Source organism: Myroides sp. 1354 (genome assembly GCF_030324495.1).
Classification (GTDB): Bacteria; Bacteroidota; Bacteroidia; order Flavobacteriales; family Flavobacteriaceae; genus Flavobacterium.
In genome coordinates, this window is record NZ_JACAGN010000012.1 from 80,966 (window position 1) to 125,339 (window position 44,374).

The 44,374-nt window shown below is 35.9% G+C and carries 42 protein-coding genes; 31 read left to right on the forward strand and 11 right to left on the reverse strand.

Annotated features, from left to right (window positions below; translation table 11 throughout):
• Positions 1–142: 142 nt before the first annotated feature.
• Together HX004_RS12665 and HX004_RS12670 are read right to left on the reverse strand one after the other, a co-directional pair.
• Positions 143–631 (reverse strand): GNAT family N-acetyltransferase, encoded by a 489-nt coding sequence (locus HX004_RS12665; RefSeq protein ID WP_286442936.1) that lies wholly within the window; start codon positions 629–631, stop codon positions 143–145.
• Positions 632–664: 33 nt separating this feature from the next.
• Positions 665–1,384, reverse strand: a complete 720-nt coding sequence (locus HX004_RS12670; protein WP_286442937.1) for an SDR family NAD(P)-dependent oxidoreductase — start codon at positions 1,382–1,384, stop codon at positions 665–667.
• A gap of 322 nt (positions 1,385–1,706) precedes the next feature.
• Here HX004_RS12670 and HX004_RS12675 point away from each other — a divergent pair, with 322 nt between their 5' ends.
• A complete protein-coding gene (locus tag HX004_RS12675; RefSeq protein ID WP_286442938.1) occupies positions 1,707–3,107 on the forward strand; it encodes a phosphatase PAP2 family protein in 1,401 nt (466 codons plus the stop codon).
• Here the strand turns inward: HX004_RS12675 and HX004_RS12680 are convergent.
• Positions 3,104–3,676 (reverse strand): DinB family protein, encoded by a 573-nt coding sequence (locus tag HX004_RS12680; RefSeq protein ID WP_286442940.1) that lies wholly within the window; start codon positions 3,674–3,676, stop codon positions 3,104–3,106. The two genes, HX004_RS12675 and HX004_RS12680, sit on opposite strands and share 4 nt — an antisense overlap.
• 475 nt (positions 3,677–4,151) lie before the next feature.
• On the opposite strand from HX004_RS12680, the gene HX004_RS12685 reads away from it, so the two are divergent.
• The 7 genes from HX004_RS12685 (at position 4,152) to HX004_RS12715 (ending at position 11,543) form a co-directional block, all read left to right on the forward strand.
• On the forward strand, positions 4,152–5,276 hold the full coding sequence (locus HX004_RS12685; RefSeq protein WP_286442942.1) for a cysteine desulfurase family protein: 1,125 nt from the start codon (positions 4,152–4,154) through the stop codon (positions 5,274–5,276).
• A gap of 149 nt (positions 5,277–5,425) precedes the next feature.
• Positions 5,426–6,598 (forward strand): AIR synthase related protein, encoded by a 1,173-nt coding sequence (locus HX004_RS12690; RefSeq protein ID WP_286442943.1) that lies wholly within the window; start codon positions 5,426–5,428, stop codon positions 6,596–6,598.
• Between the two features lies 1 nt (position 6,599).
• Entirely contained in the window at positions 6,600–7,016 is a 417-nt protein-coding gene (ruvX, locus tag HX004_RS12695) for a Holliday junction resolvase RuvX (protein WP_286442944.1), read from the forward strand.
• Between the two features lie 87 nt (positions 7,017–7,103).
• A complete protein-coding gene (locus HX004_RS12700; protein WP_286442945.1) occupies positions 7,104–8,600 on the forward strand; it encodes a malate:quinone oxidoreductase in 1,497 nt (498 codons plus the stop codon).
• A 359-nt stretch (positions 8,601–8,959) separates the two neighbouring features.
• Positions 8,960–10,438: a catalase gene (locus HX004_RS12705; RefSeq protein ID WP_286442946.1), complete on the forward strand. Its 1,479-nt coding sequence runs from the start codon at positions 8,960–8,962 to the stop codon at positions 10,436–10,438.
• A gap of 90 nt (positions 10,439–10,528) precedes the next feature.
• Positions 10,529–10,924, forward strand: coding sequence for a transthyretin-like family protein (locus tag HX004_RS12710; protein ID WP_286442947.1), 396 nt, complete (start codon positions 10,529–10,531; stop codon positions 10,922–10,924).
• A gap of 1 nt (position 10,925) precedes the next feature.
• Entirely contained in the window at positions 10,926–11,543 is a 618-nt protein-coding gene (locus tag HX004_RS12715; protein WP_286442948.1) for a hypothetical protein, read from the forward strand.
• Positions 11,544–11,576: 33 nt separating this feature from the next.
• Here HX004_RS12715 and HX004_RS12720 read toward each other — a convergent pair whose 3' ends face one another.
• The gene (locus HX004_RS12720; RefSeq protein WP_286442949.1) at positions 11,577–12,149 is read right to left on the reverse strand and encodes a Crp/Fnr family transcriptional regulator; all 573 of its coding nucleotides are present in this window, start codon (positions 12,147–12,149) and stop codon (positions 11,577–11,579) included.
• 557 nt (positions 12,150–12,706) lie between these two features.
• Here HX004_RS12720 and bioB point away from each other — a divergent pair.
• From bioB to HX004_RS12820, 20 genes are all read left to right on the forward strand, one after another.
• The gene (gene bioB / locus HX004_RS12725; RefSeq protein ID WP_286442950.1) at positions 12,707–13,690 is read left to right on the forward strand and encodes a biotin synthase BioB; all 984 of its coding nucleotides are present in this window, start codon (positions 12,707–12,709) and stop codon (positions 13,688–13,690) included.
• A 625-nt stretch (positions 13,691–14,315) separates the two neighbouring features.
• Positions 14,316–14,762, forward strand: coding sequence for a hypothetical protein (locus HX004_RS12730; RefSeq protein ID WP_286442951.1), 447 nt, complete (start codon positions 14,316–14,318; stop codon positions 14,760–14,762).
• Positions 14,763–14,828: 66 nt separating this feature from the next.
• A complete protein-coding gene (locus tag HX004_RS12735; RefSeq protein ID WP_286442952.1) occupies positions 14,829–15,476 on the forward strand; it encodes an RDD family protein in 648 nt (215 codons plus the stop codon).
• 174 nt (positions 15,477–15,650) lie between these two features.
• Positions 15,651–16,781: a sensor histidine kinase gene (locus tag HX004_RS12740; protein ID WP_286442954.1), complete on the forward strand. Its 1,131-nt coding sequence runs from the start codon at positions 15,651–15,653 to the stop codon at positions 16,779–16,781.
• An 11-nt stretch (positions 16,782–16,792) separates the two neighbouring features.
• Positions 16,793–17,548, forward strand: coding sequence for a LytR/AlgR family response regulator transcription factor (locus HX004_RS12745; RefSeq protein WP_286442955.1), 756 nt, complete (start codon positions 16,793–16,795; stop codon positions 17,546–17,548).
• A gap of 144 nt (positions 17,549–17,692) precedes the next feature.
• Positions 17,693–18,889 (forward strand): efflux RND transporter periplasmic adaptor subunit, encoded by a 1,197-nt coding sequence (locus HX004_RS12750; protein ID WP_286442956.1) that lies wholly within the window; start codon positions 17,693–17,695, stop codon positions 18,887–18,889.
• 54 nt (positions 18,890–18,943) lie between these two features.
• On the forward strand, positions 18,944–22,099 hold the full coding sequence (locus HX004_RS12755) for an efflux RND transporter permease subunit (RefSeq protein ID WP_286442957.1): 3,156 nt from the start codon (positions 18,944–18,946) through the stop codon (positions 22,097–22,099).
• 13 nt (positions 22,100–22,112) lie between these two features.
• Positions 22,113–23,504, forward strand: coding sequence for an efflux transporter outer membrane subunit (locus HX004_RS12760; RefSeq protein ID WP_286442959.1), 1,392 nt, complete (start codon positions 22,113–22,115; stop codon positions 23,502–23,504).
• A gap of 172 nt (positions 23,505–23,676) precedes the next feature.
• Positions 23,677–24,810 (forward strand): efflux RND transporter periplasmic adaptor subunit, encoded by a 1,134-nt coding sequence (locus tag HX004_RS12765; RefSeq protein WP_286442960.1) that lies wholly within the window; start codon positions 23,677–23,679, stop codon positions 24,808–24,810.
• A 100-nt stretch (positions 24,811–24,910) separates the two neighbouring features.
• The gene (locus HX004_RS12770) at positions 24,911–25,324 is read left to right on the forward strand and encodes an HYC_CC_PP family protein (RefSeq protein ID WP_286442961.1); all 414 of its coding nucleotides are present in this window, start codon (positions 24,911–24,913) and stop codon (positions 25,322–25,324) included.
• Between the two features lie 78 nt (positions 25,325–25,402).
• Positions 25,403–26,791 (forward strand): TolC family protein, encoded by a 1,389-nt coding sequence (locus HX004_RS12775; RefSeq protein WP_286442962.1) that lies wholly within the window; start codon positions 25,403–25,405, stop codon positions 26,789–26,791.
• Between the two features lie 6 nt (positions 26,792–26,797).
• Positions 26,798–29,956: an efflux RND transporter permease subunit gene (locus HX004_RS12780; protein WP_286442963.1), complete on the forward strand. Its 3,159-nt coding sequence runs from the start codon at positions 26,798–26,800 to the stop codon at positions 29,954–29,956.
• Positions 29,957–29,961: 5 nt separating this feature from the next.
• Positions 29,962–31,050, forward strand: a complete 1,089-nt coding sequence (locus tag HX004_RS12785) for an efflux RND transporter periplasmic adaptor subunit (RefSeq protein ID WP_286442964.1) — start codon at positions 29,962–29,964, stop codon at positions 31,048–31,050.
• Between the two features lie 5 nt (positions 31,051–31,055).
• Positions 31,056–31,520 carry a hypothetical protein gene (locus HX004_RS12790; protein WP_286442965.1) on the forward strand — a complete coding sequence of 155 codons (465 nt, stop codon included), beginning with the start codon at positions 31,056–31,058 and terminating at the stop codon, positions 31,518–31,520.
• Positions 31,521–31,568: 48 nt separating this feature from the next.
• Positions 31,569–32,144, forward strand: a complete 576-nt coding sequence (locus HX004_RS12795) for a helix-turn-helix domain-containing protein (RefSeq protein ID WP_286442966.1) — start codon at positions 31,569–31,571, stop codon at positions 32,142–32,144.
• A 181-nt stretch (positions 32,145–32,325) separates the two neighbouring features.
• Positions 32,326–32,826, forward strand: a complete 501-nt coding sequence (locus HX004_RS12800) for a DUF2938 domain-containing protein (protein ID WP_286442967.1) — start codon at positions 32,326–32,328, stop codon at positions 32,824–32,826.
• A gap of 72 nt (positions 32,827–32,898) precedes the next feature.
• Positions 32,899–33,858: a helix-turn-helix domain-containing protein gene (locus HX004_RS12805; protein ID WP_286442968.1), complete on the forward strand. Its 960-nt coding sequence runs from the start codon at positions 32,899–32,901 to the stop codon at positions 33,856–33,858.
• A gap of 300 nt (positions 33,859–34,158) precedes the next feature.
• Positions 34,159–34,749, forward strand: coding sequence for a hypothetical protein (locus HX004_RS12810; protein ID WP_286442970.1), 591 nt, complete (start codon positions 34,159–34,161; stop codon positions 34,747–34,749).
• Between the two features lie 175 nt (positions 34,750–34,924).
• A complete protein-coding gene (locus HX004_RS12815; RefSeq protein ID WP_286442972.1) occupies positions 34,925–35,707 on the forward strand; it encodes an N-acetyltransferase in 783 nt (260 codons plus the stop codon).
• Positions 35,708–35,801: 94 nt separating this feature from the next.
• Positions 35,802–36,512, forward strand: a complete 711-nt coding sequence (locus HX004_RS12820) for a DUF981 family protein (protein WP_286442974.1) — start codon at positions 35,802–35,804, stop codon at positions 36,510–36,512.
• A 72-nt stretch (positions 36,513–36,584) separates the two neighbouring features.
• Here the strand turns inward: HX004_RS12820 and HX004_RS12825 are convergent, their stop codons facing one another.
• The 5 genes from HX004_RS12825 to HX004_RS12845 form a co-directional block, all read right to left on the reverse strand.
• Positions 36,585–37,112 carry a hypothetical protein gene (locus HX004_RS12825; RefSeq protein ID WP_286442975.1) on the reverse strand — a complete coding sequence of 176 codons (528 nt, stop codon included), beginning with the start codon at positions 37,110–37,112 and terminating at the stop codon, positions 36,585–36,587.
• 287 nt (positions 37,113–37,399) lie between these two features.
• Positions 37,400–37,840, reverse strand: a complete 441-nt coding sequence (locus tag HX004_RS12830) for an HTTM domain-containing protein (protein WP_286442976.1) — start codon at positions 37,838–37,840, stop codon at positions 37,400–37,402.
• Between the two features lie 101 nt (positions 37,841–37,941).
• Positions 37,942–38,157, reverse strand: a complete 216-nt coding sequence (locus HX004_RS12835) for a hypothetical protein (RefSeq protein WP_286442979.1) — start codon at positions 38,155–38,157, stop codon at positions 37,942–37,944.
• Positions 38,157–38,744 (reverse strand): DUF5819 family protein, encoded by a 588-nt coding sequence (locus HX004_RS12840; RefSeq protein WP_286442980.1) that lies wholly within the window; start codon positions 38,742–38,744, stop codon positions 38,157–38,159. The genes HX004_RS12835 and HX004_RS12840 overlap by 1 nt, the downstream gene beginning before the upstream one ends.
• 225 nt (positions 38,745–38,969) lie before the next feature.
• Complete coding sequence (locus tag HX004_RS12845; protein ID WP_286442982.1) at positions 38,970–39,164, reverse strand: hypothetical protein; 195 nt, start codon at positions 39,162–39,164, stop codon at positions 38,970–38,972.
• A gap of 383 nt (positions 39,165–39,547) precedes the next feature.
• On the opposite strand from HX004_RS12845, the gene HX004_RS12850 reads away from it, so the two are divergent.
• The gene (locus HX004_RS12850) at positions 39,548–40,432 is read left to right on the forward strand and encodes a hypothetical protein (RefSeq protein ID WP_286442984.1); all 885 of its coding nucleotides are present in this window, start codon (positions 39,548–39,550) and stop codon (positions 40,430–40,432) included.
• Between the two features lie 21 nt (positions 40,433–40,453).
• Here HX004_RS12850 and HX004_RS12855 read toward each other — a convergent pair whose 3' ends face one another.
• Complete coding sequence (locus HX004_RS12855; protein WP_286442986.1) at positions 40,454–41,101, reverse strand: HAD family hydrolase; 648 nt, start codon at positions 41,099–41,101, stop codon at positions 40,454–40,456.
• A 29-nt stretch (positions 41,102–41,130) separates the two neighbouring features.
• Complete coding sequence (locus HX004_RS12860) at positions 41,131–41,487, reverse strand: hypothetical protein (protein WP_286442987.1); 357 nt, start codon at positions 41,485–41,487, stop codon at positions 41,131–41,133.
• A 248-nt stretch (positions 41,488–41,735) separates the two neighbouring features.
• Here HX004_RS12860 and HX004_RS12865 point away from each other — a divergent pair, with 248 nt between their 5' ends.
• Entirely contained in the window at positions 41,736–43,427 is a 1,692-nt protein-coding gene (locus tag HX004_RS12865) for an alpha/beta hydrolase (RefSeq protein WP_286442988.1), read from the forward strand.
• Between the two features lie 335 nt (positions 43,428–43,762).
• Positions 43,763–44,374, forward strand: a 612-nt coding sequence (locus HX004_RS12870) for a phage tail-like protein (RefSeq protein WP_502888483.1), incomplete at its 3' end; no start/stop codon positions are given.

A 44,374-nucleotide genomic window follows, 5' to 3' on the forward strand; every position in this document is an offset into this window, starting at 1 on the left:
TATTGCCAAAAAAGTATTGGCAAAACAAGGAATTGCTATTGATGATATTGAATAAAAAAATCTCCAAGTACAAGTTTTGCTTGGAGATTTTTTATGTATTACTGTAGAATATTCTTACCTTGAGTATACGATGTCGAAGTTTTTATACGTGTGATGCAAGATTCATAAACATACAATGTTGAGGTCCTTTTACACCTTGGTAGGTTCGACCTGAATCGCGATATCCTGTTTTTAAATAAAGGTGATAAGCAGCCGTATTTTCATAATTTACACCAAAAACAATTTCGTCTATTCCGGGATAGTGTTGTTGTATAAAGTCAGGGAGTATAAGAAGAGCAGCTTTAGCTATTCCTTTTCCTTGAAATTGTGGATTTATGGATAAGGCACGTAATAAGATCGATGAGGTATTAGGGGTATAGATGAGTCGATCATCGGACAGATCCAAAGAAAAAAATCCGATGGGGTTCCCATGATATAGAATACAGTACTGCTTGCGCAATGGTTTTGTTAGTATAGCAGGATTGGATAAAATCTGTTTTGGGGTAAGTGCGAAGTTGACCTGTTGTGGATCTAAGTCATAAGATACTAACGCATCATAGTAAGAGGCTTGATAAGGAACTAGTGTAATCATTTTTTGTGATTGAGAATTAACAGTGCGATAGAATTAATCTAATTGAGGCATAAAAATAGGGAATTGCTCAAATAACTTCTTTGACATTGGATCGGGAAAGATATCGAGTAAGCCTTTTTCAAAATCAACGCAAATATTTTGAGCTAAATCTACCAAAGAAATCTTTTCTGTTTGTATCTCGGCAGACATGGTTGAATCGACATAACCCGGATAAACGCCAATAATCTCAATACCTAATAAGGCGAGTTCGGGGCGTAGTGATTGCGTCAGTAAATGTGCAGCGGTTTTGGATGCACAATAGGTTGCAATAGGCCTGATGACGGTGTGACTACCCACGGATAAAATATTGAGGATACTACTTCCTTCTCTTTTTTGTAAAATAGGAAGAAAGGAATTGACCATATGTATAATGCCAATATAGTTAATCTGCATCTCCAATAAGGCTTTTTTTCCCGCTTGTTCTCCTGTGAAATTAGACTTTAATTCAACTCCAGCGTTGTTAATCAAGATATCAACATCCTGACATTGTTCTACTGCTTTGCGAATTGTCTCTTCGTTGGTTACATCGATGAAAACAGGAGTAAGGTGATTTGGAAAGATAGAAGCGACTTGATCTAGACGATCTAAGGCTATTCCTGTAACGTATATTTTGCGTGCTTTTCGCGCTATAATTTCTTTGATGAGAGCTGTGCCTATTTCACCGTCTGCTCCAGTTAGTAGAACAACTTTATTTTCAAATGTTCTCGTATTCATTCTAATTGTTTTTTTGGTTGTGATTATTCGTTTACTTGTATGACAAGTGAAAACGCAGAGGAAAGGTAGAAATAAATTTAAAAGCAAAGAGAAGGAATAGAATAAAAATAGCAAAGGATTACTTTGAGCTGTTTTTAAGAGGTAGCTGTGCGATAAAAGAAAATGAGGATAGGTAATTTCTTTTATGTTTTTAAATACTGTAAAAACAGGAAGTTATTTTAAATAATCTGAATACCTTTTGTATAATAAAGGGAAATACAGTGAAGGAAAATAATATTTTTGTCCTTAGAAAATAAAATTATTTCGTTTTAAAAAGAGGAAAATGAATATCAAAGTAGTTTTTGTGTGGTTTTGCCTAGGGAGTGCTTTAATGGGATACAGTCAACAGTTAAAACCCACACCAGCTTATACAAAGAATGACTCTTTAGTTTTACCAACTTTTACTACGCCCAAATCTAGTTTTTGGGATAAAGAGGCGGTGAAAATTGGTTTTGTACCCACCTTATTGTTTGGAGCTTCTGCTGCAACATGGAACAGTAGAGAGGATATCAAAGAAAAAAGAGAGCGCTATATTCCAACTTTTAAATATCGTTTTGATGATTATTTACAATATGCACCTGCTGCAGTAACTTTTGGACTGAAAGGGGCAGGTGTAAAGGGAAGAAATGAATTTAAACGCTCCGCAATCACGTATGCAACCAGTGTGGCAATCATGGCTATTCTTGTTAATGGAATTAAGTATACTGCCAAAGTAGAGCGTCCAGATGGATCATCTAAAAATTCTTTTCCTTCTGGACATAGTGCGAATGCTTTTAATAATGCTGCATTCTTAGATCGAGAGTATGGTTTAGTCAATCCCGCTTATTCTATAGGGGGATATAGCATGGCTACGATGACAGCTGTTGGACGCGGATTAAACAACAGGCATTGGGTATCTGACGTTTTCGCAGGAGCGGGAATAGGAATATTATCTTCTCAATTAGCCTATTTTTTTGTCGATAAGTTTTATGGAAATAAAGGAGATAATTTGAGTTTACTTTCCAAACTAGAAGATAGTGAAAACCCCTCATTTCTCGCAATGAAATTAGGATATGCTAGTGCCTTTGAAAGTATTATTGAAGATGAGGAAGAAGAAACTTTAGCGAAGATGGGATGGGAAGCAGGAATTGAAGGGGCTTATTTCTTTACCAAAAATTGGGGTGTAGGAGGTCAATTTACAGTAGCTGGTTTCCCTTTTAATAAGAGTAGGGTGAGTGTTCCTGTAGATGAAAATACACCAGAATATATAAAAGAAGCTGATATTGCTACAGAATCTCTAGGAAATTTAAATATCGGAATTGGGCCTTATTATGCGATTCACTTTTCAGATCGTTGGAATCTGATGATTAAAGGATTAGTCGGATATAGTATTGCGGCAAATGGACATGTGAAATTAAAAATAAACGCGCCAGAAGATCAATTAACCGTTGAAGAAAAAGAAGGTGTTATTCTTGCTTCTTATAAACCGAAAAATGCCCTTCAAGTGACAACTGGACTAGCTTTAACTTATAATTTTGCATCTAACTTAGGAGCGACCCTTTATTCTGATTTTAATCACAGTCAATCGAAATATACCTATCATTTAAATAAAGATTTTCTCGATCCAGGAGAACCTGAATTGTTTACAGATCGAAGTCCGTTCAATTATATGACCTTGGGGATTCGACTCACAGCCTTTTTTTAGTAAAAGTAGTTGAGACGCTCTGTTTTTTGCTGATGTACAATGTTCTTGATTTGCTCTAAATGTCTAAGGTTGTGAAAAACTACAATTTTTAAGGTGTCTCCTAGTCGCAATTTAACCCATGACCCAAAGAGCGTGGAGGTTTTTGTCCGGTTTAAATCAATTGTCTTTGCCTGTTCTAATAAAGCAATTAAGCTATTTTGTTGTTGGATAAAAATAGTCAATACACTGCGGTTTAGTTTGCTATTGCTAGGATTCATCGCTCGAGGCGTTTTCATTTTATTGAGTTTGACTTTGGGAAGTAAACGCTTCGCAAAGTAATTGCCAAAATATCCACTTTTGAAGGTAGGAGAAGGAGAGTGATAGGGTGAAGTACTGATTTTAATTGCAATTTCTGGAATATAGAAATACCCATAGCGATTGAGGTGCTCGACGCATTCTAAAATACTCCAACTAGCAGGTTGAGGTCTTGTGTTTAAATCTATATCTGAAAGTAATTCAAGGTTTAGTGCTGCTTGTTTGATTTGATTTGTTAAGGTTAAAAGGTTTTTTAAAAGTTGTTTAGCTTCCATTTTTTTTAGACAAAATTCACTCAATTCACCTCAAAAAAGATTGACCTAAGTCAAGATATAAAGTAGAATAATCGGAAGGGAAGTTTCTCTTTTAACTTGGTCCTTTTGGGAAGATACATGTTGAAGTGAAGTTCGAAAGAGAGGCTAAGTGTTTTAGCAAGAGGTTTTTGTGAAGATTTCACAAGGTAAACACATTTTTTAGTATTGAACTCATCTCGACTTTCTCTAATTGGTTAAAAAATTGCTCTTTTGAGTCTACTTTTTGCCATTTTTTCCTTCCGTAGCCCTGCTATGCAACTTGAAAATGCCTTTAATCAGACTCAAAATAGCTAATTTTCACTTCAATCAAAAAAGCCAAGATAAGTTCATTATCTTTTTTGTTTTTCTTACATTTGTACATCAAATAAAAAAATGACAAAAAAAGAAGTTGCTTTATGCGAATGAAGCAACGACGATTGCGCTAACTAATTAAGTAATGAAACAAATATATCTGGATAATGCCGCAACTACTTCAGTCCGCCCAGAAGTAATTGAAGAGATGGTGAAAGTATTGAGAAATGATTATGGGAACCCCTCATCGACCTACTCAATCGGACGGCATGCGAAAGCGTTAATTGAAGGAGCAAGAAAAACAATTGCCAAACAATTTAATGCCAATTCTTCAGAGATTATTTTTACTTCTTGTGGTACAGAGGCAAACAATTGGATTCTGCTTTCTGCTGTACGCGATTTAGGAGTGAAGAGAATTATTACGACTCAATTGGAACACCATGCCGTTTTAAATACAGTCAAGCATTTGGCTCAAGTATATGGTATTGAAGTAGTATTTCTATCAATTAATCCAAACAGTGAAATTGACTATGTACAGTTGGAAAACCTCCTAAAAGAGGATACCAAAACATTGGTGAGTTTAATGCACGTGAATAATGAAGTTGGAACAGAATTAGATCTTGAAAAGGTAGCTAATTTATGTGTAACCCATGACGCTTTGTTTCACTGTGATACGGTACAATCGGTTGGAAAGAAAAGAATCGATTTAAGTGTTTTACCTATTGATTTCATTGTAGCTAGTGCACACAAATTTCACGGACCAAAAGGAATTGGATTTGCTTTTATCCGCAAGAAAAATGTGTTGAAACCCGCTATCCATGGAGGAGAGCAAGAAAAAGGGTTGCGCGCTGGAACAGAAGGAGTACACCAAGTTGTAGGGATGGCAAAAGCTTTAGAAATGGCCTATGACTTATTAGAAGAAGAAAGTGCTTACATTGCAGCGATTAAATCATATTGTCAACAACGTTTGTTGGAAGTTTATCCAGAGGTGAAATTCAACGGAAACAGTACAGGATTTTATAATATTCTGAATGTGTTGTTGCCAATGACACAAGAAAAAGCAGCGATGATGTTATTTCAATTAGACATGAAAGGAATTGCAGTGTCAAGAGGAAGTGCATGCCAATCGGGAAGTCAAAAACCATCACACGTTTTAGCACAGTTCTTAAACGAAGAAGATTTGAAGAAACCGAGCTTAAGATTGTCATTCAGTCATGAAAATACGAAAGAAGAGATCGATAGATTAATTGAACTTCTTCAAGAAATTTAAGAAAAAGAATCTACTAATTCGAATTAGTAGATTTTTTTGTTTTCTAAATGTTTAAAAAATAAATAAAAAAGAGGTAAAAAAATGTTAATGTAAAAAGCTTTGTTTTACAATAACATTCGCATTAAATTTGCACAAACAACACACTATTTATGAGTTCAAGTAATAGATACGCGCTTCGCGGAGTTTCTGCTGAGAAAGAAGATGTTCACAATGCAATAAAGAACATAGATAAAGGATTGTTTCCTAAAGCATTCTGTAAAATTATTCCCGATCACTTAACTGGAGATGAAGAATATTGTTTGATTATGCATGCTGATGGAGCAGGAACAAAATCGTCATTAGCTTATATGTACTGGAAAGAAACAGGAGATATTTCTGTTTGGAAAGGTATTGCTCAAGATGCCTTAATTATGAATATTGATGATTTATTGTGTGTAGGTGCAACAGATAATATCTTGTTGTCAAGCACAATTGGACGTAATAAAAACCTAGTTCCAGGTGAAGTAATTTCAGCGATCATCAATGGAACAGAAGAATTAATTGAAGAATTAAAATCATTTGGCGTAACGATTCACTCTACAGGAGGAGAAACGGCTGATGTGGGTGATTTAGTGCGTACTATCATCGTAGACTCTACTGTTACAGCGCGTATGAAACGCAGCGATGTAATTGACAATGCTAATATCCAAGCTGGAGATGTAATTGTTGGATTAGAGTCTTTTGGTCAAGCAACTTACGAGAAAGGATACAATGGGGGAATGGGAAGTAACGGACTTACTTCTGCTCGTCATGATGTATTTGATCATTCTTTAGCTGCTAAATATCCGGAGAGTTATGATTCATCTGTTCCAGAAGAATTAGTATATTCAGGAAAAGTACAATTGACGGATGCCGTTGCTAATGCACCAATCGACGCTGGAAAATTAGTGTTATCTCCAACGAGAACTTATGCGCCCATCATCAAAGCGATTTTAGATCAATATAAAGCAGATGATGTGCATGGAATGATTCACTGTAGTGGTGGAGCACAAACAAAAATTTTACACTTTGTAGATCATCTACATATTATCAAAGACAATTTATTTGAGGTACCACCGTTGTTTCAATTGATACAAGAACAATCAAAAACAGATTGGAAAGAAATGTACCAAGTATTCAACTGTGGACATCGTATGGAATTATACGTAAATCCTGCTATTGCAGAAGAAATTATTGCAATTGCTCAATCGTTCAACGTGAGAGCGCAAATTGTAGGACGCGTAGAAGCTTCAGCAGATAAAAAATTAACGATTCAATCCACATACGGGACATTTACTTACTAAAATGGGACGTTTACTAGCTATTGATTTTGGTCAAAAGAGAACGGGTATTGCTGTAACAGATGAGTTGCAAATTATTGCCTCGGGGTTAACTACGGTGACTACCAGTGAATTGATGTCTTTTTTGAACGATTATTTTCAGAAGGAAAAAGTAGATAGAGTCATAATAGGTGAACCAAAGCGCTTGAATAACGAGCCATCGGAGGTAACGCCTATTTTAAATGAGTTTATTGCTGCCTTTACCAAAACTTTTCCCACAATGCCTGTAGAGCGTATTGACGAGCGATTTACTTCAAAAATGGCCTTTCAAACCATGATTGATAGTGGCTTAAAGAAAAAGCAAAGACAGAATAAAGCGTTGATTGATGAAATCGCAGCTACTATTATCTTACAAGATTATATGGGGCGTAATGCGATTTAATTCGTTCTTTTTTAAAAATTTAGCAGTAAAAAACTGTTTTTCCTGTAGATAAAAATTAATTTTGCATATAAATAAATATTCGATATAATGTCAAGTATACAAAAATCTGAGGTTGATGTTGTTTTGGTAGGAGCTGGAATCATGAGCGCTACGCTTGGAATCTTACTAAAAGAATTAAATCCGAACCTAAAAATTGAAATCTTAGAGCGTTTAGATCGCGCTGCGGCTGAGAGTTCAGACGCAATGAATAATGCGGGTACAGGACACTCTGCATTTTGTGAATTAAACTATACACCAGAAAAAGCTGATGGTAGCATTGATGCAACAAAAGCAATTAGCATTGTTGAGCAATTTGAAGTATCAAGGCAGTTCTGGTCATACTTGGTAAAAAAGAATGTATTAAAAGACCCTCGTAAGTTTATTAATTCTGTGCCACATATGAGCTTCGTATGGGGGAAAGATAATGTAAGTTTCTTAGAGAAAAGATACAATGAGCTTCAAAAATATCCGTTGTTTCACGGCATGGAGTTTTCAAAAGAAGTAAACCAAATTAAAACTTGGGCTCCTTTGTTAATGGAAGAAAGAAAGCTAGAGGATGTATATGCAGCTACTTATATGCCAATCGGAACAGATGTGAACTTTGGGGAGTTAACAAGAGAAATTTTTGAACACTTGACTACGGAAGATGGTGTCAATGTACACTTCAATAATCAAGTAACCGATATTAAGAGAAAAGGCGACAAATGGAGCGTTTCTGCAAAAGATGAACAAACGGGAGAACAACGCAAAGTAAAAGCGAAATTCGTTTTCGTAGGTGCTGGAGGTGGAGCAATCTTGTTGTTGCAAAAAGCAGATATTCCCGAGAGTAAAGGTTACGGTGGTTTCCCTGTTGGAGGAGAATGGTTGGTATGTAACAATCCGAAAATCGTTCAAAAACACATGGCTAAAGTATACGGAAAAGCATCAGTAGGAGCACCTCCGATGTCAGTACCTCACTTAGATACGCGTTTTATCGACGGAAAACACTCCCTGTTATTTGGACCTTACGCTGGTTTTTCTACGAAATTCTTGAAAAAAGGATCAAATTTAGACTTGTTTAAGTCGCTAGAATTGAATAATATCGGTCCAATGTTAGGAGCGGGAATGCGCAATTTAGATTTGACCAAATACCTAATCGGACAAGTATTACAATCAGATAAATCAAGGTACGAAGCCCTAAGAGAGTACTTCCCAGACGCACAAGAGGAAGATTGGAAAGTAGAACACGCAGGACAACGTGTACAAGTAATTAAGAGAGATAAAGACGGAAAAGGAATTTTACAATTCGGAACGGAAGTGGTAAACGCTGCTGATGGTTCAATCGCCGCTTTATTAGGAGCTTCTCCAGGAGCATCAACAGCAACGGCTATTATGTTGAAATTGTTGGCTAATTGCTTCCCTACAGAATTCAACTCTCCTGAATGGAAGAGCAAATTCAAAGAGATGATCCCTTCTTATGGACTTAAACTAAACGAACATCCAGAGATGGTGGCAGAAATTAGAGAAAACTGTTCCAAAGTTTTGAAGATTTTTCCGAATAACTAAGGAAGATTACGATACTACAAAAGCATCTTTATTTTATAAAGGTGCTTTTTTGTTTTTTTGCTTTTTTGTGTTTTTGCAAGTTGCTTTTTCGTCAGATTACCGATTAAAGAAAAAATATCCTTAAATCAGAAAATTTATTCACTCCTTTCTTCTTTCTTCTTTCTTCTTTCTGATAACAGATAACCGATAACCAAGGACCTCACCACCTCACTATCAAATAATCATTTTTAACTATCGATTTTGTTTTCGTCATAGATTTAATTTATTCTTTTATAACATATAGGTATTATAAGTTCTAGGGTAAGGGTTTGATAATTAGTATATTTGGAATACAAATTAACAGAATAAAGTACAAAACTATGGAAAACAAAAAACTAACAACCGCTTCAGGTAGACCTTATGTAGAACACGAAAATTCAATGACAGCAGGAGAAAGAGGTCCCGTATTGTTACAAGATTACATCTTGCATGAGAAAATGGCGCATTTCAATCGTGAGCGCATTCCAGAGCGTGTTGTACACGCAAAAGGTTCGGGTGCATACGGAACATTTACGGTAACGAATGATATTACCGCATACACTAAAGCAAAGCTTTTTAATGAAGTAGGAAAACAGACTAAAGTATTTTTGCGTTTTTCTACCGTTGGAGGAGAGAAAGGATCAGCAGATTCAGAACGCGATCCACGTGGGTTTGCTTTGCGATTTTATACAGAAGATGGAAACTGGGATTTAGTTGGCAATAACACGCCAGTATTCTTTATTAAAGATGCGAAGAAGTTTAGCGACTTCATTCACACCCAAAAACGCCATCCACAGACTAACTTAAAATCAGCTACGATGATGTGGGATTTCTGGTCATTAAACCCAGAGAGTTTGCACCAAGTATTGATTTTAATGTCAGATCGCGGTACACCTTTTGGATACCGTCATATGAATGGATATGGAAGTCATACCTTCTCGATGATTAATGCAGAAAATGAACGCGTATATGTAAAATTCCATTTCAAAACGGCTCAGGGAATTAAAAATTTGACTGGACCAGAAGCCGATCAGATGCGCGCAACGGATATGGATTATGCACAACGCGATTTATTTGAACATATTGCAAAAGGAGATTTTCCGAAGTGGAATCTGAAAATCCAAGTGATGACAGAAGCGGAAAGTCGCGTGGCAAAAGTGAATCCATTTGACGTAACTAAAGTTTGGCCACATAAAGACTACCCTTTAATAGATGTGGGGGTGTTGGAGTTGAATGAGAATCCAGCAAATTACTTCCAAGATGTTGAGCAAGCTGCTTTTGCACCTACGCATATTGTAGATGGAATTGGGTTCTCTCCAGATCGCATGTTACAAGGACGTATTTTATCTTATCCCGATGCACAACGCTACCGTTTAGGCGCTAACTACGAACAAATCCCAGTAAATCGTTGCCCATTTGCAACAAATAACTATCAACGAGATGGAGCCATGCGCGTCGATGGAAATGGTGGAAGTGAACCAAACTATTACCCAAATAGTTTTGATTCCATGGTCGTAGATCAAAGTTATAAAGAGCCTGCTTTAGACTTAGGTACTCATGTAGTAGCAGATCACTATGATCGAAATGGAGTAGGGGAAGACGACCACTTTACACAACCGGGTAACTTATACCGCATTATGACAGAGGAAGCCAAAGCTAATACAGTAAATAATATTGTAGGGGCTATGAGTGGAATTGATGGACCAAAACGCGAAGAGATTATCTTGCGTCAATTGTGCCATTGGTTTAGAGCTGATGCTGATTTGGGAATGCGCATTGCCAAAGGATTACAAGTTGATGTAAGTCAATTTATGAAATAGTTTATCTTTTATATGGAATAAAAAAGCGAATCGCCTAGTGTGATTCGTTTTTTTATTATTTTAGCTTAAATTTAAGTTAATTAGTGTGTGATGAAAATAAAAATACTTTTTGTTTTTTTTATTCTCCTTGGGCTAATTTCTTGTTCAGAACGTCATTTTGATGCTTCAGAACGTTATGTAGTACAAGGAATAATTTTAAAGAACGGACAACCTTTACCACATGAAAGGGTTGGTATTGATACTTATTTAAGCGATGAGTGGCAGAGTGGTATGGATACATTAGCTATGGAATGGTATGATTCTTATACGATAATAAATGCTGTTTATACCGATAAAAATGGAGCGTTTAAGATGAGTTTTCCTCGAGGAAACTATGTTTATATACTATATCTTGATAAGTACCAACAAGTATTATTTGATGGTAAAAATACAGGAGCAAGACAATTTTTTGATTTAGGTAGGATTGATATTGCTAATAAAAAGTAAAATGGGAATAAAGATTAATCTAAAAAAAGTGACTTTGCTTTTGTTTGTAAATGTGATGTGTATTTATGCTTATGGACAAGAAAAAGATTCTACAAGTAAAGTAATATGGATGCGAAATACAAGTTTCTATTTTGTGAATTCTTTTTATTTTGGTGATAATATGGTGGCTGATTCCCATCGTTTACACAATATGGGAGCTGAGGTTAAATTAGGGATTGTTCGTTACAAGAATGTAGGATTAACTTTGTTTACTGGATTTACCAGGTTAAAAGTCAACGATACGCAAATGATAGGAAATGTAAAAAATTCTAGACAAATAAAGGGAGGAGCATCTGTTTTTTATCAAGTAGATGTAACTGAAAAAAGCACGGTTAAACCTGAAATTGGAATTTATGATACCTCTTTTGCTTCTTCTGGCCCAGGTGTTAAAATTAAATCCATGTCTGGAACAGGACTTTTAATCGGTGCTGATTATCAATACAAGGTAGAAAAAGGATTTCGAGCAGTTGTAGGATTACATTATCATTGGAATAATTACAATGTTAGAACAGCACCTGAATATAAAAATTATTTTGAACAAGCTAAGTACATCCAACTATCCGTGGGATTTAATTTTTAGTTGAAAAGAGAATAACTGAATTAGTTATTCTCTTTATTCCTCTCCTTGAATTTTTTTCAAAGCGCGATTCAGCGTTCGTGTGGTGATACCTAAATAGGATGCCATATCTTCTTTGGAGATATCCACTTGGTTTTTTTCTTGTAAGTGTAATAGTTTTTCTAAAGCGTGTTCAACGGTATATAGTTGTTGAAAAGAAGCTCGTTCACTCGTGTGATAAACGCGTAATGCCTCTACAGAGAGCAATACGTTATTGAAGGTAATATCCGTTTTGAGTAAGTGATCAAAAATAGATAACGGAATAACATAAGCCTCAACATAAGATAAGGCCTCTACTGAACATAAACACGGCATTTTTCCTAAATACTCAATTTCTCCCATTATTTCTCCTCGACTTAAGAACTCTGGTATATATTCTTTCCCATTTTCTTCCGTGATATAACACTTGGTTATGCCTTCGCGAATCACAATAATTTTTGTGATTTGTTCTCCTTGCGTGAGTAAGGTATCTTTTGGACTGTATTGGATTAATTGTATTTTATCAGCTATAATGTCTTTATGCGCAATCGATTCAATATAGGATAAAAAATCAAGATTTATTCTTAACATATATTTATCATTAGAAGGACAAATGTCCTAGAATAGATTTTAATTAATTTGGACTTTTGTATTGTTCAAATGTAAAGAATTTAATCTTAGCGATGTGTTGTGTTAAGATAGATTTAAACATATAGAACACAAACAAGACAAGCAAAGATACAAGTTATTTAAAAACAGAAGAAGTGTGTGTAAGTGATAAAAAAAATCTTCTGTTTTTAACGTATAAAATATCGTGTTGATGTGTACTTCGGTACACTCATAACTTTGTGTTGATTTTCAAATGAGGATTTGAAAAGTAAAAAGTGTGGTTAGATTAAAAAAAGAAGTCCTTTTTTCAGGGACTTCTTTTTTTTTGTTAGTTTGCCCTTTGTTCTTTGTGAAGTTGTAAAATTTATCGATTTAAGAAGAGTTTTTTACTCCTCACAACTTTGCAAAAAAACAAAAAAGCCACTTCACAAAGCCCAACCCTCACAAAACTGGTCTAGCTATTATCTTCAAACCGGATGGGTACTACGCTAAACATCCCCCTTATTTTTGGCGCTTCACTATTAAAAACAAAGAAGCAAATGAAAGAAAGTAAAGCCCCAATTCGACATAATTGGACGTTTGAAGAGATACAAGCCATCTATGATTTACCTATTATGGAATTGGTTTATCAAGCCGCAACTGTTCACAGACAATACCACAACCCGCTTGAAGTCCAGGTAAGTACTTTACTTTCCATAAAAACGGGAGGTTGTCCAGAAGATTGTTCCTATTGTGGGCAGGCTGCTCGTTACCATACGGATATTAAAGTGCAGCGATTGTTGCCTTTGGAAACGGTTTTAACCCATGCGAAAAAAGCCAAAGCAAATGGATCTTCTCGTTTTTGTATGGCGGCAGCTTGGCGTGAGGTACGTGATAACCGCGACTTTGATAAAGTAATTGATATGGTTAAAGGGGTAAATGCATTGGATATGGAAGTGTGTTGTACTTTAGGTATGTTGACTGATGATCAAGCAAAGCGTTTACAAGAAGCGGGATTATACGCATATAATCACAATTTAGATACTTCTGAAAGTCATTATAAAGATATTATTTCTACTCGTACATTTGATCAGCGTTTAAATACGATTAATTCCGTTCGAAAAGCAGGAATTACAGTGTGTTCAGGGGGAATTATTGGTTTGGGCGAAACCAATCAAGATCGAATTTCTATGTTGTTAACTTTGGCAACGATGGAAAAACATCCCGAATCAGTACCAATTAATGCCTTGGCTCGTGTAAAAGGAACTCCGATGGAAGATAGACCGAAAACCGATAGTTGGGAAATGGTGCGTATGATTGCCACAACCCGAATTGTGATACCAACCACGATGGTAAGATTGAGCGCAGGACGACTGGAAATGAATGAAGCTGAACAAGGATGGTGTTTTTTGGCAGGAGCCAACTCGATTTTTGCAGGAGAAGAACAAACTTTGCTAGTTACACCCAACCCTTCGTTGGGTGAAGACCAACAATTATTTCAAAAATTAGGAGTAAAACCAATGAAATTAGTTAAAAAAAAGTAGTAGAAATAGGTATAAGTACCCCTAAATAAAAAAAATAGTAAAAAAAGTCCTTTTTATTGTAATAAAAGGACTTTTTTGCTTTGTATTCCTTTTGTGTGTTTTTAATAAAATATTCTAGTGATAAATTAGATTCATTTAAGATAAAAAGACCAAGAATAGTTTTGTGTTAGTAAATACTTAACTTAAAGTAAGGCGAGAAGGAGAGGAATTTAAAAAGATACATTATGTTAATAAAATGGTAATATTAGCGTTTTTTTAAAATTGTTTCAAGATAAAAGACTGATTTTAAGAGCGCTGTATTTCGAGCTATTCCCTTACTCTAAATATCGATAAAGTATTGTAAATACTGATGATATTTGTCATTTTTACCCCCTAATATATCGGATACTTTTGTACAAGAATAATAATAAAGAAAGACGTCTTTTTAAACTTTAATTTATTGTTTTAACTTTTTTGTTTTAATCTGTTTATTTAATTTGGTTAAAATATGATTTATATTATAAAAATTAATAAAAAAATTAATTGTTAAGGTTTTTTTTATTAAATTAGATACGATGAAAAAAAATATTTAGTGTAAAACAAAAATTAAAAGTAACTGTTGTTTAACCCCTTAATAGACTATGTTATGAAAAAAGTTTTTAAATGGACGTTGGCTGTGATGGTTTCAGTCAGTCTTGGATCATTACTAATGAGTTGTAGTAGTGAAGATGGTGGTAATGAGATCGAAACAAAATCGATTAAATTAGTAAAAGAGGATAATTTAGAGAAGAATTGGATTGCTGCTCATTTTGTTTTTGATGAATCATGTAAAGGTGCCAAGCGAATGGCTTATCAGCTTTCATCCGTTCACATTGAACTCAAAGACAATAAATTTAAAGCTGTAGATAAGTACAGTTTGAGCGAAGACGAAGGTTCTTGGGTATTAGAAGGTGATTTAATTCGCATGTCCAGTGCAAGTATGGGTGAAAATTTTCAATTTAAAATTAAAGAATTAAAAAACAACGAATTGATTGTTGAGGTGCTCAACCATAAAGATTTAAAGGAAATTGAATTAGTATCTTTTGACAAGTAAAATAGTTGAAAAAAGTGTTGTGAAGATAGTAAATGCTTTTGTATGTTTACATAAAGAAGTAAGTCTATGAATACCATTTATTTTATTGTTCACAACAGTGAAAAACAAGGACCCTATTCTAAAAGTGAATTGGTCGGAATCGGAATTAAAGCGCAAACTCTCATTTGGTATGAAGGTTTAGCAAATTGGACGGAAGCAAGATACATCGCAGATTTGCAAGATATCTTTCAGTATAAACCCATGTACATAGAAGGAGGAAATCATACTCAAGTATATGAAGAGAGAATAGGTAATGTGGTTTATCATGCAGATAAAATGCACCTAACGTTATTTACACCTCAAGGTGAAATTTATTTTGAGTATGCGAATTTCGGAGATCGATTGGTATCTTTTATAATAGATCGACTCATCTGCTTGTTTGCCAGTATTGTTCCTATTGTTGGTCCTTGGTTGTACTATGCTATTTTACATTCAACTGTAGAACAAGCAACACTAGGACAACGAGCGATGAATATTCGATGTCTCAGTATGGAAGGTAATTCTATTGATTTCGGACAAGCAACGGGACGCTTTTTTATGTCAATTGTTTCTGGGATAATATTCTTTATTGGTTATTTTTTGTTTTTCGGAAATGACAAAAAACAAACCTTACACGATAGTGTTGCTAAAACGGTAGTGGTGAAGGAGATAGGACGAAAAAATTATAAGTTCTAAGCGAATAAATAATAAAGCTAGCAGATTCTGCTAGCTTTTTTTACGCCTTTTCTGTACTTTGGTAAGGAATGTCGAGATACAGTAGTACATTTGTACGATTCAACGTATAATTATTCCTGTTGGGTGATTAATCTCAACGATTCAGTGAAAAGTGGTTTACTTTTGATAACAAATATGGAGAGAAGTATAGAAAAAAATAATATTGACCAATCGCTGTTTACCAAACATTATCGGCTAGTTGTAATTCCAGCTGTTTTGGTGTTGTATTTGTTTTCGCACTTTTTATTGAATCCCTATGATCCAGAGTGGTATACCACCATTGATGAAGATGGTTTTTTACAATCGGGAATTATGATTTTAGTGTATTGTACTCTGATTAGCGAAATCAGTTTGCGATTAAGTCATGCACTCAACAAAGTATTGCCTTGGACAAAATCCGCCGCCTGGCGTGTGATAGTTCAATTAGTGTTGTTGATTCTCTCTATCTTTATTGTGTATTGTTTACTCAATATTGCTTACTTGGTTTGGATACCCTATGAACCGGGAGAAATATTGGATTTAGAAGCGAAAATAGACATTTGGCAATCGCTGTTGATTAGCATTAATACTGGAATATTTATTAGTGTGATTCACACGGGTTATTTTTTAATTAAAAACTGGAAAAACTCTATGATGGATGCAGCTGAATTAAAGTTAAAAGCAGAACAATTGGAACGCATTGCAAGTCAGGCAGAATTAGAAACGCTGAAGATGCAATTGGATCCTCATTTTCTGTTTAATAATTTTAGTACGTTATCAGAATTAGTGATTGAAGATCAAAAAGTAGCTGTGAAGTTTATTGACCATTTGGCTTTAGTGTATCGATATATGCTCTCCAATGTTCGAAAAAATACCATTAGTTTAAAGGAAGAAATCAGTTTTGTAGCCTCCTACTTCTACCTGATTAAGGAGCGTATGGGACAAAAAGTAGAATTGATTATTGAAATTCCAGAAGCAGTTCAGCATACACATGCAGTAGCACCTATAGCTTTACAATTATTGGTAGAAAACGCAGTAAAACACAATACGGCATCCAAAGAACATCCGCTAATTATTCACATGGAAGTGGTAAATGAATACGTGGTGGTGCGCAATAATTTACAAAAACTGGTTGTTGAACTGCCTTCATCTAAAGTTGGATTAGACAATATCATTGATCGCTATCGTTTATTGAGTCAGTTGGATGTTCAAATCAGTAGTACAACAGAAGAATTCTTAGTTAAGTTGCCTTTGTTAGCGATTAGAGAAAGAAATTATACGAATTAAAAAATAGGGATATGAATGTATTGATTGTGGAAGATGAGGAACGCAATGCGAATAAACTTATGCGTCTCTTGCATCAAATTGATGCTACTATAGTGGTTTTGACTGTAGTTGAAGGAGTACAATCGGCGGTAAATTGGTTGCAGACCCATGCAAATCCAGATCTCATCTTTATGGATATTCGCCTGGAAGATGGACTTTGTTTTGAAATTTTCGAACAAATTCAAGTAGATACTCCCGTTATTTTTACAACTTCTTATGATGAATATGCCCTAAAAGCATTTAAAGTGAATAGCATTGACTATTTGATGAAACCTGTTCAAGAAGAAGATTTGATTCAAGCGTTAGCGAAATATAAAAGTTTGAATCCTGCGGGATTGAATGATTCCATCCAACATATTTTGGGTAGTTTGAATAAAAAGGAAATTGTTTATCGCTCGCGTTTTTTAATTCCGTATAAAGATGGATTTAAAACAGTGAAAGTCGAAGAAATTGACTTTATCTATTCTGAATTAAAAATAACGCATTTGGTGTTAAAAGACAAAAGTAAGATTATCATTGGTCAAACGATGGAGGAGGTGGAAGAAGAGTTAGATCCACTTGCTTTTTTCAGAGCTAATAGACAGCATATTTTGCATATTGACAGTATACACAACATTCAAAATTACTACAACGGAAAGTTGAAAGTTACTTTGCTCCAAGATCCCCAGCGGGAGATAATTATCAGTCGAGAAAAGGCCCCATTATTTAAAAATTGGTTGAACTCCTAAAGCTACAGTTGTAGCTTTTTTTTGTTTGTACTCACAGATTAGTCCCGTATTTTCACGCTTCAGTCCTCAATTTTTACGCTTCAAAATAAAAAAAAAGCATCGAAATTCTCTTTTTTTCATTTTTGTTCTGTAATATGAAATTTTATGAATAGAGTTTATAGAAACCTAAGCGTATTGGCTTATGTAGGGCTAACTGTATTTACCTTGCTAACTGCAGTAGGGTGTAAACAAACGTCAAATGATTCGGTAGCCATGGCTGGAAATATTGAAGTGAAAACGGAGGTAGTAGAACGTGGAGATGCTGAAGTAGTACATAGTTATACCGCCTCTTTACAAGGAAAGGTGAATGTAGAAGTACGCGCACAAGCTTCGGGTTATATCAATAAGATTGTAGTCAAAGAGGGAAGTTATGTCAAAAAAGGACAACCTTTGTTTATCATTGATCCACAACCGTATCAAATCAAACTGCAAAATGCAGAAGCAACCTTAAAAGCTGCCTCAGCAGAGTTAGTAAATGCTCAATTAGAACAAGATAAAGTAAAAGCATTAGTTGAAAATAAATTTGTATCTCCTATTCAGTTGCAAACAGCAAATGCTGCTCTAGATAGTGCGAAAGCATTAGTAGGACAAGCGAAAGCAGCTGTTGCAGAAGCTAAGCTTAATCTAAGCTATTGTACAGTAGTGGCTCCTGTTGATGGGTTTTTAGGACGAATTCCAAAATTAGTTGGAAACTTAGTCACAGCGGGCGAAGCAGAACCTCTGACAACCATGTCTGATATCTCGCAGATTTACGCTTATTTTTCCGTAACAGAATCGGATTACTTTGACTTGATAAAGGGAAGCAATGGAGAACAAGAGGTTCTACCGATGGATATTGAACTCAAATTGAGTAATGGGGATACCTATCCATTGAAGGGAAAAGTGGATATGATAAACGGTGAATTTGATAAAGCAACTAATGCGTTAAGTGTACGTGCAGTATTCGATAATCCGGATAAATTATTGAGAAACGGAGGAACGGGAATCGTAAGTTTAGTTGCTAAGAAAAGTGATGTCTTGCAAATTCCGATTGCAGCAACCATGGACTTGCAAAATAAAGTTTTTGCTTATGTACTTGGAAAAGACAATCAGGTGGAACAAAGACAGCTGAAAATTGTGGGTAAGAACTTGCATACTTACTTTGTTCAAGGAGGTGTTGAAAGTGGTGAAGTTATCGTTACAACGGGATTGGATAAAATTGCAGATGGAGACAAAGTTCAACCTTTGAGTACTACTTCCAATAAAGAAATTAGCGCTGTGAAGGGAGAGGAGCAATCAACCCGTGAAACAACGGTTTTATAGTCCTGACACTAATTACAAAAAACAAACAACAATTCAATTTAACAAGGTAATTTCATGCTAAAAAAAATAATTCACAGGCCTGTATTGGCGACCGTGATTTCTGTTATATTGGTAATTTTGGGTCTTGTAGGACTAAAAGAATTACCAGTCCAGCAGTTCCCCGATATTGCTCCACCTAGTGTGGCTGTACACGCATCTTATCCAGGAGGGAATGCTGAAACTGTACTAAAATCAGTGGTTACTCCTTTAGAGGAGGTAATCAATGGAGTAGAGCGAATGACTCACATCGAATCTACTGCAAGTAATGATGGTACAGCAACGATTACAGTCTTTTTTGAATTGGGAACTGATCCCGATCAAGCGGCAGTAAACGTACAAAATAGAGTAGCTCAAGTGCAGGGAATCTTACCAGAAGAGGTAATCCGTGCGGGTGTAAATACACAGAAAGAGCAAAGAGGAATGATTATGGTTATTGACTTAATCAGTGATGATGCGGAGCTCTATGACGAAACTTTCGTTCAAAACTATGCAAGAATCAATGTAGTTCGCGCTTTAAAGCGTATCAAGGGAGTTGGAAACGTGCAGCTATTTGGTGAAAAGGATTACGCGATGCGCGTATGGTTAGATCCTCATAAATTAGCTAATCGAGGATTGACTCCTTCTGATGTTGAACGCGCAATTCAAAGTCAAAGTTTAGAAGTTGCAGCAGGTAACCTCGGACAAAATGCTGGTGGTGCTGTTCAATATACCTTGACTTATCCAGGAAAATATAATACACCCGAACAATTTGAACAGATTGTTGTTCAAGCTGATAATAGCGGTAATGTACTTTATCTAAAAGATATTGCTCGAATCGAATTTGGAGCAGTAGCTTACGATGAGGAAAATAAGGTAAACGGAAATGAAGCGGTTTCTATGGCGGTTTTTCAAACCAATGGATCCAATGCCAACGACATTCAGACGCAAATTTATGCAGTATTAGAAGAGTTGAAACCACAATTGCCGAAAGGGTTGAATTACAATGTGACTTTTGCGAGTAAAACCCAATTGGATGAATCCATCAATCAGGTGAAAACAACCTTAATAGAAGCCTTCTTGTTGGTATTCTTAATTGTATATTTATTCTTGCAAGATTTTAGATCGACATTGATTCCAGCTATTGCGGTACCTGTTTCTTTGGTCGGTACTTTCTTCTTCCTAAATATGTTGGGATTCTCCATCAATATGTTGACCCTCTTTGCTTTGGTACTCGCCATTGGAATTGTAGTGGATGATGCCATTGTTGTAGTGGAAGCCGTCCATGCCACCATGATGATTGACGGATTAAATGCAAAAGAGGCAACATCTAAAGCTATGGGAGAAATTACAGGGGCAATTATTTCCATTACCCTCGTCATGTCAGCGGTATTTTTACCTGTTGGATTTATGACAGGCCCTGTAGGGGTGTTCTACCAACAGTTTGCCTTTACTTTGGCCATTGCCATCTTAATCTCAGCGGTGAACGCCTTGACTTTAAGTCCAGCTTTATGTGCGTTACTATTGAAAAACCACTATACGGAGGAGCATGGAGAAACAAGTAAAAAAGGGTTTTTAGCCCGTTTCTTCTCTAGTTTTAATAGTGGATTCAACGCCTTAACTAATCGCTATGTTGGAGGGATTAAATTTTTATTGAAGCGAAAAGTATTGGGTGCTTCTCTTATTTTGGGATCTATTGTAGGGATGATTCTATTGATGAATATTACCCCTAAAGGGTTTATTCCCAATGAGGATCAAGGGTTTGCTATGTTTGCTTTGTCTTTACCTCCAGGTTCTTCTATTGATAGAACAACTAAAGTATTGAAAGAAGGAGATGACATTATGCGCAAGCATCCAGCGATTAAATCAGTAACCACTATTTCTGGATTTAATATCTTGGGGAATGCAGCCAGTCCAGCTTACGGAATGGGATTCATTGCCTTCAAAGATAGAGCAGAACGTGGAGAAGTAACCGATATAAACGAAATTTTAGCAGATATAAACGGACAGTTATCAACGATTAAAGAAGGAGATTTCTTCGTATTTGCTAACCCAACAGTTCCTGGTTTTGGAGATTTCGATGGATTAGAATTAGTGGTACAAGATCGCAAAGGTGGAACGATTAATGAATTTGCTGATGTAGTGACTCAATTTAATGCAGATTTAAGTGCATCTGATGAGGTGGTACAAGCCTTTACGATGTTTAAGGCAGATTTTCCGATGTATAAGATTGTCGTCGATCCAGTGAAGGCTAAAATGCATGGAGTAGAAGTAAGTGAAATGATGGCTGCCGTACAATTGTTTTACGGAAGTGCTCAAGTGAATGACTTCAACCGCTTCGGAAAACAATTTAAAGTTTTTGTGCAAGGAGACGCCCCTTTTAGAGCGAATGAAGATTCGTTTAAAACCTTATATGTTCACACTCAAAGAGGAGAGATGATTCCAATCAGCTCTCTGGCAAAACTAGAAAAAGTATATGGACCACAAGCAATTAGCCGTCATAACTTATTCAATGCGATTACGGTAAATGGAATTATTAGTCCAGGTGTTAGTACGGGAGATGCCATGGCGAAAGTAGAGCAAATCGCTTCCGAGAAATTACCTACAGGTTATGGAATTGAATGGTTGGGATTGAGTAAAGAAGAAAAACAATCAGGAAATCAGATGATTTTCATTTTTGGCTTGTCTATTTTATTTGTGTATTTCATTCTGGCAGCTCAATATGAAAGTTACATCTTGCCGTTGGTGGTGTTATTCTCTCTACCTGTTGGAATTATTGGCGTATTTGTCGCCATTGGAGCTGTGGGTATTGCCAATAATATTTACGTGCAAGTAGGGCTCATCATGCTCGTCGGGTTATTAGCGAAAAATGCCATTTTGATTGTAGAGTTTGCCGTACAAAGACGAAATGCAGGGCTATCAATTGTTGAGGCAGCATTGGAAGCTTCGCGTTTGCGTTTGCGTCCAATCTTGATGACCTCCTTTGCCTTTGTGGCAGGATTAGTGCCTTTGATGTTTGTACAAGGGTCTTCTGCTCAAGGAAACCACTCCATTAGTATTGGTACGGCAGGAGGAATGTTCTTTGGTGTAGTATTAGGGGTATTTGTGATTCCTGTTTTGTATGTATTTTTCCAATATGTACAAGAAAAGATTTCAGGTGCACCCGTAACAACAGAACAAACTACGGAAGTTTAAAATGAAATTTAAAATGAAGAAATACCTATATATTATACCGGTTGCTTTGACTTTTACTGCTTGTAAGGTGGGGAAAGACTATGAGCGTCCTACGTTGGATACGCCCAACCAGTTTTATGTCAATACGCAGGTAGATAGTACAGCCAATACCTTGGCTGAACTATCTTGGCAACAGTTTTTTGGACAAGAGGAATTGGCGCATTATGTACAATTAGCTTTAAACCAGAACACAGATTTACAATTGGCCATCAAGAATATCGATCAAGTAAATTTGTTGTACAAACAGTCTAAAATGGCGTTGTTACCCAATTTAACCATGCAAGTAGCAGGAACCCATACGGAGTGGTCTAAAAATAGTGAAATAGCCTCAACAGGAGCTTCTCGTATCAGCAAAGATTATACTGCTCGTTTAGATTTATCTTGGGAATTGGATGTTTGGGGGAAAATTAGACGTGAAAAAGAAGCAGCATTAGCCTCTTATTTACAAACACAAGAAGTAAGAAGAGCCATTCAGAATCGATTAGTTGCTGAGGTTGCAACTGCTTATATCAATTTATTGATGCTTGATGAACAATTGCGCATTGCTGAAGAAGGATTGGTTTTGCGAGAAAAAACATTTGCCTTGACGCAAAAGATGTATGAAATTGGAAATGAATCGAGTATTGCTGTTCAGCAAGCAGAAGCACAATGGCTAGAAGCACAAGAGCTACTGCCACAAATTGAACAAGAAATAGCCTTGCAAGAAAGTGCTTTGGGGGTTTTGCTCAACCATTTTCCTCAAAAAATTCAACGTACTGCTTCGATTAATGATTTGCAATTCTCTACGAATTTGAATACAGGAGTACCCGCTGAATTTTTAAGTCAACGTCCGGATATTCAAATTGCGGAACTAGAACTGAAAAAGGCCAATGCAAAGGTAGGAGCCGCTCAAGGAGAGCTGTATCCAAGCTTGACTATTTCTGCTCAAGGTGGACTCAATGCCATCGAAGCTTCTCAGTGGTTTAATACCCCTGCTTCTTTGTTTGGAACCATAATTGGCGGATTGGTTCAGCCTATTTTTCAACAGAAGAAATTGAGAACAGCCTATGAGATTGCAGTAATTGAAAGAGAAAAGGCGGGAATTAGCTTCAAAAATGCTGTTGTTGTAGGCTATGCAGATGTACATGATGCTTTGGTGAAAATAGACAAAATGACTGAAAGAGAAAAAGTAGTACAACAACGCGTATACTTGCTCAATACATCCTTAGATAATATTCAGGTGATGTTTGGTTTGGATAAAGCTTCCTATTTAGAAGTGGTTAATGCGCAGGCATTAGCTTTACAAAGTAATTTGAATTATGCGGAGTTAAAACGCGATTATTTGGCTTCGAAAATTGATTTATACCGCGCATTAGGCGGACACTAATCACTTGTGTTGTGAGGCATAAAAAGAAGCGGATTCCCTCTTTGGTGAGGGAGTCCGTTTTTGTTTTGACCTACTTTCGGTTGACAAGGGAATAAAATGAAAAACCCAGGAGAAAAGAACTTTAAAATCGCGTGATTGTTCGTTATATTTGTAGCTCTTATTGAAGTAAGTTATGAAGAATACAAAAGTTAGAGCGCAACAAATAATAATGACGGTTGGCTGTATTGTTTTTTTGGTTTGGGTGGGCATTCGCGGAATGAATGAACGCGCTAGTGATACACAAGAAACCAGTACAAAAGTAGACGAACAGTTGCCACTTGCTTCAGGAGGAGTACACCTAGTAGATGTTTCAGAGGAGGTGGTTGTCGTGAATCAAGCCTATCCTACACAAGTTGGTGCATCTCCTTCTATTGCTATTCGCGCTGATAGAGGAGGAGAATTACTTCAACTTAAAGTAGATGTAAATGATCGTATTGAGATAGGACAAGAAATTGCCTTTTTACGTGTAGCACAAGGAGATACTCTTGGATTAGGGAAAGTCAATCGCAAAGTTAGAGAAGCTAAAATCCATGTAAAAGAAGAATTAGAACGATTATTAGCCATTGATCGAGGTGAAGATGGATCGGAAGCAAAAGAAAAATATGAAAAACAATATGCTTTGTATAACACAGCTAAAAAAGAAGCTGCGGAATACGAAGAACAGTTGAATAAAATAGCTTCTTCCTCAAATGTGATTTATGTAGAAAAACCAATTAAAGCAACAAGTGAAGGAATCGTAAAGCAAATCTTAGTGGGAGCGGGTAGAACCATTGAAGTGAATCAACCCTTATTGATGATTCAACAAGGGCAAGCAAAAACTATTCAAATTGCAGTAAGTAGCGAGAATTACTTGTTGGTGCGCAATCACTTGAGACAAATTAGAGCGAAGGTCGTTTTTCAAGATCAATCTTCTTTACAGTTGCCTGCTTCAGTTTTAGAATCCTTTACACAGCAGTCGATTAATGAAGACGGGAAAATAGTGATGAGTTTGAATGTGTCTTCTATTCCTAATGTACAGGATATCCGAAGATTAGATTTGAGTATTTTAAATATACCTACCAAAGTAGTGGATGAAAAAGCACTTTTTATGCGTGATACTACATCGTACATTTGGACAGTTAATGCTGATAAAAAAGTAGAGGCAACTCCTGTTGTCGTAGTTAAGAAAGAAGACGGAAAAGCCTATGTACAAAAGGGAAATGCTAGTTGGAATCGCGTATTAATTGGTGATTTAACTACGGTAAAAGAAGGCGATATCGTAGAGTAATAAAAGTCCATCCAGTTTTTCCTCCCTGTAAAATTATACAACATATTTCCAAAATTATGTAATATTCTATCGTATAGGAGTTGATACCTTCGCCCTATATATGAAGAGAATATTAGTCATACTATTTAGTATTTTGTACTTCTTTTTAGCCTCTGGCTTTAGTACATATCAGCACATCTGTAAAGGATTAGTGCAACAGACAAGTATGGCTTTTGCTCAATCGGAAGAACAAAATTGCGCCTTTTGTAGTAAAGAAGGAAAAACAGTCAAAGAACCAAAAAAGAACTGCTGTAAAGACAAAGTCGAAGTTGTAAAAGTAAAGTCAGAAGTACAGCATTCAACCTTTAAGATTCTCAAAGTTTCCTTTTTTGTCGACGCTATTTTGCACCGTTATTTTGGTGCTGTCTATGAATTTGTTGCTGCACCAAAAGAAGTCCTCACTCCCTACTCATATTATCTATATGTAGTAAAGGAAATCCCTTTATACATCAAGCATTGCGTATACAGAATTTGATTGTACAAAACCCGATAAATGTATCTTTCAACCAGTTAGATACAACGAGTTATTGTATAATTAAACGCGTAATTTGAAATGAAATTCAATACAATAGCGTGTGTTGTTTTATGGGGTGTAGCAACTACTGCATCAGCCCAAACCCTTACTTTGGAGCAAACCATAGAACAAGTTACTCAACGCTATCCCCTCATAAAAAGTAAAGAAGCAAAACGACAAGCTTCTATATATGCTACTCAAAATCAAAAGGGACATTATTTTCCTGATTTAACGTTCGGTGCTCAACAGAGTTACGGAACAATTAATGCACAAAATGGACCTCTATATGCCTATGGTGGATTAGGTTCCGCAGCTACTTCTATGCCTTTAGCAGAACAAAACTGGAATGCAGCCTTTGGTTCCCTATATTTTGCCAATGTCAATTGGAATTTGTTTTCATTTGGTAAAACGCGTCAAGCAGTAGCGATGACCAACGTACAGCAAGAAGTGGCACAACAAGACGTAAATCAAGAGATTTTTAAGCAACAAATTAAAGCTAGTGCAACTTACTTTAATTTGCTTGCAGCACAGCGCATTGTTGAAGTACAGCAGCGAAATCTGGATCGATCTAAAGTCTTTTATACAGTAACTGCGGCCAAGGTAAACAGTGGATTAATCGCTCAAGTTGACGAACGTTTAGCTCAAGCCGAAGTGGCCTTTGCAGAAACGACCTACATCAAAGCTTATGACAAGGAATTGGAATGGGAAAATCAATTATCTGATTTATTAGACGTGGAACGTCAATCCTATGAATTAGATTCTTTGTTTTACACCCAACAACCTCTTGTGTTTGAACAAGAATCTGTCTTAGAGCATCACCCTATTTTACAATGGCAAGAACAGAGAGTAAAACAAAGTCAAACGATGGAGAAATTAGTGCATCGCGCTAGTTTACCTCAACTGAATGCCTTTGGAATCATACAAGGACGCGGTTCTGGTTTTGATTGGAATTATGTACAAGATAATACGGCTTTCACTAAAAACTACAGTAATGGAGTGGGAATTGATCGTACAAATTATTTAGTAGGATTGCAGTTGACCTGGAATATTTCTCACTTTTTTCGCACAACATCTAAAGTGAAAGAGCAAGAAAAAATTTCTCAGAGTTTGCAAGAGGAGTACGCTAAAATGGATCGTGAACTAAGCAATCAAGTATTGTTGACAAAAGAACAGTATCAAAATGCTGAAATTATTCTAGCACACAGTACAATTGAAGTACAAGCTGCTACGATTGCTTTTGACCAACAAAAGGCGCTGTATGAAAATGGGTTAAGTGATTTAGTCGCTTTTACTCAAGCTTTATACACCTTACAACGCGCTGAAATTGCTTTTGAAGTGGCTCAAAATAACATTTGGCAAGCGCTTTTAATGCAAGCTTCTGCTCAAGGAGATATTCAACTTTTAATCAACGCTATTCCCAAAAAATAATAGATTATGAATTTAATTCGCTTTGCCTTGCGCAAACCGATATCTATTATGGTATTGGTTATAGGCTTGTTGTTCTTTGGACTCAAATCATCCAAAGAGATTCAGGTAGATATTTTACCTGAGATGAATTTACCTGTCGTGTATATTGCCCATTCGTTTAATGGGTATACACCTCAACAGATGGAGGGGTATTTTACCAAGATGTATGTAAATATGATGCTTTTCGCTAATGGAATTAAAAGCATTGATACTAAAAATACGCAGGGATTAACCCTAATGAAAATTGAATTTTACGAAGGAACAGATATGGGAGAGGCTATTGCTTCTATCTCAGCGCTATCCAATCGTTCTGTTATTTTCTTGCCTCCTGGGGCACCACCGCCTTTTATTATTCGCTTTGATGCTTCTTCTCAACCTGTAGGACAGCTGGTGTTTCGTTCAGAAACAAAAACGAATAACGAATTGCAAGATATTGCCAATTTCGTAGCACGTCCGTTCTTGATTAAAATTCCAGGAATGACAACGGCACCTCCGTTTGGTGGTTCACCGCGTACGATTGAAATCAACATTGATCCCAATAAGCTTCGCACTCATCAAATGAGTCCAGAGCAAATTGTAGAGGCTATTAGCAGACAAAACGTAACCATGCCTTCGGGTAACGTATATGTAGGAGATAAAAACTATTTAACCCCAACGAATAATACGCTAAAAACCGTAGAGGAATTTGGTAGTATTCCCTTGTTTAAAGGACAAGTGGACAATGTGTATTTACGCGATGTCGCTACTGTAAAAGATGGAGCAGATATTACAACAGGCTATGCCTTAGTAGACGGAAAACGCTCAGTATATATCAATATTGCCAAGTCAGGAAAAGCGTCTACTTATGATGTAGTACAACAGTTGAAAAAATCGATTCCTCATATTCAGAATAACCTGCCAGAGGATGTGAAGATTTCGTATGAATTTGATCAATCGGTCAATGTGATTAATGCCGTGAAAAGTTTAATCGTAGAAGGTGTTTTAGGAGCTTTGTTAACAGGATTGATGGTATTGTTATTCTTACGCGATCCTCGAGGAGCGTTGATTGTAATCCTAACGATTCCTATCGCTATTATTTCTTCGGTTTTATTCTTGAAATTATTTGGTCAAACCATCAATATCATGACCTTATCAGGATTAGCTTTAGCTATTGGTATTTTGGTGGATGAGAGTACGGTAACCATTGAAAATATACATCAACATTTTGCCCTCGGTAAGAGTAAGGTTCAAGCCATTTGGGATGCGTGTAAGGAGATTGCTTTTCCAAAGTTGTTAATCCTTTTCAGCATTTTGGCTGTGTTTGCACCAGCTTTTATGATGACGGGAATTCCAGGAGCTTTATTTATGCCTTTGGCTATGGCGATTGGATTTGCCATGACGGTTTCTTTCTTGTTATCTCAAACTTTTGTGCCGATTATGGCGAATTGGATCATGAAATATCATCCAGAGAAACACGCAATTTCAGAAGAAGCCAAAGGATTTGATAAATTCAAGAATCGCATGGTTGCTCAAATTGAGAAGATCATGCCATTAAAGAAAATTATTGCAGCAGGATCAATTGTATTTGCTTTGTTGGCAGTTGCCTTTATGTATCAAAATATTGGAAAAGACGTTTTGCCAACGGTCAATTCGAGTCAAGTCCAAATGCGTATTACTGCACCAGAAGGAACGCGTATTGAACATACGGAAATGAAGGTGAAAAAGTTATTGACTGAATTAGAAGACCTATTTGGCAAAGAGAAAATCGCCATTTCATCTGCCTTTGTGGGGCAACACCCTTCTTCCTTTGCGGTGAGTCCGATTTACTTGTACAATGCAGGTCCGCATGAAGCTTCTATGCAAATTGCCTTTAAAGATTTTAGCGGAAATACAGACGAACTAAAAGATCAAATTCGCCAACGCATTCAGGAAAAATTACCAGAGTTGAAATTGACGTTTGAGCCAATTGAATTGACAGAAAAAATCTTAAGTCAGGGAACGAATACGCCAATTGAGATTCGAGTTTCAGGTATGATGCGCAAGATGAATATGATGACGGCGAATAAACTATTGGCGAAGTTGAATGAAATTGATTATATGCGCGATCAAAAGATGCCAATCTCGATGAATTATCCTGCTTATGAAATCAATATTGACCGCGTTCGCGCTGCTCAGTTGGGATTAGATGCCATGGATATAGCAAAATCACTTGTTGCTACAACAGCTTCATCGCGTTATACCAACCGCAATATGTGGGTAGGAGGTATGATGGGAATTGCCTATGATGTTCAGGTTCAAATACCACAAAACCAATTGAATAGTAAAGAAGAATTAGAAAATATTCCCTTGAGTAAAAATGCAGATCGCCCCGTGTTGAGTGACGTAGCAACCATAACTGAAACCAAGGCATTAGCAGAAAGTTATAACGAAGGAACGATGGGCTATGTAACGGTGATTGCCAATGTACATAAAACTGATTTGAATCGAGCAAAAGAAGATGTAGAGAAGGCTATTGCAGAGTTGGGAGAATTGCCTAAAGGTGTAAACGTAGAATTAATGGGAATGGCTCCCGTATTGGATGATACGATGCAAAGTTTAGCAGGCGGATTATTAGTAGCAATTGTTGTTATTTTCTTAATGTTAACGGCTAATTTCCAATCGTTTAAAGTGTCTTTTGTTATTCTAACTACAGTGCCATTTGTTATGTTGGGATCCTTGTTATTGCTAAAAGCCACAGGATCAACGGTGAATCTACAGTCTTATATGGGAATTATTATGTCGGTTGGAGTATCCATTGCCAATGCCGTACTCTTAATTAACAACGCAGAGACCTTGCGCAAAATAGGATGGACGGCTACAGCCGCAGCGATTGAAGCGACGAAGCTGCGTATACGACCAATTGCCATGACAACCTTGGCTATGATTGCCGGTATGTTGCCAATGGCAATCGGACATGGGGAAGGAAGTGAGCAAGTAGCACCCTTGGGAAGAGCTGTAATTGGAGGTTTATTAGCTTCGACAATTTCTGTATTGGTGATTTTACCGATGGTATTTGCCTGGGTGATGAATAAAGTAAACAGACAATCCCCGTCCTTAGATCCCGAAGATACAGAAAGCATTCACTATATACCGACTGAAAACAAATAAGAATCATGAAAAGAATATATATCACCCTACTTAGTTTAGTAGTACTTACTGCCTGTGCAGATAAGAAAACAACAGAAACAGAAGAGAAAAAAGGCGACGCTACGATGATGTCCGGAATGAATAACACAGAAACTGTAGTTATCTCGAAAAGCAATCCCATCGTTCCCCTGCAATTACCTGGAGAGTTAAGAGCAGATCAACGTACCGAATTATTTGCCAAAGTCAATAGTTATGTCACTGATTTGCGCGTAGATATTGGAGATCGCGTAAAAAAAGGACAGGTTTTAATGGTTTTGGAAGCGCCAGAAATTCAAGCCCAAGTTTCCAATGCCCAAGCGAAATGGAAGGCACAAGAAGCTATGTACATTAGTACAAAAGCGACCTATGATCGTACCTTGAGAGCCAACGAAACAGCAGGAGCCATTGCACCTGATTATTTAGAGCAGATTACAGCCAAAATGCTAGCTGATAAAGCACAATTAGCAGCGACTAAATCCGTTTATGAAGAGATGCAAAACATCGATCAGTATTTAGTCATTCGCGCGCCTTTTGACGGTGTAATCACAGATAGACAAGTAGATAAAGGCGCTTATGTAGGGCCGATGAGTAAAATCCCCTTGTTGATTGTAGAGGACATTCACACCCTGCGTTTAAACCTTTCTATAGCAGAAGCCAATACTCCCTATATCAAAGAAGGTGATACTGTAAAATTCAAGGTAAGAACCTTGCCTCAAAAAGAATTTGCAGGTACGATTACTCGAAAAGCAGGTAGTTTAGATTTGAAACTGCGCGCGGAGCAAATTCAAGCGGATATCAGCAACAAAGAACAGTTGTTAAAACCCAATATGATTGCGGATGTAACCTTGCAATTGAAAAGAGAGGAACCGAGTTTCTTTGTACCCAAATCCGCTTTAGTGGAGAGCAACCTAGGCGTGTATGTCATTGAAGTAAGAGAGGGAATTGCCTATCACGTCAAAGTAACCAAGGCAAGAGTAATGCCGATGATGGTGGAAGTCTTTGGGGAGTTAACGGAAGGAATGCACCTATTAAAAATGGCAACAGAAGAAATTATACATGAACAAAAATTGAAATAAGAAAAATGAAAGCACAACGAATTAAAATCGCAGCGATGTTAGGACTAAGTGTATTAGCTATCGCTTGTGGAGAAAAGAAACAAGGAGATAAGCAACAAGCAGAGGCTGCTTTAGAACAAGTGAAAGAAGAAATGAATCACAAGATGGGTGGAGACGTTGCAGCATCAGGCCAATACAAAAAAGGAGATGTTGTTCCCAAAGAACTTGTTTGCATGGTGAATGATGCATTTATGGGAAAAGAACAACTCAAAGTAGAACATGAAGGAAAGGTATATTACGGTTGTTGCGCCATGTGTCAATCTCGTATTCCAGAAGATGAGACGGTACGCGTAGCCAAAGATCCATTCACTTTAGAAACAGTGGATAAAGCCGATGCTTATATTGTCATGATCGGAGACAACGGGGAAGTGGCTTATTTTAAAAATGAAGCCAATTACCAACAATTTGTAGCAGAAGCTCAGGTTAATTAATTTGTTCCATAGGGAAGTAGTTCCTGCTTCCCTATATTTTTTTTTACTATGGATAATGATTGGATTGTATATGTGAAAAATATGGTTTGCCCTCGGTGTATTACTGTGGTGCAACAAGAATTGTTGAAAGTTGAGATCAATGCAAAAGCGGTACAATTAGGAGAAATCCAACTGGAAAAACCGTTGACCAAGTTGAAAATGGAACAGCTTAAAATACAGTTACTTCAAGTGGGATTTGAAGTGTTAGATGATCCCAAACAGATTATTGTTGAACAAGTGAAAACGAAGATTATCGCTTATGTTCAAAATAAACAATACTCTCATTTGAATTTATCCGATTATTTGACAGCTACCTCTTCGTTAAGCTATGCGCGAATTGCTCGATTATTTGTCGCTCATACGACGTTGACCATTGAAAAGTACTATATCTTACAGCGCGTTGAAAAAGTAAAAGAACTAATTTCTTATTGTGAATTATCGCTAGATGAAATAGCACAACAATTGCATTACAAAGATGTGAGTCATATGAGCAAACAATTTAAAAAAACAGTGGGAGTAGCCCCTTCTGTTTATCGAAAGAATCAACAGTTTGAACGAAAGTTTTTAGATCATATTATTACTTAATTACTTGATTACCGAAGGTTGTGCAAATACCTTCAATAGATTGCTAGTTTGTTGACGAAAAGAGTACCTTGGACAGTCCTCTTTTTATTTTACTGTGATTTGTCCTGTTTTTGCTCCGATACCGCTTCATTCTCTACCTGAACAATGTCCTACTTTTGTTTAACTAAAAAAGAAGATTAGGATGAATACAATACTACAACTTATCGGCTATTCGATTTTTATCGGCGTAAGTGCCACAGTTTTTATGGATGTCTATGCTCTTATACTCAGAAAAGCATTTCAAATTCCCTCGCTGAATTACGCCTTTTTAGGGCGATGGATTGGTCATTTTAAACAAGGTGTTTTCCGTCATTCTACTATTATGCAAGCAACACCAATACAAGGAGAAAAAGCAATTGGCTGGACAGCACATTATCTCATTGGCATTACCTTTGCCTTTTTTCTTTTGCTAATTTGGGGTGTAGAATGGGTGAGTCAGCCAAATTTGGTACCTGCCTTATTAGTTGGCATACTAACTACTGTAGCCCCTTTCTTTATGATGCAACCTGCATTTGGCTTTGGAATTGCAGCCTCTAAAACTCCACAACCCCAAACTGCTCGTATACGAAGTTTAATGACACATACTATTTATGGAATAGGATTGTATTTGGGGGGCGTTTTATTACAGCTGTTACTTGTGTGATAAAGAGAAATAACAAAGAGAAATAGCAAGAATCAAAAGTTGTTATTATCTTTAAATTAAACAATGGAAAGCATGAAAAGTGAAGATAATATCAAGGAAATACAGACGCTTGACGATTTTAAATCCCTGTATTTTGCAGATCAAGAAGGCAATATTGTATGTGAAGAATGCTGCACCCTCGCTTATCAAACGGGAGTAGGGTTTTTAGAAATTTTCACCCTTGAAAATCTGTCCCAATTACCCACGTTTACAGCAGGAAAGCAAACGCGTAAGCAGTTTTATACGATGATACTCATTACACATGGACAAGTAGAAGAGGTAATTGGGTATACCAAACATACTTTTACTGCAGGAGATATGTATTTTATAGGAGAAAACCAGTTACACCAGATTCAACAATGGAGTGAGGAGGTAAAGGGATTCATGTGTTTGTTTGATTCTGATTATTTTTTGCTGTGTTTGAAACATCAAATTAAACTCAATAGCTTTCCGTTTTTTCAATTCGGACAAAAACCTGTGGTGAACTTGGCTGAGCGAGAAGTGGTGATGATGGAGCACTTATTTTGGAAATTGAACAATGAAAAATGTCAAAAACAAACCTTCAATGACGATTTACTCGTACGTATGTTTTTGAATATTATTCTATTAGAGGCAGAGCGAATCTACAATCACAAAAAAGTAGAAACCCCATTTGTACTATCTAGAAAAGAACAATTGGTGGCTCGTTTTCAACTCTTGGTCAATCAGAAAATTATAACAATAAAGCAGGTCAGTGAATATGCTGATTTACTTCATGTACACCCTCATTATCTCAATGATGTAGTCAAAGAAATTACCGGGCATCCAGCCAGTTATTTTATTCAAAAACAATTGGTAGATGAAATAAAGTCTCGATTGATACAAACTAGTGATACGGTAGCAATTATAGCCGCTGATCTGAATTTTACAGAAGAGTCCTATCTCGGGCGATTTTTTAAAAAACATGTTGAACTGACTCCTATTCAGTATAGAAAAAAACACAAACAGCATTAGTCTTTCTTCGCATTGTTACTTAGCTGTGATATGTTAGGTTTTACAAGCAAAAAGTACGCATAGAAACATAAGATAAGAACGTATTTTTGAAGTGGATGAAACAGTTATTTGTTTATACTTGTTTCTTTTTGTTGAACTAGTTGTTTTTTCATTTATCTATGGACTAATAGCATTTTTTTACGTTAAGTTTAGGCACAAGGCAGTTGTTTTGTGCCTTTTTTGGGTTTTATAAATATAAAGTGTTGTAAATTTTGGTTAATATGTTCTTAATGGTACATTTGCATCAAATTTTTAAAAACAATGAAAAACGCATTTTATATTCTATTTTTGATTGCCCTGGGAACAGCCCAATCGTTTGCACAAAGTATTAAAAACTTTAATCTTTTAAAAGGAGAAAAAGAAGTTGAGGTTATTTTTAACTATGACAATCTTCGTGTACAAAAAGAAAATTATACAGAAGAGGAGTATATCAAAAAACATAGTGCTAACTTGGAGAAAAAAGCAAACGGATCAAGTGCGGATTGGAAGGTAAGTTGGAATCAGAGTAAAGAAAACGCATGGCCTGCTAAATTTCTCTTTGAAGCTAATATGCACAGTAAATACAAGGTGAAATTTACTAGAAATGCCCCTAAGTCAAAGTATGTTCTATTGGTAGATGTTTATTGGATTTATTCTGGATGGGACGCAGGAGTGATAAATCAACCAGCAAAGGTGACTACTGTGATAAAACTTGTACCTAGAGAAAATTTGACAGAAGTATTGGCACAGCTTATGTTTAATGAGATTAAAGGAAACCAATTTGCTAACTATAGTAATGAAGTTCGAATTAGAGAAGGATTCGCTAAAACTGGTAAAAAATTTGGGAAAAAAGTTGTAAAGTACTTGAAATAAAATAGATAGTAAAAAGGTTTAGTAAACGGTACTAAACCTTTTTTTTTGCTATAAATCATAAATTCTTTAAATCAATTTTTTTAACGATAAGCGGTAACTTACAAAAATAAACCTTAATAGGATAGAAGTAAAAATTAGTTTTATCTTTAGATGTGCTACCAATAAAAACAATGTTATGGAAAACTTTCTGCTATTAGATCAAACAAATTTAGATGCTTCTCATATTTGTTGTGCAATTTCAGACACCAAATGCAAAGAAGGTTATCAGTTAAAGAAAGATTGGTTGAAGAGAGAATTGGAGCACGGTTATGTGTTTAGACGATTGGATGCAAGAGCGAAAGTATTTATGGAATATGGACCTGCAGTATCAGGATGGGTTCCTATCCAGGCACCAGACTATTTGTTAATTAATTGTTTCTGGGTTTCGGGTCAGTACAAAGGGCAAGGTTACGCGACACAATTGTTACAATTGGCGATTGATGATGCCAAGGAAAGAGGATTTAAGGGATTGGTGACGGTGGTTGGTACCCAAAAATTTCACTTTATGAGTGATACTAAATGGTTGTTGAAACACGGTTTTATCACAGTAGAGAAAACGAGTTATGGCTTTAGTTTGTTAGTTTTAAAACTAGAAAAAGAGGCAGAAGACCCTCAATTTAATGCTTGTGTACAAACGGGAACTTGCCAAGAAACAACGGATGTAACAGTCTATTATTCTAATCGTTGTCCCTTTGCAGAATTACACGTTCAACATATTTTGAAAGAAACAGTAAAAAAACGCAATTTATCCCTGACTATTGTCAAGTTAGAAAATAAAGAACAAGCCCAACAAGCACCTAGTCCTGCTACGATTTTTAGTCTGTTTTATAAAGGAAAATTTTTGACAACTGATATAAGTATTTGTTTAGATAATCGCTTTGATAAAATAGTAGAAAAGCAAGTAAGCAACTGGAAATGAGAGTAAAAATATCGATTTAGATGTGAAAAGGGGAATGTCTTCCACTCTACAATGTTTGTTTTTTTAGTATATTTAAAGAAATGAAAAAATAAGCATGGATAGATTAATTATTGACTGGCAACAAATGCCTACCTATAATACGGTTATGGCAGTTGCTACAGGAGCAGCTTTATTGTCTTTAGCAGCGATGGGGAAAAGTCTAATTCACAATAGCAAAGTAAATCCAAAAGGATGGGCGATGAATTTGTTTACGCTGGCCCTTATTTTAGTTACAACAGGATTGCATATGACAGTAACCTGGCCTTTAGCCAAGTATTTTCCCTTCGACAATATCATCTTTGGAGAACCTTCCCTAGTTTTAGGTGCAATGTTGTTGCCAATTGCCTATTACTTTTGGAAAAATGAGAAGGAAATTATGGAGCGAGAAGATCGCATGCAATTGGTAGCTTCTAATTTTCGGCACTATAAATATTTGATGATTGGAATAGGATTAGGGATGATCGGTATTGCTTTTGCAGGTGTGATTTATCAATTGTTCGCTGCGCCAAAAGAAGAACCGATATCCGGTATGTTTGCGGACTATCCCATGTTTGAAGCCGTTTGTATATCGCTTGTTTATGCAGGAATAGGAATAGCTGCAAGTATTACACCTACTATACTTGAGAAATTTGCTCAAGGTACTTACTTTACAAGCTTTTCCAAATTCGGCTATTTTTTGATCGTTTTAGTTGGATGGGTTTGGTTGCTTTTTGGAGCATTGAATTATTTTACCCATGTAGGTTTGATTGTGAATACAATGACATAATGACAACTCAAAATAAACAGAAGGATATCATCTTGTGATATCCTTTTGTTTGTTTTCGATATCCTATTAAAATTAATAATTTACTGCATAGTATCCCATGAAATCAGGAATAACACCTTTTTCTATCGCTTGGTTATATACTTCAGGTTTCGCAAAAATAAGAGAGAAACATTGATCTGAAGGAGGAAGTTCATAAAAGAAGTAAGTTGATTTTTCTTTTTCTAATATCGGGTTTATGACAAGGTCAAAAAAGCTTGTTGGACTTTCATCTAATTCAAAGGAATCAACGTCTACATCAATGGAGTAACGATTTCCATTTAGAGTGATGAGAATTTGACTTTCTAGTATTTCAAACTGAAAATCGGGGATAAGACGTTGGATAAAATCCAATACATCTTGTAAGAGGTCAAGACCACTATAAGCTGAATCAAAGCCATATTGTGTTAAACAAGTGCCATAATAGGGAGCAAATGTACAAGCTTCAAGCGTTTGTATTAACTCCTCTTTGTTTACATAAGGACTATCAAACCAGTTGATTCCTTCTAATAGTTCAATGTAGTGTTGAACTCCCTTTTCAAAATTGTTTTTGTACTTATCCATCGATGTTGTATTGTAAAGAATTAAATTCTAGTTGTTTGTAATTAGTACAAGATATAAAAATAGAATCGAACAAACTACTGTATTTTATCCTAGACGTATAAAAGTTGATTGGTCTAAAATGGAGGGATTAAGACATAAAAAAGAGAAATAAATTATTATTTCATAAAAATTGAATTTTTTTAGGGTATTTTTAAAATAGATGAGCTTGTATATCAAATAACCAACCTAGTAGTAAATAGGGTAGATTCAACAAAGTTAATACCAAACAGCACAAAGAGTACCCCCTATCATTTCAATAACAAATTCACTTTAAGTTGTATTCTATCGTATTCTTCATCCGTAAAAAATACTGCATAGCAGGCTAACATGATAAAAGAAAAATTATCGATGCGCATAAAAATTAAGATTCCCAAGTGAAGGAGAATCCCTAAGAACAAAACCGATACTCTTGTTTTATTGCACCAAACCAGTAAGGGAAAAAGCAATTGAAAGGCAATAGTAAACCAGGTCAATCCATATACGACAAAGGGAAAGCTCGTGATATATTCATTGATTGTATAGGCTGAAAAGTCACTAGAGTTTAGGATATAGTATAGGGCTGTACCATTGAGCCATACCTCTCCTTGAAGTTTGTGTAAGCCGGCAAAGAGATAAACAAGACAGATTTGAATGAGGATACCCAGAATACAAATATTCGTTAGTTTTTGTACATAGTAATTGGATGTCAATCCCCATTTTTCTGTTAGTTTCGTATACCTTTTACACAGACTTTTGGATTGAATAAAAAAGAAAAAGGGGAGAAGGGCGGTAATAATGTTGTCTCCCCCATCTAAAAGAAAGATATTCCTAAATTTGAAGATAAATAATAAGAAGAAGAGTAAGACGGCTGATAGTATTGTACAATATCTTGGTAGGTTTCATAGGAAACAATTCCTTGATGGTCAAAGATAAAAGCTCGATTACTGTAAAAGGTGATAAAGTCTTTTAGTAAAGCAAAACCCAATAAAAGACGCAGTGCGATAATACCTGTAGTTCGATGTTCCATTAGTCGTTGATTAATAAGAAAAGTTTATTTAATTCACTATAGTAGGTGGTATAGGTCTTCGCTTGGTGAATGTCTTCATTGAGTTGGTCATCAACAAGGTACAATTGGACAAAAACAGAATCCTTGGGGTGTAGTTGTTTGCTGAACTCCTTTTGATTCTTAAAGACTATTTTGGCATAGTTAACTATCGATTCTAGCCCTTGACTCTTATGTGGACTCGTAATGTTTACTTTGCTATTTTGCAAGTGTATAATATCGTTAAAACAGTCAGAGAAGTATTTTTTCAACCGTTGATCAATAGAGAAGAATGTTGAAAAACTCCGCGTTCTAATGATTTGTTGAATATCAATAAAGTCACTTTCCCACGTAGCCGTGTAATATTTGACGAGAAAATAGTGATTTCCCTTTGGAGGATTCGGTGAAAACATACTCCAATTTTGCTCAAAAAAGGGCAAAGCGTATTTCTCTTTTAAGTGTTTAATACAGGTTGATTCAACGTATTTTAGATCGTAAATCTGAACGAGTAGAATAAAAGAAAAATAGAAGAATAACAGTAGTTGTAAAATAATGCGATACATGTTTTTCATAACCGTAAAAAATAAAATCCATAGCTATAAAGATTCAATATAGTTGAGGTAGACTCCTCCGTGTTGGAAAAGTTGGTGAGAGCAACGTATAAACTGTGTTACTTATAAATAAATGAATGGTATCGATTTCACAGTATACCATTTCGCTTGAAAAACAAGTAGGTCAATAGTAGAATACAAGAATAAAAGGAGCAAGGTCTATTCCTAGACCTTGCCCTTTTTCGTTTATCTTCTAGGGATAAACGGTTCTAATGTAGTTGCATTAGCAGTTGCAGCCGTATTGCGGCTTTCTCCTGTAATGGTTGTACTTTTTTCACCAGTTAATGCTGTTTTTGAACCCATTCCAATGGAATTAGCACTACTGAATCCGATTAGAGTAACAAATGCGAATGCTACTCCAAGAAAAATTGACTTTTTCATGGTTTAAAAATTAAAATGTTAATAAATAATACTTGTATTGCTCTTGTTTAGAAAAGCCTTTGGATGTGAATAATTGCATTGGATCTTTTTTTTTCAATAAAGACTAGGAATGCAAATGCTGATGTAAGGTGAAAACATCATCTGAGATTGAGATGATACTGTAATTGAATAAAACGCAGGTGAAATACCTTGATTTTGTTTTTTAAAAGTAGTTGAAAAAAAAATACCAACCAATCATTTTTTATTAAAAAAATATTAATTATTTGAGTATTGTATTTAATAAGTGTGTTTTATTTGAATATTTTTTATTTTTAAGAAAAAAAAAGGGCCATGGATATTCCATTTAATCGCATTAGTTTAGTAGTTTCTATTGTGTATTAACAATGAAAGAACTGAAAAAGAAAATTAGCTTGATTTTGATGCCTTTGATACGTCTTACTTTAGTAGTGATTATAGGGTATTCTTTTGTGCATTGGCTATTGTTCATAGAAATTAACCTCCTCCTTAGAGAAGATGTTTACCTGATACTATTACCAGTAGTCATTGCTGCCACTGTGCTGTACTTTTTTTTGCGTCCTAAGCTTAAACTGTTCCAGTTTAAAAGTGAAAAAACAGTGGGATTTTATTGTGTTGTTTTTACGGTTGCAGTGATTGTTCCTACGATATTTGCCCAAAAGTACCTTAGTAAGGCATTAGGGAAACGAACGGATGTAGAAGAGGTATATCAAATAGAAGATGCTCCTTTCTCCAAATATTATACAGTTAATCGATATCATATTGATACTAAAAAGGTAGGGTGGTATACAAAAACAATAATATCAGGAAAAACGAGTACAGAGTTGTTTTTTGATGCTTACGTTGTATTTCCAATCGTCAAGCAATTTACAGAGAAGCCAAGTGAAACACATGTATACTGGCTAGGGATGAAATATCAAAAATATGGAATGAATCCCAAGGATAGTCGTCAGAAAAAATTGATGATTCAACGCTTTATGCGAGAAATACAATATGATTTTAATTTAACAGATTTTAGAAGCTTTACTTTTTTGGAACGACTAGATCACTCCCCTGATCGAAAGAATTATGTTGCTGCTTTGCGTAATATAGGGCATCCTAAGACAGATAAAGCACTGATCTTACAACCCCATTTTGAACCTTTTCAACAACGTACCACTCATTTGTTGTTGTGGTTTTTTATTTCTTTAGGTGTAGGATTTTTCGTTTGCTTTGTCTTTGTTTATTACGCTAAGTTAAAACGAGGAAAGTAATGCCTACGAGTAGACAAGTCTTTAAAAGGTAAAGTCTTGTAAATCTTCAAAATGGGTAAGCATGCCATTGGCTTGCATGATTTCTCGGTTGGAAGTGCCAATACCGATAAACTCGAGATTTAAATTTTTTGCTGTAAGTAAGTCCCATAAACCATCTCCTACGGCAATGATCCGATCAAATTGCGAAGTGCTGTAATATTGTTTAGCGTTATGAATCGCTTGATTGACAATGTTTTCTCTCTCTTCAATTGTGTTAGAAGCAACAAGTTGGAGCGGATTAAAGGAAACGCCAATGCGATTGAGTTTTAATGTAGCTGGTTGATACAGTGAACCCGTTGCAAAGCACACTCCAAAATCAGTGTGCAGTTCGAGTTTTTCTATTAGTTTTTTTGCTCCATTTATTTCTAGAATGGTCTCTTGTTTTATTTCTTCGTATAAAAAGGTTTCAAATGTATGGAGGGTAGCAGGTAAAAAGGGATTTCCCGTACTCGATTCGTAAATGACTCTAGCAATGTGTAAATCTGTGTGGTGTTTGTAGGTGGAGAACGCATCGTTAAATGTGCTTACACCGATGGATTGTAATCCTTTTTTGAATGCCATTTGATGAAGGTGTACAGTGTTTGTTAAGGTGCCATCAATATCGAAGACAATGAGGTTCTTTTTTTGCATTGCTATTGTATTTAGACGTTAGTATAGGGTTACTTATCTTGTGCACTAGAAGATTGAGCGGCTTCGGCTTCTTTTCGTTTGTATTTTAATCGAAGGAGTTTTCGTTCTATATCCATCATTTCTTCATTGACTTTTTGAATGTGCGAATAGATTATAAAAGGGAGTGTCAAACTAAACACAATAACCATAGAAGTAAAGGCTTCCCAATAGCCCATCGTTTCAGCCATAGAAGGACGACCTCCTTTTGAAGGAATCCCAGGTATTAGGAAAGCACAAAGCACAAGAAAGGGAATGGGAAATAATGCATTCCATTTTGTACGGGGCAACTTAGCTAATTGTTCTCGAAGTTGTTTCTCTTCTCGGTCAAGTTTTAAAAGTGTATTCATCGAGTATAAATTTGGCGTGAATGAAAGACATTTTACGTGTTTGTATCGATAAAAAAGCGAAGATACACATAAGAAAATCCTAGAGGAAAGGTAGAATTAAAACCCAAGATATCCAAAAGGATTAAGCGAGGAAAATCTGCTGATTCCTCTAGTATTTAATCTCAATCATTATTCAGTTGTAGAAAAAGAAACGTACGCGTTTACGCTCTCGTAAAAGTTAATTATCTTAGCTTTTAAACAAATAAAAAATGAAACACTATCTTATACTGATTATTTTACTGTATTGTACAACGGGAATAGCACAAGATAGCTATGCGAAATTGGTGAGTCAAGCAGAGAACTTAGCAGAAAAAGAAGAGGAGGCTAGTAGTAAAGAGGCTTTATCGCTTTATAAAAAAGCCTTTACCCAATTTCCAGATAGTATTGAAGTTGGTGATTTATACGAAGGCGCCATTCTCGCTGCATCTCTTCATGACAAAGACGTAGCTTTTGCGTATTTGAATCAACTTTTAGGGGATAAAAAAGACGGAAATGGATTTCCAGGATGGATGAATATCACACACGAAGACGCTATAGAAGAATGTAAGAATTTACTAGATGATCCGCGATGGAAGGTTGTTGTACAAGAAGCAAATAAACGCAAACAAGCTTTTGATCTCATTTTAGAAAACGAAGAAAAAGATTTCTTTCAAACGAAAAAACAAGTCGATTACACTTCAAAAAAAGGTGTAGAACGATATGATCAATTAAAGAATAGCAATCCTTATTTACCAAAGGAGCAACGCAATTATTCGATTGGTTTTCAGCTGAACGATACCACGAAAACCTCCTATTACGTTCATTTACCCCAAAATTACAATCCCAATAGATCATATCCACTGTTGTTCTTTTTACACGGTGCCGTTCGATACAGCCCTTTGCTCGACTTTCAAACCCCCGAAATGAATTTGGGAGGTTGGAATCGCTATTATACCAAATACGCCAATCAATATGGTGTAATTCTCGTTTTTCCGAGAGCAAATAAGCAGTACAATTGGATGACTTCAGACGAAGGATTCTTTATGATTCCCGCGATACTGAAGGAGATTAAAAGCGCAATTAATGTCAATGATGATAAGGTATTCTTAGCAGGACATTCGAACGGAGCTACGGGAGTTTTCTCTTATTTGATGAAGAATGCAACGCCTTTTGCAGGATTTTACGGATTTAATACGCAACCTAAAGTATTTACTGGTGGTACCTTTGTAGAAAATGCTAAGAATCGAAATTTTATTAATTTCTCAACGGATCAAGACTATTATTATCCTCCCAATGCCAATGATGATTTTACGGCTTTGATGAAACAAGTAGAGGTTGATTATCAAGAAGTTCGCTATGAAGGATTTCCTCATTGGTTTCCACAATTTGATGAATCAGAACCCGCTTATGAAATTCTATTTACCGATTTGATGCAGCGAAAAAGAGAAACATTCCCTTCTTCTTTGACTTGGGAGTTTGATGATGAGGCAAATGGCAATGTGGATTGGTTACAAAACATCAAATTAGATACTGTACAAACGAAAGCAAGTTGGCACCATCAACCATTGAACTTTAAAATTACAAAATGGTTAGAATACGAAAGCGACGACGACGACGATGACACCTTAAAAGAAGTTGTCGTCGATAAAGATGCTTTTGATTTTCCACGTGCTTCTGGAAAAATCGTAGCGGAATATAAAGACAATGTATATCGTATCAAAACTTCTCGTATTCAATCTTTTGCAATCGCTATTTCTCCAGAGATGATTGATATGAAGAAAAAGGTCAAGGTTTATGTCAACGATCAATTGTATGTGGATCAAAAGATACAATACAATCCTGTTTTTATGCTCGATCAGTTTGAAAGAAATAAAGATCGAAAAAGAATATGGATTAATTCGATTAAACTGATGGTACAATAAAAAAAACGTTTATTATTGCGATAAGAGCCTCAAAATAAAATCTGTTTTGAGGCTTTTTCTATTTATATTTTTACTACCGTGAATTTTTGTTCTCTTGAAAATCAAGCCCAATGAAATGGATAAAGGATGATAAATAAAGAAGAATGAAGAGAAGATAAAATGCCTTCATCTGTTTTGTGTACTACTGCATTTTTGTATCATCCTTACAATTTGTGACTACTTTTTGTTGATTATAAGTTGTTTTGAGATTATGTTATATTTATTGGTTAAAATTGATTTATTCAATATTTTATTAACTATAATTTTGATATTTTTGATATAAAAATTATGGTATTATGAAAAAAATAACTACAGTGTTAACTTTTTTTATTGCAATTTGGGGGGCTTATAGTCAAGTAGGGATAGGTACTAGGGTTCCAAATAAATCAGCGCAGTTAACTTTAGTCGCAGAAGATAGAGGGTTGCTTATTCCTAATATTGCTTTAAAATCTACAACGGATACTGAGACTATTCAACACGGAAATGTCGAGAGTTTATTAGTTTATTCAACTCAAAAACAAGGTGATATTACGCCTGGTTTTTATTATTGGAATAAAACACGATGGACGCGTATCAAAAGTGATGATCAAGAGGTTGCTCCTGATCAGAATACAACGAATATTTCACTTACTATTGTTGATGATAACTTAGTATTAACAGATAGTGGTGACAATACCGTTAGCATTCCTCTGAAATTGATTAATACACCAACAACAATGGAGTATAATGAGACGACAGGAATTATTACCTATACAAATGAACACGGAAATTACCAGACTATTGATTTAGCTCAGGTTGTGCATCATTTTGAAACGCTGACTTCTCTTGGAATGGATGCTGCTGCAGGATCGTTGACGTATGTTGATGAAAGAGGAGATTCGAAGGTTCTAGATTTAGCGAATGTGGTC

What these genes read in the sequence shown, in the direction of transcription:
- HX004_RS12665 (WP_286442936.1), bottom strand. Translation starts at nt 631, where the DNA reads ATGATTACACTAGTTCCTTATCAAGCCTCTTACTATGATGCGTTAGTA.
- HX004_RS12670 (WP_286442937.1), bottom strand. Translation starts at nt 1,384, where the DNA reads ATGAATACGAGAACATTTGAAAATAAAGTTGTTCTACTAACTGGAGCA.
- HX004_RS12675 (WP_286442938.1), top strand. Translation starts at nt 1,707, where the DNA reads ATGAATATCAAAGTAGTTTTTGTGTGGTTTTGCCTAGGGAGTGCTTTA.
- HX004_RS12680 (WP_286442940.1), bottom strand. Translation starts at nt 3,676, where the DNA reads ATGGAAGCTAAACAACTTTTAAAAAACCTTTTAACCTTAACAAATCAA.
- HX004_RS12685 (WP_286442942.1), top strand. Translation starts at nt 4,152, where the DNA reads ATGAAACAAATATATCTGGATAATGCCGCAACTACTTCAGTCCGCCCA.
- HX004_RS12690 (WP_286442943.1), top strand. Translation starts at nt 5,426, where the DNA reads ATGAGTTCAAGTAATAGATACGCGCTTCGCGGAGTTTCTGCTGAGAAA.
- ruvX (WP_286442944.1), top strand. Translation starts at nt 6,600, where the DNA reads ATGGGACGTTTACTAGCTATTGATTTTGGTCAAAAGAGAACGGGTATT.
- HX004_RS12700 (WP_286442945.1), top strand. Translation starts at nt 7,104, where the DNA reads ATGTCAAGTATACAAAAATCTGAGGTTGATGTTGTTTTGGTAGGAGCT.
- HX004_RS12705 (WP_286442946.1), top strand. Translation starts at nt 8,960, where the DNA reads ATGGAAAACAAAAAACTAACAACCGCTTCAGGTAGACCTTATGTAGAA.
- HX004_RS12710 (WP_286442947.1), top strand. Translation starts at nt 10,529, where the DNA reads ATGAAAATAAAAATACTTTTTGTTTTTTTTATTCTCCTTGGGCTAATT.
- HX004_RS12715 (WP_286442948.1), top strand. Translation starts at nt 10,926, where the DNA reads ATGGGAATAAAGATTAATCTAAAAAAAGTGACTTTGCTTTTGTTTGTA.
- HX004_RS12720 (WP_286442949.1), bottom strand. Translation starts at nt 12,149, where the DNA reads ATGTTAAGAATAAATCTTGATTTTTTATCCTATATTGAATCGATTGCG.
- bioB (WP_286442950.1), top strand. Translation starts at nt 12,707, where the DNA reads ATGAAAGAAAGTAAAGCCCCAATTCGACATAATTGGACGTTTGAAGAG.
- HX004_RS12730 (WP_286442951.1), top strand. Translation starts at nt 14,316, where the DNA reads ATGAAAAAAGTTTTTAAATGGACGTTGGCTGTGATGGTTTCAGTCAGT.
- HX004_RS12735 (WP_286442952.1), top strand. Translation starts at nt 14,829, where the DNA reads ATGAATACCATTTATTTTATTGTTCACAACAGTGAAAAACAAGGACCC.
- HX004_RS12740 (WP_286442954.1), top strand. Translation starts at nt 15,651, where the DNA reads ATGGAGAGAAGTATAGAAAAAAATAATATTGACCAATCGCTGTTTACC.
- HX004_RS12745 (WP_286442955.1), top strand. Translation starts at nt 16,793, where the DNA reads ATGAATGTATTGATTGTGGAAGATGAGGAACGCAATGCGAATAAACTT.
- HX004_RS12750 (WP_286442956.1), top strand. Translation starts at nt 17,693, where the DNA reads ATGAATAGAGTTTATAGAAACCTAAGCGTATTGGCTTATGTAGGGCTA.
- HX004_RS12755 (WP_286442957.1), top strand. Translation starts at nt 18,944, where the DNA reads ATGCTAAAAAAAATAATTCACAGGCCTGTATTGGCGACCGTGATTTCT.
- HX004_RS12760 (WP_286442959.1), top strand. Translation starts at nt 22,113, where the DNA reads ATGAAGAAATACCTATATATTATACCGGTTGCTTTGACTTTTACTGCT.
- HX004_RS12765 (WP_286442960.1), top strand. Translation starts at nt 23,677, where the DNA reads ATGAAGAATACAAAAGTTAGAGCGCAACAAATAATAATGACGGTTGGC.
- HX004_RS12770 (WP_286442961.1), top strand. Translation starts at nt 24,911, where the DNA reads ATGAAGAGAATATTAGTCATACTATTTAGTATTTTGTACTTCTTTTTA.
- HX004_RS12775 (WP_286442962.1), top strand. Translation starts at nt 25,403, where the DNA reads ATGAAATTCAATACAATAGCGTGTGTTGTTTTATGGGGTGTAGCAACT.
- HX004_RS12780 (WP_286442963.1), top strand. Translation starts at nt 26,798, where the DNA reads ATGAATTTAATTCGCTTTGCCTTGCGCAAACCGATATCTATTATGGTA.
- HX004_RS12785 (WP_286442964.1), top strand. Translation starts at nt 29,962, where the DNA reads ATGAAAAGAATATATATCACCCTACTTAGTTTAGTAGTACTTACTGCC.
- HX004_RS12790 (WP_286442965.1), top strand. Translation starts at nt 31,056, where the DNA reads ATGAAAGCACAACGAATTAAAATCGCAGCGATGTTAGGACTAAGTGTA.
- HX004_RS12795 (WP_286442966.1), top strand. Translation starts at nt 31,569, where the DNA reads ATGGATAATGATTGGATTGTATATGTGAAAAATATGGTTTGCCCTCGG.
- HX004_RS12800 (WP_286442967.1), top strand. Translation starts at nt 32,326, where the DNA reads ATGAATACAATACTACAACTTATCGGCTATTCGATTTTTATCGGCGTA.
- HX004_RS12805 (WP_286442968.1), top strand. Translation starts at nt 32,899, where the DNA reads ATGAAAAGTGAAGATAATATCAAGGAAATACAGACGCTTGACGATTTT.
- HX004_RS12810 (WP_286442970.1), top strand. Translation starts at nt 34,159, where the DNA reads ATGAAAAACGCATTTTATATTCTATTTTTGATTGCCCTGGGAACAGCC.
- HX004_RS12815 (WP_286442972.1), top strand. Translation starts at nt 34,925, where the DNA reads ATGGAAAACTTTCTGCTATTAGATCAAACAAATTTAGATGCTTCTCAT.
- HX004_RS12820 (WP_286442974.1), top strand. Translation starts at nt 35,802, where the DNA reads ATGGATAGATTAATTATTGACTGGCAACAAATGCCTACCTATAATACG.
- HX004_RS12825 (WP_286442975.1), bottom strand. Translation starts at nt 37,112, where the DNA reads ATGGATAAGTACAAAAACAATTTTGAAAAGGGAGTTCAACACTACATT.
- HX004_RS12835 (WP_286442979.1), bottom strand. Translation starts at nt 38,157, where the DNA reads ATGGAACATCGAACTACAGGTATTATCGCACTGCGTCTTTTATTGGGT.
- HX004_RS12840 (WP_286442980.1), bottom strand. Translation starts at nt 38,744, where the DNA reads ATGAAAAACATGTATCGCATTATTTTACAACTACTGTTATTCTTCTAT.
- HX004_RS12845 (WP_286442982.1), bottom strand. Translation starts at nt 39,164, where the DNA reads ATGAAAAAGTCAATTTTTCTTGGAGTAGCATTCGCATTTGTTACTCTA.
- HX004_RS12850 (WP_286442984.1), top strand. Translation starts at nt 39,548, where the DNA reads ATGAAAGAACTGAAAAAGAAAATTAGCTTGATTTTGATGCCTTTGATA.
- HX004_RS12855 (WP_286442986.1), bottom strand. Translation starts at nt 41,101, where the DNA reads ATGCAAAAAAAGAACCTCATTGTCTTCGATATTGATGGCACCTTAACA.
- HX004_RS12860 (WP_286442987.1), bottom strand. Translation starts at nt 41,487, where the DNA reads ATGAATACACTTTTAAAACTTGACCGAGAAGAGAAACAACTTCGAGAA.
- HX004_RS12865 (WP_286442988.1), top strand. Translation starts at nt 41,736, where the DNA reads ATGAAACACTATCTTATACTGATTATTTTACTGTATTGTACAACGGGA.